Here is a 57,671-nt window from a genome sequence, read left to right as displayed (position 1 = left end):
GAAACGCTTGGCCGATTCGATCGCTTCGTTGATCACGACGCGGTACGGCACGTCCAGGCGGTAACGCATTTCATACGCAGCCACACGCAGCGCGGCGCGTTCAATCGCATCCACTTCTTCGATGCCGCGATCCAGGTACGGATCGATCGCCGCGTCCAGATCCTTGCGGTTGTCGAGCACGCCGTGCACCAGCGCTTCGAAGTAAGCCAGATCCGCGATTTCGCGGGCCTGTTCGTGGGCGAACTGGGCGATCACGCTCTGCGCATTGCCACCGGAGATCTGCCACGCGTAGATCGCCTGCAGCGCACGACGCCGGGCGCGCGAACGCAGCACGGGGTCGACGCCATCACGGCGGACGGGCTTACCGGAGGGCTTGCCCGGGTTTGACTTGTTCATGGCAGCTGCTCCAGAAGATTGACCATTTCCAACGCCGTCAGTGCGGCTTCCTCCCCCTTGTTGCCGTGGCTGCCCCCCGCGCGGGCTTCGGCATCCTCGGCCCGTTCCACCGCCAGCACGCCATTGAGCACCGGCACGCCGAAATCCAGCTGCACGCGCATCAGGCCTTCGGCGCAGCGGTCGGCCACGTGTTCGTAATGGCGGGTATCGCCGCGGATCACGCAGCCCAGGGTGATGATCGCGGCATGCTGATGGGCCGCCGCCAGACGCGCAGCGACCAGCGGCAGTTCCCATGCACCGGGCACGCGGATCACGTCGATGGCGGACTCGTCGATCCCGTTGCCGGCCAGGCTCTGCCGCGCACCGGCCACCAGCACGTCGGTGATGCGGGCATTCCAGCGGCTGGCGAGGATGGCGAAACGGGCCGTTTCCGGAGTACGGAGGTCGCCTTCGTAATGGCTCATGTTCGGCGTGGGGTCCATTTAATAGGTGAATATTCTAGCGCATGGCCGCGTGTAGCCGGGTCGCCATGCGTTATGGGTCGGGTCGGGGGCCAAAGCCCCCTGAGAGTCAGGGGGCTGCCGCGAAGCGGCGGGGGTCTGGATGATGGTTAAGAGGCGCCCGTGATCTGCGAAGCAGATCGTGGGGCGTCAGCGCGCAGGCGATGAAGTGCTCTCCACCGTCTCGACCACTTCCAGGCCATACCCGGCCAGGCCGATCTGGCGGCGGGGGGTGCCCAGCACGCGCAGCTTGCCCAGGCCCAGGTCGGACAGGATCTGCGCCCCGGCCCCGTTGCGGCGCCACTGGCTCACGTCCTTGTCCTTGCCCGGCACCACCGGCACCGGCTGCTGGCGCAGGCGGGCCAGCAGGCTGTTGGTGTCGCGCGGCGCCGACAGCACCACCATCACGCCACGCTCGGCGGCGGCAATGGCACGCAGGGCATCGGTGGAGGCCACCCCGAAATCATCGCGGCGCCAGTGCAGCAGATCGGCCAGCGGGTTTTCCACCTGCACCCGGACCAGGGTCGGCTCGGCATCCGGGGTGCCGCGGACCAGCGCGAAGTGCAGGTCGTGCGCGATCCGGTCGCGGTAGGTGACCAGCGTGAACGGGCCGAACTCGGTCTCGATCTCGCGCTCGTCCACACGCTCGACCGTCTTCTCCGTGGCCAGGCGGTATGCGATCAGGTCGGCGATCGAGCCCATCTTCAGACCGTGCTCGCGGGCGAACACCTCCAGCTCCGGGCGGCGCGCCATGCTGCCGTCGGGGTTGAGGATCTCCACCAGCACGCCAGCCGGCTCCAGGCCTGCCAGCATGGCCAGATCGACGCCGGCCTCGGTATGCCCGGCGCGGGTCAGCACGCCGCCCGGCTGGGCGATCAGCGGGAAGATGTGGCCCGGCTGGTGCAGGTCTGCCGGCTTGGCGTCCGGTTTTACCGCGGTGCGGATGGTGTGCGCACGGTCGTAGGCCGAGATACCGGTGGTGACACCCTCGGCGGCCTCGATGCTGACCGTGAAGTTGGTCTGGAACTGCGCGGTGTTGGCCTGGACCATCGGCGCCAGGCCGAGATCGGCAGCGCGCTCACGGGTCAGCGGCAGGCACACCAGGCCACGGCCATGGGTGACCATGAAGTTGATGTCCGACGGCTTGACCAGCTCGGCGGCCATGATCAGGTCGCCTTCGTTCTCGCGGTCTTCGTCATCGACGATGACGACCATGCGGCCAAGGCGGATGTCCTCGAGAATCTCGGGAATGGGGGCGAAATTCATGCGCGTGCTCCTGCACCCAACAAACGTTCGACGTAACGGGCGACCAGATCGATTTCAAGATTGACCGCACTGCCCACGGCCGTTGCGGCGAAGGCGGTGTTGGCCACGGTGTGCGGGATGAGGGCGACCTCGAAGCCCTGCTCGTCCACCTCGTTGACGGTCAGGCTGACTCCGTCCACGCAGATCGAGCCTTTCTTGGCGATGTAGCGCAGCAACGCGGCCGGCGCGGCGAAGCGCCAGCGCTGGGCACGCGCATCGTCATGCACCGACAACACCTGGCCCAGGCCATCGACATGGCCGCTGACCAGATGCCCCCCCAGGCGATCGGTCGGGCGCATCGCGCGTTCGAGATTGATGACGGCGCCGTCGGCCAGCTGCCCCAGCGTGGTCAGGCCCAACGTCTCGGTCGAGGCGTCGGCCTGGAAGCGGGTGGCGTCATAAGCGATGACGGTGAGGCAGACCCCGTTGATGGCGATGCTCTCGCCCATCTGCACGTTCTCGAACGGCAGGGTGCCCACGTCAAAGGTAAAGCGGACATCGCCGCCAAGGGTGTCGCGTGCGGCCAGACGGCCGACGCCTTCGATGATTCCAGTAAACAAGGAACGTTCTCCGCGGAAAGTGAGCGAAAAACGCCGCAAGGCATATAGGTGCACGCCGAGCACCAAGGCCCGGCCGCACCGTCTTCTTTCATCCGGACTATACCGTCGGCTCCGGCATCGGACCGGATCTGCTGACCTTCCCGAGGACCGGGAAGCGCTCGCGGGCTCGTGCTTGCGCACCTACCGCCGGTGGGGAATCGCACCCCGCCCTGAAGACGTTTGTGTACCGGCGAACCGGCGCGGCTAGTGTAACAGGGCACCCTGACTGGGGGCTTTAAGTTAAATAAGTGTTAAGATATTCCGCTGAGTGCTGCGCCCCGTGGATAGGAGCGCACACACGTCGGTTACTGATCGGGCTGCGGCGTCCGCGCCGCGCCATGATCGAACGGGTCCCGCAAGGGGCCCGTTTTTTATGGGCGCAGCAACAGGCGGAGGTCCTCACCCACCTGGCGCCTGTCCACCACGCGCAGCCGGCGCTGCTGTTCCATCGCGTGGATACCCAGGCCGGACAGCAGCGGCAGCCCATGCTCACCGAGCAACGTGGGCGCCTGGTACAGCAACAGTTCGTCGACCCAGCCGCCGGCCAGCAACGCGCCGGCCAAGGTGGCGCCGGCCTCGGTATGCACGTCATTGATGCCGCGCTCGGCGAGCAGCGCCAACACCGCGCCCAGATCCAGACGACCGTCATGGCTGGGCACGCTGGCGAACTCCGCATCGGCGGCGTCCGGCGGGCTGACCGCGGCGTCATGCACGTACAAGGTCGGCGCCCCGCCCTCGCGCACCCGCGCGCACTCCAGCGAGCGCAGGCGTGCATCGAGTACCACCCGCAAGGGCGGCAATACCTCGGTATCGGCCAGCCGCACGGTCAACATCGGGTCATCGGCCAACACGGTGGCCGCGCCGGTGAGAATCGCACCGGCACGCGCACGCCAGTACTGCACATCGTCGCGGGCGGCCGCACCGGTGATCCATTTGGAGCGGCCATCGGCCATCGCCGTACGCCCGTCCAGACTGGCCGCGAGCTTCACCCGCACCCACGGGCGGCCGCGCTCGATGCGTGACAGGAACCCGTGGTTGAGCTCGCGCGCCTGCGCAGCCATCAACCCTTCGGCGACCTCGATGCCGGCGTCGCGCAGCAGCACGAAGCCCCCCCCATCGACCTTCGGGAAAGGATCGCGCATCGCCGCCACCACGCGTGTCACCCCTGCCTCGATCAAGGCCAGTGCACACGGGGGCGTGCGACCGTGGTGCGCGCATGGCTCCAGGGTCACGTAGGCGGTGGCACCGCGGGCCTGTTCACCGGCCTGGCGCAGTGCGAAGACTTCCGCGTGCGGACCGCCGGTGCGCTGGTGCCAGCCCTCGCCGACCACCCCCTCATCGCGTGCGATCACGCAGCCGACCATCGGGTTGGGCCGCGCGGTATACGCGGCGCGCTCGGCCAGGCGCAGCGCATGCGCCATGTGCTGGTGGTCGAGAGCGGTAAATTCAGTCATGGCGGTGAGCGTCCGGCGGCAGGCAGCCGCGATGGTAGCTCAGCCGTGGTGGCCGCGATGCGGCGCAGGCTCAGCCTTTCTTTTTCTTGGTCAGCGCGATCACATCGCCGAGCAGCTGCAGCTGTTCGGTGCTGGAGGGCAGCTCGCGTTCGAGCTTCTCGATTTCTTCGCGGAAATCGGCCACGTCTTCGAAGCTGCGGTACACCGAGGCAAACCGCACGTAGCCGACATGATCGAGCTTGCGCAGCTCGTTCATCACGAACTCGCCGACCTTGATCGAGGGGATTTCGCGTTCGCCACAGATACGCGCCTGCTGCATCACCGCGCGCACCGCCAGCTCGATCTTGTCCTCGGGAACCGGGCGCTTCTGCAGCGCGCGGTCGAAACCACTGCGGACCTTGCGGGCATCGAAGGCCTCGCGGCTGCCATCGCTTTTCACGATCGCCGGCAGTTTAAGTTCGATGGTTTCCAGGGTACTGAAGCGCTCGTTGCAGGCCTCGCACTCACGGCGACGCCGGATCGTCGCGCCGTCTTCAGAGACGCGCGAATCGATCACACGGGTGTCGGCATGCTGGCAGAACGGACAGTACATGGAACGCCTTACATCGGGAAAACGTCATGCCGCGGTCACGGCAGCGTCGCAACGGTACCTGAGAGGGACCGGCTACAGCAAATGGACGGGGGGAGAGTCCAGCCCTGTCTAGGTGGCGCGCCGACGCAACCACAGCAGGTGCGCCGTACAGGAGAACAGCGGCAGGCCTGCCATCAGGCGCGCGACGGCCGCGGGCAAGGCGCCGTCGAAAGCATTATGCGCCGCTGTGTGCGATGGGCCTGCATCCGGTCAGGTGCCCTGCGTTCGCCGCAGCCGCACCAGCATGACCGCCGGCAGCAGCAGCGGCGGCCCCGCCAGCAGCAGGACCAGCGCCGTTGGACTGGCGGCGGCCTGCCAGAACGCCATGCCGACGACTGCCACGGCGGCCATCCCCCCAAGGCCCAATGCAGCCCATGGCCAGGCCCCGCTGTCACGCAGGCCGGTGCGTCCCGCTCGAAGATAGCGGCTGCTCAACCATAGCCAGCCGAATACCCCGATCAGGCCCGCACTTCCCCAGCCCCCGATCAACAGGCGCGAGGCGCGATCGAGATAGGTCGGTTCGAGGAACGCGACCCAGACCCCGATGGCGGCGAACGTGCCGCCGCCGGCCATCCCCACGATGCCGCAGACAAGGGCCAGCACGGCGTAGGTACGCCGTTGCCGGCCCTCGCCCATATCAGCCGTAAACCGGGTACTTGCGGCACTGCGCGCTGACCGCGTCGCGGACGCGGGCGATCACGGCCTCATCGGCCGGGGCGTCGAGCACGTCGGCGATCCAGTTGGCCAGATCCACGCAGTCCTGCTCCACGTAACCGCGCGTGGTGACCGCCGGAGTACCCAGGCGCAGGCCCGAGGTCACGAACGGCGAACGCGGGTCGTTCGGTACCGAGTTCTTGTTGACGGTGATGTGGGCCAGGCCGAGCGCGGCTTCCGCATCCTTGCCCGAGACATCCTTGCCGATCATGTCGACCAGCATCAGGTGGTTCTGGGTGCCGCCGGAAACGATCTTGTAGCCGCGCGCGATCAGCGTGTTGGCCATCGCCTGGGCGTTCTTGACCACCTGCTGCTGGTAGGCCTTGAAGCCCGGCTCCAGCGCTTCCTTGAAGGCCACGGCCTTGCCGGCGATGACATGCATCAGCGGACCGCCCTGGATGCCCGGGAACACGATGGACTGCAGCTTCTTCTGCAGTTCTTCGCTGGCGCCCTTGGCGATGATGATGCCGCCGCGCGGGCCGCGCAGGGTCTTGTGGGTGGTGGAGGTGACCACGTGGGCGTGCGGCAGCGGGCTCGGGTAGACGCCAGCGGCAACCAGACCCGCCACGTGCGCCATGTCCACGAACAGGTAGGCACCGACCTTGTCGGCGATGGCGCGGAAGCGCGCCCAGTCCACCACCTGCGAGTACGCCGAGAAACCGGCGACGACCATCTTCGGCTTATGCTCCAGGGCCAGACGCTCGACCTCGTCATAGTCGATCAGGCCGGCTTCGTCGACACCGTACTGGACGGCGTTGAACAGCTTGCCCGAGGCATTGACCTTGGCACCGTGGGTCAGGTGGCCACCATGGGCCAGGCTCATGCCCAGGATGGTGTCGCCCGGCTGCAGCAGCGCGAAGTACACCGCCTGGTTGGCTTGCGAGCCGCTGTGCGGCTGCACGTTGGCATAGTCGGCATCGAACAGCTGCTTGAGGCGATCGATGGCCAGCTGTTCGGCGATGTCCACGTACTCGCAGCCACCGTAATAACGCTTGCCCGGGTAGCCCTCGGCGTACTTGTTGGTCAGCTGGCTGCCCTGGGCTTCCATCACCGCCGGGCTGGTGTAGTTCTCGCTGGCGATCAGCTCGACGTGGTCTTCCTGGCGCTGGGTTTCGGCGGCGATGGCCTTGGCCAGTTCGGGATCGTAGGTTTCGATGCGGACGTCACGCGGGAACATCGGTTACTCCAGGCAGGCAGAGGGGGTACAGCGCGAGCTCTGGATTGTAGTCCCCGCGGCGCGGGGTGACCAATCCCGGCGCGCGGCCCCGGAACGCGGAACGGCGCCCCGAAGGGCGCCGTCCAGGCCGTCAAGCGCGCCTGCCGGCGGGCTTACCGGTTGATCACGTAGTCGGCAATGATCCCGGTGGCGATGGCGACCAGCAGCAGGTTGCCGCGATCATCGCGGATCCAGTGGTGGTCACGCGGCGGGCGGCGCACCGAGTAGCGGCTGTAATCGTTCACCACGTACACCGGGCCGCCGTAGTACTCGCGGTAACGGTGGCCGCGCGCCCAGCCGTAGGAGCCGTAGCCCGGGGCCGGGCGATAGACCACGCGCGGCGGCGGCGGGCCCGGACGGTAGTAACCCCGGTTGTCGTAGCGAGGGTCGTAACGGCGGTCGTGGCGGACCTCGCGACGGTCATGACGATCGTGCCGGTCATGGCGATCGTGGCGGTTGTCGCGGCGGTCATCACGCCACTCCCGGCGGTCGTGACCGCGGCCACGATGGTCATCGGCGAAGGCCGGGGCCACGGTGCCCAAGGCCAGCAGCGAGGCGACGGCCCCGACCACAAATCGATTCATGCGCATGATTGGCCTCGCTTGGTGGGTTGATGGCTCCATCATGCGCACGCCGTCTGAACGGTCTCCGGCTGGAAACGGTTTCCAATTCAAGCGCTTTGACCCCGCATTCAGGCGGCGGCAAGCCCCGGGGCTCGTGGCTCCCGGCGGCACTGATCGCTTCCGGCTATAATCGGGGCATCCTTTTCTTCCATCTGTTCCTGTTCCGTCCGGAACGGGCGCAGGGTTGCGCCTTCGGAGACCTCATGTCCTCGCAATACATCTACACCATGAACCGCGTCAGCAAGGTGGTCCCGCCCAAGCGGCAGATCATCAAGGACATCTCGCTGTCGTTCTTCCCGGGTGCCAAGATCGGCCTGCTGGGCCTGAACGGCTCCGGCAAGTCGACGGTGCTCAAGATCATGGCCGGCGTGGACACCGATTTCGAGGGCGAAGCCCGCCCGCAGGCCGGCATCAAGGTCGGCTACCTGGCCCAGGAACCGGAGCTGGACCCGACCAAGACCGTGCGTGAATCGGTCGAGGAAGGCGTGGGCGAAGTGCTGCAGGCCCAGGCCCAGCTGGACGCCGTCTACCTGGCCTATGCCGAGGAAGGCGCGGACTTCGACAAGCTGGCCAAGGAACAGGAGCGCCTGGAGGCGATCCTGGCCGCCGGCGATGCACACACCCTGGAAAACCAGCTGGACGTGGCCGCCGATGCGCTGCGCCTGCCGCCGTGGGAAGCCATCGTGGGCACCCTGTCCGGTGGTGAAAAGCGCCGCGTGGCCCTGTGCCGCCTGCTGCTGCAGAAGCCGGACATGCTGCTGCTCGATGAACCGACCAACCATCTGGACGCCGAGTCCGTGGAATGGCTGGAACAGTTCCTGGCGCGCTACACCGGCACCGTCGTGGCCGTCACCCATGATCGCTACTTCCTGGACAACGCCGCCGAGTGGATCCTGGAACTGGATCGCGGCCGCGGCATTCCGTGGAAGGGCAACTACACCGACTGGCTGACCCAGAAGGACGACCGCCTGCGTCAGGAAGACAACCAGGAAAAGTCCCGCCAGAAGGCGATCCAGAAGGAACTGGAGTGGTCGCGCCAGAACGCCAAGGGTGGCCGCACCAAGGGCAAGGCCCGTCTGGCCCGCCTGGAAGAGCTGCAGTCGGTGGATTACCAGAAGCGCAACGAGACCAACGAAATCTTCATTCCGCCGGGCGAGCGCCTGGGCAATGCGGTGATGGAGTTCAAGAACGTCTCCAAGAAGTTCGGTGATCGCCTGCTGTTCGACAACCTCAACTTCCTGGTGCCGGGTGGCGCGATCGTCGGCATCATCGGCCCCAACGGTGCCGGTAAGTCGACCCTGTTCAAGATGATCACCGGCCAGGAAAAACCGGACACCGGCGAGATCGTGGTCGGCCCGACCGTCAAGCTGTCCTACGTGGATCAGAGCCGCGACGCGCTGGAAGGCAACCACAACGTCTTCCAGGAAATCGCGGGCGGCCTGGACATCCTCAACATCAATGGCGTGGAGATCCAGTCGCGCGCCTACATCGGCCGCTTCAACTTCAAGGGCCAGGACCAGCAGAAGCTGGTCGGCTCGCTGTCCGGTGGTGAGCGTGGCCGCCTGCACATGGCCAAGACCCTGCTGCAGGGTGGCAACGTGCTGCTGCTCGATGAACCGTCCAACGATCTGGACATCGAAACCCTGCGTGCGCTGGAAGATGCGCTGCTGGAGTTCCCGGGCAACACCTTCGTGATTTCGCATGACCGCTGGTTCCTGGATCGCATCGCGACCCACATCCTGGCGTTCGAAGGCGACTCGCACGTGGAGTTCTTCCAGGGCAACTACCGCGAGTACGAAGAAGACAAGCGCCGCCGCATGGGCGACGACGCCGCACCGAAGCGCCTGCGCTTCAAGGCGCTGAAGTAACCTGGCAGATCACGACCGTTGGTCGTGACGCTTCACCGACGGCCGCGCACTGCGCGGCCGTTTTACATTCCGGTCGGTACCCACCGCTGGCCATAGGCACCAGAATGCAATTAATTGCATATCCATAGATAACGACTTCAGGTCTCCTACGCACCCCACGCAATTGCACCCTGCAATCGCGGTCAACGTAGGAAACCACCAATGAAAGCACTGGTCATGAGTACGGCAGCCCTGCTGCTGTCGGGCACCGCCGCGGCGGCGCCGGCGAACTGGGAAGGCCGCTACATGGGCGTCCAGGCGAGCCATGCAGAAGGCAAGAGCCAGGACCGCAGCAACGCCAACGCCTCTGAAAAAAGCCCGCGCGGGTTCACCGGCGGCGTGCAGGCCGGCCGCACCTGGCAGTTCGACAGCAACGTGGTGACGGGCATCGAAGGCAGCCTCGCTATCGGCAGCATCGACCGCGACTGGAAGGACCGCGAACACCACCCGCACAGCCCGTACTACGGCAAGGACGCGGTGACCCGGTCGGGGTCGGTCAACCTGATGCTCGGCTATGCGGTCGGCCCGGTGCTGCCCTACCTGACCACCGGCGTGACCGTGGCCCGCCAGGAATACACGCTGGGCTGCGACACATCGCTGGTCGAGAAAACCAACGGCTGCCGCGTGGCGGAATTCGAGACCGGCGCCCGCCATGTTTCCACCGGCGTCAATGTCGGTGCAGGCGTGCTGGTGCGGTTCAACGAGCGCCTGTCCGCCGGCGTGGAGTACCGCTACACCAACCTGGGCTCCAGCCCGGTGCAGCTGCACGATCCGAACTACCCCGATGCGGCCCGCCGCAGCTTCCATACCGACTACAGCAGCGTTACGCTGAAGATGAATTACCACTTCTAACCCGCCACACGACGCACCCGCAGGTCCGCCTGGGCGAGGCAGTGCGCCCCCGGCACGAGAGATCTGCGATGTCCCTGTTCGAACGCGTCTTCCAGCTCCAGCAGCACGGCACCTCCGTGCGTACCGAGGTGCTGGCCGGGCTGACCACCTTCCTGACGATGTCCTACATCGTCTTCGTCAATCCGGACATCCTGGCCACCACCGGGATGGACCCGGGCGCGGTGTTCGTGGCCACCTGCCTGGCCGCGGCACTGGGTTCGCTGGTGATGGCGTTCGCCGCCAACTTCCCGGTGGGCATGGCCCCGGGCATGGGCCTGAACGCCTTCTTCGCCTTCACCGTGGTCGGCGCGGCCGGCCTGCCCTGGCAGCAGGCGTTGGCCGCCGTCTTCATATCCGGACTGGTGTTCCTGGCGCTGTCGCTCACCGGCGTGCGGGCCTGGCTGGTGGCGGGCATCCCGCCCTCGCTGCGTGCGGCGATCGTGGCCGGCATCGGGCTGTTCCTGGCGATCATCGCGCTGCAGAAATCCGGGGTGATCATCGCCAACACCGACACGCTGGTCGCACTCGGTCCGCTCAACACCGCGCCGCCGCTGCTGGCACTGGCTGGCTTCCTGCTGATTGCGATCCTGGAAGCGCGCAAGGTGCGTGGCGCGATCCTGATCGGCATTCTGGCCGTCACCGGCGCGGCGTGGCTGCTCGGTGACGTGCAGTTCCATGGGCTGGTGTCGCTGCCGCCCAGCCTGGCCCCCACCTTCCTGCAGCTGGACCTGCCCGGGTTGCTGCACCACAACGGCGGCGCGCCGATCGCGGTGTTGCTGCAGGTGGTGCTGGTGTTCGTGCTGGTGGAAGTGTTCGATGCCACCGGCACGCTGTACGGCGTGGTCGGTCGCGCGGGGCTGCTGAAACTACCGGGCGCACAGAAGCGCTTCGGCCGCGCGTTGCTGGCCGACAGCACCGCGATCGTGGCCGGCTCGCTGCTCGGGACCAGCAGCACCACCGCCTTCGCTGAGAGCGCTTCGGGCGTGCAGGCCGGTGGCCGCACCGGGTTGACCGCGTTGGTGGTAGCCGCCCTGTTCCTGGCCGCGCTGCTGTTTTCGCCGCTGGCGGCGATGGTGCCCGGCTACGCCACCGCCCCTGCCCTGCTGTTCGTGGCCGGGCTGATGCTGCGTGAGCTGGTCGATGTGGACTGGGGCGACCTGACCGAATCGGTGCCGGCCGCGCTGTGCGCGTTGGCGATGCCGTTCACCTACTCCATCGCCAATGGCCTGGCCTTCGGCTTCATCGCGTATGCGGTGCTCAAGGCCGGCACCGGGCGCTGGCGCGAGGTGCACCCGGCGGTATGGCTGGTGGCCGGGTTGTTCGTGCTGCGTTACGCGCTGGAATGAGGGTGCGCCTACCGAGCTGCGGTCGGTAGGCGGCGGATCACGCCCAGGACGGCCGCAATTGGCCATCGGCGGCGAAGCGATAACGGCCTTCGTACCAGCCCAGGGCAAACAGGCTGAGCACCTGCTCGTAATAGCGCGGCGGCGCGGCGCGTTGCTGCTCCGGCGTTGGCAGGCCGGCAACCATCGCCTTTGCGCGGTCTGCTTCGCCCTGCGCCTGCAGGTAGGGCACCAAGGCGGCATGGAAGCCGTAGTTGCCGGTGCCCTCGCGCACGCCGGTGAGCGTGTTGACCTTCTCGGGTATGGGTTGGCCATCGCGCAGTACCGTCAGCGGGCCATGCAGGGCCTCCAGCACCGGACGGAAGCTGGGATCGTTGACCGCGGTCATGCCCGCCCACAGATAACAGCGGATCGCGTCGTAACTGCCCAGCGGGCCCTTGTCCGGATCGGCGATGAAACCGCCGTCGCGCCACGCGGTCCAGTCCGGCGCAAAGCCGTGCGGCGCGGTATCGCGCAGCAATCGAACGCTGTTGCCGATCACGGTCGTCCACGGCCCGGTCGGGTCCAGTGCGGCGAACCGGCGCAGCAGCGGCAACGGTACGTAGCTGGGATTGAAGCGCCAGGTATCTTCGGTCGCAAACCCAATCGGCCCCGGCAGCAGCATCGTGCCCAGGCCCGGCACATCCACCAGTTCCTGCACCTGGATCGCGGCCAGCATCGCCTCGGCGGTCTGCCGCAGCGCCGGGCGTTTCCACAGCCGCGCGGCTTCGTGCAGGGTGTAGGCCAGCCACACGTCCGAGTCGCTGGCGGGATTGTCGTCGAGCACCTTCCACGCATTGGCGGCGGCATCGCGCCCCCACAACCAGGCCGGCAGGCGTTGCGTCATGCTGCCGCCGGCGAGGTTGTCCTCGGTCCAGCGCAGCAGGCGGTCGAACAGCGGCTGATCGTTGTCCACCAGCGCGAAGAACAGCGCGTAGGACTGGCCCTCGGAGGTCGAGCGCTGGTCGGCGTTGTTGTGGTCGACCATGCGGCCGTCCGGGGTCACGCTGGACGCACGCATCACCTGCCATGCCGTCCACGGGCCGGGGCCACGCGCCGGGCCGTTGGCCGAGCAGGCCAGCAGCGGGGTCACGGCCAGCGCCTGCAGCAGGCGGCGGCGCATCGGGTGGAACGATGGGGAATCAGTCACGGGACATCAGCCTCTTCGCAGCAGGAACCAGCCAAGCCTGCGGGACGCCCGCGGCCAGGTAAAGCCTGGCAGCGGGCCGGTCGTCAGCGCATGACGGCGATCATTCACCCGAGGCGTACGGCGAGCGCAGCGGCTGCGGCTGCTTGCCCAGCCCGGCGCCGAGGCGGTCGAGCAGGAAGCGCAGGTACAGGCTGGTGCCGAACTGCCGGTAGTCACGCGCGTTGTTGAACTCCATGCGCCCGCCCAGGAACAACTGCGAAGACAGCTGCCATTCGGCCGCGGCGCTGAGGTTGTAGGACACACCGGTCTTGGTCTGGCCGGTGTAGACCGGATCGACATACTCCGTGGTCAGGCCCAGCAGCGCGGCCATCGAGGCGGCCTCGTAGGCAGCCTGCTGCATCGCCGGGTCGGTCGGGAAGTAGGGCGCAGCGTCTTCCTTGAAGTGCTGTACGCCGACGCTGGTATCCAGCTGCCACGCCACGCGGCCGCTGGCGGTACGGCCGTTCCAGTGCACCGGGAAGCCGACATCCACATAGCGCTGCGGGCTGAAGTAGCCGCCGTGGCCGTAGGTGAAGCCGCTCAGGTTGCGGTCGTACTGCATCGCCGTGAGGTTCAGGCCAGCGGTCAGCGATTGGTTGTCGGTTTTCAGCGCGTGCACATACACGCCCACGCCGACTTCCTGGCGGTCGTTGTCGGCCACGTTCTCGCCTTCCAGGCGGTGCCAGGACGCGCTGGCGTAGCCGCCCAACTGTCCGTTGTCGACGGTCGCGGCGAGCTTGGCGCCGCTGGCGGTCACCCCGCCCCAGCGCAGCCCGTTGCGCCCGTCTTCCACACCGGCGAAGGACAGCAGGCTGTCGGTCACCGCGCGGCGCGAGGCTTCGCCGGACCAGGTCAGCGCATCGCCGATCTGACCGCGGTAGCCAATGCCGCCGACGATCTGGGTGTCATCGAAGCCCAGCGGCGTGCTGCCGACGTCGGCGCGGAAACCACCGCGCTCGTACCCCACCGAGACGCCGGCACCGCTGGCGTCCTGCGAGCTCATCCGGCGCGAGCCTGCCGCGTTGGCCACCATCGCATACAAGGTGTCCTGGAATGCCTGCGGGGTCTGCGAGCCACCGCCGCCCTGTGCCAGCGTCTTGAGCTGGGCCTGCTCGGCCGCGCTCAACCCGCGCACGAGACTGGCGTTGCCCAGTACCTGCGTGGCGATATCGCTGATCGGTGTGTTGGCCAGATCGCGGCTGAGGATGTAGCTGGGCAGTGGATCGGCGAACAGCAGTTCGCGGGTCGCGGCGACGCGCTCGGCCTGGGTCAGCGCGCTGTCGGTCTGGTTGAACAGCTCCTGGTAGCGGCCATTGTCCAGTGCGCGTTCGTAGATGAGATTGCGGGTGACGATGCTCTCGCCACGGGTCAACAGGGTCTGGTACAGCGACGAACCGACCAGATCATCCACCGGCGTGCGGTCAGCGGCCAGGGCGCCCGCGAGGGCGGCCTGCGGGCCACCGCCGAAGCGGCTGGCACTGGTGTATTCCGGATCGGGGCGGCCGGCATCGAGCACGGTCGGGGTGATGGCCACCTTGAGCTTGCCATCGCCGACCGCAAACTGCCCTTCCAGCGGCACCTGCAGGTCATCGAGCTGGCCCATGCCGGCTTCGCCGGCGCGGGTGCGGTATGCCGCACCGACCGCCAGGCTGCTGCTGTTCTCGGCCTTGAGTGCGCGCAGTTCATCGAGCACGCCGTTGCCGGTGGTGGCCGCCGGCAGCGGGCCAAGCGCGGTGTTGCGCGAGGCGCGCGGCACACTTGCCTGGCTGGGCACCTGGCGCGAGCCGGGCACCGGCAACGGCAGGCCGACACCGCCACTGGCCGCGGCCGTGGCCATGACCGGTTCCGGCAGACCATCGGCATCGATCACCGGGGTGACGCTCGCCGGGCCCAGGCTCAGGCCCATCGACGGACCGGCGTCCATCGGCAGCGGTTCGGCGGCCAGACGGGCGGTCGCCGCCGGCAATGGCAGCCCCCCATCGCGCAGCGCTGCGGTACGGGTGCCACCGCCACGGTTGAGGCCGGCGAACGGATTGAAGCTGCCACCGCTTGCCAGCATCGCCGTGCTCGCCTGCGGGTAGCCGTTGTCGAGCTGGCCACTGCCCTTTGCGGCAGCCGCCAGCGACGCGCGGAAGTAGCTTTCAGCGCGGCGGTTCTTGCCGGCCGCGCGGTACACACGGCCTGCGGCCGCCAACACATCCGGCGATTCCGGCGCCTGCTTCAGCGCGCGCTCCAGATACTGTTCGGCCAGATCCATGTCGCGCATCGCCGCAGCACTGCCGGCGGCGGCGACCATCGCATCCAGATCGCCCGGGGCCAGCTGCAACTGCTGCTGATACAGCGCCAGGGCCTGGCCGTTGTCGCCCGCAGCGGCATACAGGCGTGCCAGCGCAGCGATGTTGCGCGGATCCTGCGGGCGCTCGGCCAGCGCCGGGGCCAACACCGCGTACGCGCCTTCAAGATTGCCGAGTTCGCGCAGCGCATCGACCTGGCGCAACACGTAGCCGCTGCGCAGATCGTTCAAACGGGTCTGCTGGCTCGCCGAGAGCGGCACGTCGGCGAGCTGGCGCAGGATCGCGGCGACTTCGCCGTCGCGACCGGCGCGCAGCAGCACCGAGGCATATTCCAGACGGTTGTCGACGCTGGGCGAACCGCCTTCAATCAGGCGCTGCGCGAGCACGAGGGCGCGCTGCTGGCTGCCGATGTCGGCGTAGGCACCGGCCAACGCGGCCACGATGGACGGATTCTTGACCCGGTCGCCGAGTGCAGCTTCGGCGCGGGCCAGCAGCAACTGCGCTTCGCCGCTGCGCTGGCGCTGCATGAGTGAGCGCGCCTGGGCGGCCTGCACCTGCACCCACGCGGTGTCGTGCAGCGCGGTCATTTCCGAATCACGCGAGGCGGTGGGAATGCGTTCGAGCAACGCATACGCGCGCGGCCAGTCACTGTTTTCCTGGGCGAACAGCGCCTGGGCATACAGCGAGGTCGCCGAGCTGTCATCCAGCGCGCGCAGCCCCTCGATCACGCCGTTGGCCTGGTCGGGGCGGCCGGCACGCTTGTACAGGCGCGCCAGTTCCAGCCGCAGCCACGGATCGCGCGGCTGTACCAGCAGCGCATCTTCCAATTCGATCTGCGCCATCTCGATGCTGCCCTCGGCCAGCGCCTGCTGTGCGCGGGCGCGGGCCAGGTTGGCACGCAGGACGGACTGGCCACCGGCGCTTTCCTGCTGGGCCGGGGTCAGCCGGTCGAACAACGCGGCCGCTTCATCGGCGCGGCCCAGGCGACCCAGCAGACCGACCAGGCCCTGCAGCGCACCGGCGTTGCCGGCCTCCAGTTCCAGTGCCTTGCGGTAGCTGCGTTCGGCCGCGACCGGATCACTGCCGCTCTGCAGGTCGGCCAGCGCGACGTAGCCGGCGGGCTCCTTGGGCTGCAGCGCGATGACCTGCTGCACGCGGGTGATGGCATCGCCGCTGGGCTGGCGACGCACCTCCTGCAGGGTCAGCCAGTAGCGCGCGGCATCGGCGGCACTGCGCCACTTGCCGTTGATCGCGGCGGCCGGCCGCAGCAGTTCATTGGCTTCACCAAAGCGCTCCTGGCGCAGGCGCACCGAGCCCAGCCCGCCGAGCGCCTCGGCATCACGCGGCCGCGCGCGCAGCACCTGCGCGAAGCGGGCTTCGGCCTGGGGCAGATTGTTGCTGTCCAACGCGCGGAAGCCCTCGCCGAGCAGGCGCTGGTTCGGGTCCTGCGGCGCGGGACGGTTGGCGATGGCCTGCTCACGCAGCTGCGCCTGCTTGGCGGCCACCTCGCGATCGTTCGGCACCACCTCCAGGAAGGCCTGGTACAGCGGCGCATCGGCGTTGGTGGCGTTGAGCCACAGCAACGCCTGGCGCCAGGCCGCGCGCGCAGGGCCGGCGGTATCGTTGGCCTGGCTCAGTGCGCGCAGCTGGGCGATACCTTCGCGCCGGGTCGGCTCGCGATAGGTCAGCACCTGGGCCAGCGCGAGCTTGGCCGGGTTGTTGTTGCCGGTGGCGATACGGCGCAGGCCGTCGCGGGCACGCGTCCAGCCTTCGGGCGTACCGGCGAGCACCTGGTAGTACTCCAGCGCCAGATCATTGGGCGGGCCGCCGGCACCGAACGCTTCGTCATAGGCGCGCACCGCTTCGACATAGCGACCGGCTGCCGCCGCGCGACGGGCGGTCTGCAGCTGGTTGCCACCTCCACCTCCACCGCCGCCGAGCGCCATGCGCAGGCGCGTGGTCTGCGCCGAGGAGGGATGACGTGCCTGCAGCTGCTGCAGACGCTTCTGCGCTTCGGCACGGCGGCCCTGGTTGAGGTCGATCAGGCCCAGGCCGAGCAGCGCATCGGCCTGGTTGGGATCGGTCGCCAGCAGCTTGCGCCACGCATCGGCCGCCAGGTCCTCGCGGCCCTGGTCCTGCCAGTAGTTGCCCTGGCTGACCAGTTGCTGCGTCGATGACGCGTTCTGCGCAAAGGCCGGCACGGTCAACACGCACAGGCCGACCAGGCAAAGGGGTGTCAGGGTCTTGCGGAACATGGCGAACTCCACGCGGGCAGCAGTCGCCCATCGGCAGAAAAACGGTAGCGGCGATCCATCCAGCCCTTGCCGAACAGCACCAGGGCACGATCGTAATAGTTGAGGGTGCCGGCCGCGGGAATCCGCGCCAGCTGCACCTTGGCCAGCGCGGGCTGGCCGAGGGCACTGAGATACGGCAGCAGCGCTGCGGCAAAGCCCGGCGACGGTGCGCCGGTGCCAACGCCACGACGCGTCTCGATTTTCTCGGCGAAGCCGGCCTGCGCGCGCAGCAGCGATGCCGGGCCGGACAGGCCATCGAGCAGGGTGCGTCGCAGCGGATCGGCCGGGTCGGTCATGCCCGCCCAGAGATAGCAGCGGATGGCATCGTAGCTGCCGGTCGCGCCCTTGGCCGGGTCGACCACGAAGGCCTTGCCGTTCCAGGCGATCCAGTCCGGCGCGAAGCCGACCGGTGCACTGGCGCGCACCATCGCCACGCTGCGCTCGGCCAGCCGCGCCCACGGACCGCGTGCATCGACGGCGGCGAAGCGGCGCAGGACGAACAGCGGCAGGTAACTGGGGTTGAGCGTCCAGCGGTCGGCCTGCACGAAGCCGCGGTTGCCCGGCAGCAGCATCGGTCCGAAGCCGGGCAGCTCGACGACTTCGGCCGTGCGCATCAGCGCCAGCGTCTGCCGGCCGGCCTCGACCAGGCCGGGGCGCTTCCACAAGCGGCCGGCTTCAAGCAACGCGTAGGCGATCCACACCTCACCATCGGAGGCGGTGTTGTTGTCGAGCACGCGGAACTGGCCATCAGCGGCCCGGCCCCACAGCCATGCCGGCAGATTGAGATCCGCGCGGCCTCGGCAGAGGTGGCGGCGGGTCCAGGCCAGGATCCGATCGAACAGGATCGGATCGTTGTCCACCAGTGCGAAGAACAGTCCGTAGGACTGCGATTCGGACGTGCTGCGCAGATCGGTATTGAGATGGTCGACCACGCGGCCATCGGCCTCGATATGCCGATCGACGAACGCCCGCCACTCACGCCACGGCGTGCCACAGGCCTGCGCCAGGGCATCGAGCGGCAGCGCGGCGGCAACACCGGCGGCCGCCAGCGCCTGCAGGAAGCGACGGCGCGGTGGCGCCGGCGCGGGGTCGGACGTGTCGCGCATGCTCAGCCGGACATCCCGATACGTGCCTTGGCGTTGCGCTTGAGCAGCCAGCGCGCGATCAGCGCCAGCAACAGGCAGCCCAGGCCCACGAAGGCGGCCAGCAGCAGCGGGCTCTGCGAGAAGTACCAACGCAGCCAGGTCAGCGGCGGCAGGTGGCCGACGTAGTAACTCTGGTTACCGGCCAGGCTGCGCACCTTGTCTTTCTGCAGCAGCACCACGCTGCCCTGGAAATCACGCAGGCGGTCCGGATCGAACCACGCTTCGAACAGGCGGTTGACCTGGGCGGGGTCGTCGGCCATCACCGCCACCACGCTGCGGCCCTTGCGCAACGGCGATTCGAAGCCCATCAGCACGACGTCGCCCGCATCCGGACGCACCGAGACTTCGGCGGTGGTCGGCAGATCGGTGCGGCGTGCATCCGGCGACAGGAACGAGGGCATGCGTTCGAACACCCAGTCCGAGAGCTGCACGCGGCGCGACTGCCCCGCCTCGCCGATCGGCAGGTGCGCGGCCCATTCGCCGAACAGCGGCTGGCTGCGGCGCGAACCGAGCACCACCAGATCCTGGTCGGCATGCTCGCCGACCTGGCGCGCGGCGATGATGCGGTTGCGCAGCGCCGGGTAACCGGTCGAGGCACCCATGCGGCCAAGCAGGGTCAACACGTTGCCGACGTCATCGGCATTGGGGTTGTCCGGCAGCACCAGCACGGTCTCGGAGAGGTCGGCCAGCCGCGTGAACGGATAGCCGGCATTGCCGAAGGCGGCCAGGTTGGGCATCGCCATGTAGTGGTCGAAGCCGCTCAGATCGATGCTGGTATCCCCATCGATCGCCGCGGAAACATCCGGGAAGGTGTTCTTGCACTCGGCCGCCTGCGGGCGATCGAAGAAGAAGTGGAAGCGCAGCTGGCTGTTGGACGAGAACGGTCCGGTCGGCAGCATCACCTTCTGCTGGATCGGCATCGCGCCCGGCGCCTTGAGCTTGTTCCACAGCATGTCCGACACCGAGCGCGGTGCCGGGCGACCGTTCAACGGCAGCGTGGTGACGAAGGCATCGTTGATGCTGATGTTCAGCGCGGACTTGTCCGCGCCTTCGGGCAGCGTGTAGCGGTAGCGCAGGTCCAACGGAATGCCGTCGCGACGCCACACGAACAGATCCGGCGGCAACTGCAGGCCGATCCGGATCAGGTCCGGATGGTAGCCGACGACGTTCAACTCGCTGGTCTGCTGGACCAGCTCGGAAACGCGTACCGGGCGGTCACTCGGGATCCAGTTCGGTGCATCGTACGGCTTGCGCGGCGCGATCTCCTTGAAGTCGCCAATGCTCGCGGTCGGGCCGGACAGCGGCGCGCCCAGGGTCAATGCGGTGGCGGCGATGCGCAGTTCGCCATCGTCGCGGCCGAGCACCAGCAGCAGCTTGCCGTTGGCATCGTTGGGGTTGGCGATCACAGCCAGGGTCGGCCCACTGATGTCGGGCAGGACCAGGCCGGCGGGCGGGTTGCGCGGGGTCGCCACGACCACCGCGTTGCCCTCCAGCGGGACGGTATCGATCGAAGCGGGGAACAACGCGCCGCGGTAGCCGGCCAGCGCGCCAAACCAGGAGGAGACGATACCGGCCGACTGCAGCAGGCCCTGCCCCGGCTGCCCGGTGAACACGAACGGCAGCTCCAGCCGGTTGGTATCGCGCGCATCGAAGAACGGCACCGGCAGCAGCGACAGGTCATTGGTCAGCTGCAGCGGCGCCCAGCCCAGCTCCAGGTAGCTGGCGCGGTCGATATTGGCCCACAGGCTGGTGTGGTCGGGATCCTCGCACTCGCGCGTGTAGTGGCCGATCAACTGCAGGTTGATCCGGTTGTAGTCGATGATCATGCGCGGATCGATATCGATATCGCGCTCGATCATCCGCCCGGCCTGGTCGACCGGCGTCGGCAGGGTCGCCACGGTGACGTCATTGACGGTCACCTTCAGGTGCGACAGGTCGGGCAGCAGCGCCGGGGAATAGCTGTACTTGAGGTGCAGCGAGGCGCGATCGACGACCTGATCGTTGCGGATCGAGAACGGCACGCCAGCGGTGCCCTGGATGCCGCGCAGGGTGATCTCGTAATCGATGCCGAGCTGCTTGAGCGTGGCGCGGCTCTGCCGCGAACCAGCCGCTGGCGCGGCAGGCGGCACGGGCACTGCCGGGGCGGCATCGGCGGGTGCGGCGACGGGCGTGGCCGTTGCGGGTACCGCAGGATCCTGCGCGTAGACCGCGCCACACAGCAGGGTCAGGGTGAACGCCACCGCTGCGGCGGACGGACGCGGCACGCGCACCGGGCGGAACAGGGAACGGTCACGACGGGTCATGCGGAATCTCCGGTGCGCGGCGGGGTGGGGCCATCCTTGCGGCCTCCCGCAAGAACGAAACTGCCCAGGCGGTGGAAGCCGCGCATGCTGGCCTTGAGGACGTCGGTGGTGGAACGCAGGAAGGTATCGCGGTCATGGCGACCCCACAGCTTTACCCAGATATCGGCGCGGGCGAAGGTGGAGGTGACCAGCCAGCGCTCCTGTTCCAGGGTGAGCTCACCGAACTGGATGCTGATGCCCTGGTCGTCGCGGTCATGCCGCACTTCGGCCGGCAACCGCTGGCTGCGCTGGCGATGGGCCAGCTCGACCTCGACGCGGGTGCCCGGCTGTACCGGCTGCACCTGGTCCAGGCGGATCGCCATGCCACCGGTGGAGAAGTTCAGCGTGCGGCACGGCAGCGCCTGGCCATCAGGCAGATGCAGCACGGCGCGCATGTTCAGCGGCACGCGGTGCGCGCGGCGGATCTGGCGCTGTTCGCTGGAGGTGGCGATGACCGCGCCAAGCATGATCATGTTGTAGACGGTCCAGCCCAGGTTCAACCAGATCGTATTGACCTCGCCGCTGGTCTCGGCCATCACCATCCGCACGATGCCGGCGATCACGCCGGCCAGGTTCAACAGCAGCAGCAACAGGTACGGGCGGGCGATCTGCGCATCGAAGTAGCTGCGCTGGACCAGGCCGCCCTTGGCGGTGACGTTGAACTTGCCCAGCTTGGGGTTGATCACCGCCATCAGGGTCGGGCGCAGGATGTACCAGGCCAGCGTGGTCTCGTACACCTCGTTCCACAGCAGATGGCGATGCTTGCCCTGCACACGCAGGTTGGTCAGGTTGGCCATCACGATGTGCGGCAGCGCGTAGGCCAGGATCATCAGCGCCGAGGCGTGGATGACATGGGCGCCGAAGAACAGGAAGGCCAGCGGCGCGGTCAGGAAGATGATCCGTGGCAGGCCATAGAAGAAGTGCAGCATCGCGTTGGTGTAGCAGAGCCGCTGCACGAAGCTCAGGCCCTTGCCGAACATCGGGTTGTCCACCCGCAGGATCTGCGCCATGCCACGGGCCCAGCGGATGCGCTGGCCGACGTGCGCCGAGAGGCTTTCGGTGGCCAGGCCAGCGGCCTGCGGCACCGGGATGTAGGCGCTGCGGTAACCGGCGCGGTGCAGGCGGATGGCGGTGTGCGCATCCTCGGTGACGGTCTCGATCGCCACCCCGCCGACTTCCTCCAGCGGGCCGCGCTTGATCACCGCGCAGGAGCCGCAGAAGAAGGTCGCGTTCCACTGGTCGTTGCCATCCTGCAGCAGGCCGTAGAACAGCTCGCCTTCGTTGGGCACGCGGCCGAAGTTGCCCAGGTTGCGTTCGAACGGATCGGCAGAGAAGAAATAGTGCGGGGTCTGCACCACCGCCATCTTTTCGTCGTGCAGGAACCAGCCCATCGACATCTGCAGGAACGAGCGGGTCGGCATGTGGTCGCAGTCGAAGATGGCCACGTATTCGCCCGTGGTCTTCTTCAGCGCCGCATTGATGTTGCCGGCCTTGGCGTGGCTGTTGTTGGTCCGGGTGATGTACTGCACCCCGACCTCGTCGCAGAATTCACGGAATTCCTCACGGCGGCCGTCATCGAGCAGGTAGATGTTGAGCTTGTCGGCCGGCCAGTCCAGTACCGTCGCCGCCAGCACCGTGGTGCGCACCACCGAGAGCGGTTCGTTGTAGGTGGGGATGAACACATCCACGCTGGGCCACAGCGACTGATCTTCGGGCAGCGGCATCGGCTTGCGGTGCAGCGGCCACGCCACCTGGAAGTAGCCCAGCACCAGCACGATGAACGAGTAGACCTCGGCGGCGACCAGGCCCAGGCCCAGGGTCAGATCGACGAAGCTGCTCATGCCCATGGTGTCGGTCAGACGCCAGTACATGTAGCGCGTGGACATCACCAGCGACAGGCCCATCAGTATCAGCGGGATCAACCGGTTCTCGCGGTTGCGCAGGCACAGGGCGATCAGGAACACCACCGCCGAGAACAGGAACTGCTGGCCGATCTCCATCGGAACGGTGACCACGAAGGCCAGCAGCATGGCGCCGCCGACCGCCAGCGCAAGCAGCGCCAGACGGGCCAGAACGGCATCCCCTCTCGGGGTGGAAGACTTGCTCATGATGTTCCCCAACACGGCCGCAGGCAGCGGCATCCCCTTGCATCAGCCGGCCCGTCGCCCCGCCCCGAAAGGGCGTGACGGACGATCACCGGCTACGTTTCAACCCTGGCGCAACCGGCTCAACGGGCTGTGCCCCGGCGTCGCGCTGCGCGCGCCCGCCAAGCGCTGGAACACCTGTTCCAACGGTGTTTTCTGTGCCGGTGCGGCACTGGTCGGTGTCTCCACCGGTGCAGCCTGGGCCGGCGCGATCACCGCTGCGGCACTGGCCACCGGCGGCAGGATCACGGCCGGAATCGGCGGCGGCGCCTCGTCGCGCGGCTTGGCCACCGCGCTGACGCGGGACTGGCTATGAGAGAAATCCCGGTAAGCACGCGTGTCATCGCGGTCCCCCAGACGGTTGAAGAGACCGGCCACGTCGTCGTGGCTCTCTGAATCGGCAGGTTGCTGAAGCTTGCTCATGGCACCATCGAAAGGGGGAAGGATTCAGAACACACGCGACAGCGTGTACGTGGCTACATCAGGATGATCGCTCTGCAGATAGCGCACATCCAGCACCGACATCATCCCGGCGGCGCGGAACCACTGCCGGTACACACCTTCGAGAAACCCGGTGTCCCACCCGGCGCGGGCGCCGAGCACCGCCGACAACGGCGAGGCGGCGTGATGGATGCGCACCTGTTCGGGCGCTTCCTCGAATACGACCAGCCCCCACTCCGTCGACGACCACACGGCGTTGGCCGCATGCTGCAGTTCCTCCAGCGTCGCCACCGCCGGCAGCGCATGGTCACGGCCGAAGCGCTCACCGATACGCGCCATCAGCCGGGACAGCTCGGCATCGGGCAACGCACTGTCGAACTCTTCGCAGAGCGCAAGCAGGAAGCCGCGCCACTGAGGAGAGCACGAATGGGCACGGTAGTAATCAAGCAATGCTGATGAATTCATCTGGAAAGCCTAGACGAACCACGATGCAGAGGCGGTATACAGGCAATTACCGGCATCGATGTCGGTCAAAAGTGTGAACTACGCCTCACAATATTGTGGCACATCTGGCTTTCCTGCATAGCGAGCGCGCTGCGTCGCTTCCTGACGCGCCGCGTCACCCGCGGCCAGTGGGCTGAACGGAAACGTGGAATGCCCGAGGTACCGGGCGGCCGTGACGGCACCCCGTGGCGTCGCCCCTCCCCGGCAGGGCGGGCGAAAAAGTGTGACGCCGCGGCGTATCCACCGCCCGGCCGCAACGCTCAACCCTCGGCCGGCAACTCGAACACCTGGCGCAGATACGCCAGATAACCCGGGTCATCACACATGCTCTTGCCGGGTGAATCGCTCAGCTTGGCGACCGGCTGGCCGTTGCAGCGGACCATCTTGATGACGATGTTGAGCGGGGTCGGGCCCAGGTCATTGGTCAGGTGTGTGCCGACCCCGAAGGCCACCTGGCAGCGGCCGCGGAAGTAATCGAACAGCTGCATCACCTTTTCGATGTTCAACCCGTCGCTGAAAACCAGCACCTTGCTGCGTGGATCCACCCGGCGGCTCTCAAAGTGGGCCAGCATGCGGTCGCCCCAGGTGAACGGGTCGCCGGAATCATGGCGGACGCCGTCGAACAGCTTGCAGAAGTACATGTCGAAGTCGCGCAGGAAGGCGTCCAGCCCGACGACGTCCGACAGCGCGATGCCCAGGTCGCCGCGGTACTCGCGCGCCCAGGATTCCAGCGCCGCCACCTGCGAATCGCGCAGGCGCGGGCCGAGCGCCTGGAACGCCTGCAGGTACTCATGGGCCATCGTGCCGTGCGGGGTCATGCCGTACAGCCGGGCGAAATGCACGTTGCTGGTGCCCACGAACTGCGCACCGAGCGCGTCGCGCAGCATGGGCAGCATCCGCCCGTGCCACTCGCGCGAGTAACGGCGGCGGCTGCCGTAGTCGGCGATCCGGCACAGCTCGAAGCCGGGGGTATCGCGCAGCAGCGCGGTCTTGGCCTGCAGGCGGCGCTCGCCCTCGCTGAAATCCGAGTCGGTGGTGTTGCGGAACCAGACCTCGTTGATGATCGCCAGCAGCGGAACTTCGAACAGGATGGTGTGCAGCCACGGCCCGGTGATGTCCAGATCGATCTCACCGGGTACGGTGGTCGAGGGGCGCAGCGCGATGTACTTGCGGTCCAGGTGGAACAGGCCGAGGAAATCGGCGAAATCCGGTTTGACGAAGCGCAGGCCGCGCACGTAGTCCAGCTCTTCGGCACTGAATCGCAGGCTGCACAGGTGGTCGATCTCGGCGTTGATCTGGTCGATGAACTGCGCCAGGTCGATGCCCGGGGTCCGGCACTTGAACCGGTACTGCACCTGCGCGCCGGGGTACTGATGCAGCACCGCCTGCATCATGGTGAATTTGTACAGGTCGGTGTCGAGCAGGGACTGGATGATCATGCTGGGGATTATGCGCCCGCCACCGGGTACGACCAACGGCCGGTGCCCGCAGCGTGGAATGCGTTCACGGCAGGTATCGCCCCGGTGCCGAAGCGAGTGCGCGGGCCTCTACCGGCGGCGGAGCAGACGCGGCACCTGCGCCAGCGCATGCGCCCAGATCGCGCCCCACACGGCACAGCGCACCGGCCAGGCGCGTTGCGGCGCCTCGAATTTCCGGAAGTAGCGCCACAGCCCCCGGTGCTTGTGCCATTCCACGAAGAACGGCCGTGAGCGGCTGGAGACACCGCGTACATGGGTGACCTGCAGGTCGTTGGCGATCGCGATCACCGCGCCGGCCTCGCGTGCGCGCCGGCACAGGTCCAGATCCTCGGCGTGCAGGCGATAGCCCGCATCCCAGCCGCCGATCCGGTCGAACAGCGCGCGCGGCATCAACAGCAGGGCGCCGGACAGGGCCGGCACGACCTGCAGCGGCTGGCTGCGGTCAACCGGGATCGCCAGCTTTCCGCCCTGCCCGGGGTTGCGCAGCATCGCGGCGAAATCCGGGTCTCGGCGTCGCACCGCATCGTCCGGGCGGCCGTCTTCGTCGACCTGTTCCACGCCCAGCAGGCAGTCACCCAGCGGCAGCGCGCGTTCGCGCAGCAGGGCCAGGGTATCGGGACCGACCATCAGGTCCGGGTTGATGAAGGCCAGCCAGGGTGCCTGGCTGTCGGCCACGCCCTGGTTGTTGGCCGCCGCAAATCCGGGGTTGTCCGGATTGGCGATGAAGCGCACCCGCGGATCGGCGCTGGCATGGCGCTGCACGATCTCCAGGGTGCCGTCGGTGGAATCGTTGTCGACCACGCGGATTTCAGCGATGTCGCGCGCCTCGCGCAGGCGCAGCAGGCAGGCGTCCAGCGTGCTGGCGCTCTGGTAGCTGACGATGATGGCGGCGATGGCAGGGCTCAAACGGGCGGCTCCGGGGCGGCAATGACAGGCGGCGCGAACAGATCGCCCTGCGCCTTGGGCATTATCGCCTGCCGGTGGTGTTGCTGCAGGTCGTGGCGTGCCTGCTGCAACGGATCAGCCATCAGAAAGCCGGCCAGCCGCGGCGGCCAGGCCGGCCAGCGCGTCGCCAACGCCTCCATGTCGCCCTCGCCGGTCACGCCTTCGGCCACGCGGGCGACGAAGGCGGTCTCGCACAGCGCGTTGCGCCAGCCGAGCCCGGCCATGCGCAGGCTGAGGTCGATCAGCGCCGCGTTCCACGACGCGTAGCTGTGCATGTCCAGCCCGCCGGCCTTGCGCCGGGCATTGCCGCGCAACAACACAGCGTGGGTCACCGCCGAAGGCAACTCGGGATGCAGCGGCGGCATCGCCGCGCAGGCCTGGGCCAACGGCACCAGGTCCAGATCGTCCGGCAGCGGATTGATCTCGCCCAGGCGCGGCCAGGCGGCCGTCTCACCGGCATTGCACCACGGCGTGGCCGAGCCGATCGAGGCATCGCGGGCCAGGCAGGCCTCCAGCTGCTGCAGCCAGCCCGGTGCCGGGATCGCATCCGGGGCGAGCACCACCACGTCGGCGCCGGTACACGCGGCGAGCATTTCATCCAGATGGGCGACTTCGCCGATCGCCCGGGCACGGCGGGTGTACTCGGCCTGCAGCGGCGTCTGTGCCAACCAGTGTTCGATCACGGCCTGGGCGCGCGGGCCGGCCTGGCCATCGTCGGCCAACCAGATCGCGGTACCGGGCGCGGTGCCGGCATCGAGCGCGGCCAGGCAGCGGTCCAGCGCGGCATCGTCGACCCCGATCGGCAACAGGATGACCGTGCTCATGCCGACCTCTGCGTGCTGCCGTCTTCGCCGTGTCGCTGTGTCATCGCAGGCTCCCTTGGGCGCGGCCAGCGTAACAAGATCGGCCCCTGCGGTGACAGCAGGGGCCTGGCATCGCTCAGCGCTTGCCCTTGCGCTCGGGGAACGGCTCCATCGCACGGAAGCGGCTGCTGTACTCGTCGGTCAGGTTCCGCGACTCCTGTGCGTTGCGCACGATGGTCGGGGTCAGCAGCACGATCACTTCGGAGCGTTCGGACTTCAACGTCTTCCGGCCAAACAGCGCACCGATCACCGGCAGCTTGCTCAGGCCCGGAACGCCACTGGAGCCGTCTTCGCCGGAATCGGTGATCAGGCCGGCGAGCATGATGGTGTCACCGCTCTGCACCGCCGCTTCGGTGGAAATCTTGCGGGTATTGATCGGCGGGTTGCAGGTGGTGCGGGTCGGGTCGCAGCCGCTCGGGATCGCGCCGGCCGAACTGACCTCCTGCACGATGTCCAGGAACACCACGCCATCGCGGGTGATGCGCGGGCGCACTTTGAGGATCACGCCGGTATCCAGGTACTGGACCTGGCTGTAGGTGTTGTCGCCGCCCACGCCGGTATTGACCGACACCGAGTTGATCGGGATCTGGGTGCCCACGTTGAGGGTGGCTTCGGCGTTGTTGCGCACGAACAGCGACGGGGTCTGCAGCAGACGCAGGTTGCTGACCTTGTCCAGCGCGCTGACCACCGCGGCGGCGTTCTTGCCGAGGAAGGTCCAGCCGACTCCGTCACTGCCGACCGAGCCGGAAATGCTGCCCCAGATCGAACGGCCAAGCGCGCTGGGCAGGTCGATGCCGCTCTCGGTCTTGCCGGTGGCCACGGCCTGCTCGAAGAACCAGTTCACGCCGTAGCTGAGATCGCCGGTCAGCGCGACCTCGGCCACCTGCGCTTCGATGTGGACCTGCATCGGCATCACGTCGAGCTTTTCGATCACCTCGCGGATCGAGCGCCACGCCTGCGGGGTGGAGCGCACCAGCAACGTGTTGGTTTCCTCCACTGCCGAGACACCGACCGTATCGCCCTGCACCTCCAGGCTGAAGCTGGCGTTGCCGGACTGGCGCTGCGGCAGGCTCATCGTGCCCTCGCCCAGCCCACCGCGGCTGCCGCCGTTGCTGCTGCCGGTGTTGGAGAAATTGCTGTTGCTGTTGCCATCGCGGCTGCCGATGTCCATCGGCGACGCGCCCGGCGCCAGCGAACTGCTGCCGCGGCCGCCGCGGCCGTTCTCATTGGCGAAGGCCTCGGCCAGACGCTCGGCCAGGTCCTTGGCCTTGACGTAGCGCAGCTCATAGGAGAACAGCCGCGCGCTGCCACCGGCGGTATCGATGCGGTCCAGCCACTGCTGGATCTGGTCGAGATAGCGCGCCTGCGGGGTGATCACCAGCACCGCGTTGGCATTCTCCAGCGGCAGGAAGCGGAACATGCCGGCGCTGGGAGTTTTACTTTCCTCGCCGAACACCTTCTCCAGATCGGCGGCGACCTGCTCGGCCTTGCCGGACTGGATCGGGAACACGCCCACGGACATGCCCGAGAGCCAGTCCACGTCAAAAATCTCGACCGTGCGCAGGTAGTTCTCCAGTTCGCTGCGGGTACCGCCGAGGGTGATCACGTTGCGGCCGTTGTCGACGTTGACGATCGCGTTCGGGCGCGCGTAGGGCTCCAGCACTTTCTTCATCTCGGTGGCGGAGATGTACTGCAGCGGCACCACGCGCACTTCGAAGCCACGCGCATTGGCCGGCGAGGCGGTGCTGGGGGATACGGTGCCCGCCAGCGCCTGGTCGGCGGCCACGATGTTGTAGCGGCCTGCGCTGTAGACCATGCGTGCGTTGTTCCAGCCCAGCACCATTTCCAGCAGGTTCAAGGCCTGCGCCGAGGAGACCGGCTTCGGCGTGGCCAGGGTCACGGTACCCTGCACGCCCGGCGCGATCACATAGTTCTGGCCGAGGAAGTCGCCGAGGATCGCCTTGACCACGGCGTGCACCGATTCGCCTTCGAAGTTGAAGGTCGCATTGCCGGTGGAGGCATTGCCCAGCGACGGCTGCGGCGCCGCGGCGGCGCTGCGGTTGATCATCGTGCCGGTGCCGCGGCGGATCACCGCCTGCGGTGCACTGCTGGTTCCCAGTGGCTCGGCATCGACGCCTGCGTGGGATCCATCACCGGCGACCACCTGGTGGCTGTCGAGGACCGCATCGCGGCGCACCTCCGGCGCGGGCACGGTGGTGCAGCCCACCAGCAGGGCGACAAGGAAAGACACGGGGAAAAGGCGCAGGGTCATGCTGTCACTCTAAGGGTTGTGGCCGGAGCCGCCCGCGGGCGGTTGCTGCGACTGCTGTTGCTGTTGTTGCTGCAATTGCTGGCGGCGCGCCTGGATGCGTTCGCGGATCGACTTCATCTGGTCTTCGCTGGGGCCCTGCGCGTTCTGCGCGGGGGCCGCCGCATTCGAGGGCGTCCCTGCCTGCGCCGCAGGGGCTGCGGCCGGTGGGGGCGCGGGCATCGGCGCCGCCGCGCCGTTGATCGGTCGGGCGCCGGTACCGGCCGGAGGAACGCTCGTGAGCGGCGTGGCGCCCAGCACGGTGGGGGGCTCGCCGCCCTGCCCGTTGAACACCGGCAGTTCCAGCGTCTGGGTGCCACCCGGCCCGCTGACCGTGGCCCGGCGTGGTTCCAGCGCCAGCAGCTGCCAACCGTTCACCGCCTCACCGTTCAAGCGCAACCGCAGCGACTGGCGCTGATCGGTGGTCAGGATGGCCATGGCGAAGTCAGGCGTGAGCAGTACGCCGGTCAGCGAAACGCTGCTGGCGGTGCCCTGCTCGGTGCCGCCGAGCAGATACGGGCGCGGCTGCCGGTCTTCGGCGAACAGCGGCCGCGCACCGATCTGTGCGTACGTGCTGGCCGAGGCCATGCGCTCCGGTGCGGCCGGTGCCAGCTGCGGCAACGGCCCGGGGCCGATATCGCCATCCGTGGCCGGCGCGATACGGCTGCCCAGCCCGAACAGCGTGGCGATCCAGATCGCCAGTGCCCACAGCGCGATGCCCCCCAGCCACCAGGTGCGCAGGCCGGCTGCTTCAAGCTTCATGCTCGACCTCCTCGGCAGCGTCCGGTGCCGGCGCGGGCTCGGCCGCATCGCTGGGCAGGGCCGCACCTGGGTCAGCGTTCTGCCCAGCGTCCTGTCCCGCCGGCAGCGGAAGGGGGGGCGGCACCGGCGCACCAGGCTCCAGCGCGGCGCCCGGGCGCAGATAGCCGACCAGTTCGAACGACACGTCCAGGCCGGTGCCGGTTTCACTTGGCGATTGCTGGAAGCGCTGCGCCAGCAGATTGAGGTTGTCCACGAACAGGCGCGGCGTGCCGGTCTCCAGCGTGTGCAGCACCGCGGCCATCTCCGGCACGCCGCACCGCAGGCGCACCTGCAGGGCCACGCGCGGGAAGGCCGGTTCGCGACTGGCATCCGGCAGTGGCGTGCGATTGCTGATCGTGCAGCTGCGATTGCCCGGGCTGGCGGAGGCCACCGCATCCTGCAGGCGGCTGGAGAGCGCGGCAGCCGCCGATTCGGCCGTGGCTTCGCGCAGGAAGCCGGGGCGGCCCTCGAGCGCCGTCTGCACCTCGCTCAGTTGGGTAGCGATCTGGCCGCGCTGCGCCAGCTGCGCCTGTACACGCTGCTGACGCTCCTGCACCGTTGCGATGTCGGCATGGATCGCCAGCAGCGGGCGGGTCAACCACGGATGCACCAGCAGCAGGTAGGCCACCGCGATCACCGCCAGCAGCAGGCCCAGCGCCAGCCAGCGATCACGGCGCGTCGGTTGTGCTGCCATCGGCAACCTCCTTGGCAGGCGGCATCGCGCCGGGCAACGGCTGCAGCTCGGCAGTCAGCGTGAAACGGTCGCGGCCGCTGGTCGCCCCATCGGCCTGCAGCACGCCGGTCAGGTTGACCTTGCGCCACAGCGGCGAGTCCTGCAGCAGCGGCACCAGTTGCGAGGCTTCGCGGCTGAGCCCGATCAACTGCAGCGTGGTGCCCTCGATCGACATTTTTTCCAGATAGGTGCCATCGGGCAGCAGGCGGGTAAGTTCATTCCATATCTCCACGGTGCTCGCATGCTCGGCACGCTTGCCCTCCAGGAACGCGGCGCCTTCCACCAGACTCTGCAGTTGCTGACGTTCGGCGGCAACCCGCCGCGCATCACGCGCGGCGGCATCGACCTGCTCACGCAACTGGTCCGCCGCGGCCTGGCGATTGTCGATCAACTGATGGCCGGCCAGCGCAAGCAGCACGACCGCGCCCACGGCCAGCAGCCAGTTCCAGCGCGCCATCGGGTCGCGATACGGCTGCCGCTGCGCGACCGGCAGCAGATTGACGTCCAGCGGCTGGCCAGTGGCATCCACCGCATCGACGCCGGCCACGGCCTGCGCCCACGGCCCGGCCTGCTGCGCCCACTGCTCCAGCTGCACGCGCGGGATCACCACCAGCTCGACCTGCAACTGGCCATCCGGCAGCGCGCCCAGCTCGCGCACGTCGTAGCTGACCTGGCTGGCATCGAAGGGGGTCTGCCGATCAATTTCAAAACCGACCACATCGCGCAGCCGCTCCGCGGCCGCCGCGGGCAGCCGCAGCGGGCGCCGCAACACGCTGCCGGCGGGCAGCAACCAATGCCGCGGCAAGCTGCGCAGGCGCGCGTCCAGCACGGTATCCAGGGTGTCCGGCGATACCGGCCAGGGCAGTTCGGCGATCGCCTCGATCTGCTCGCCCGTCTGGCGCTGCAGGCGCAACACCTCACCATCGCGCTGCAACAGCAGCCGCGAGCGCGACCAGCCCATCGCCCATTGCCACCGCACCGGCAGCCAGGCCAGCAACGATTGCCGCCACCAGCGCAGGCTGCTGCCCACGCCAGGCGACAAGCGCCCGCGGGCCCGCACCAGACTGTCACGCCATGCCGTCATCTTGCTGCCATTCCCTGTTCCCAGCGAAGTACTGTGTATGCCGTTCCCGGCGTGCCTGCCGACCCCATCCTCACCACGGCGCGCAGTACCGATATCCGGCCGCGTTCGTCCGTGGCGCGACTCTCGATACTATAGGTGCCGCTGCCACCTGCAAGCGGTGCGGTCGGTAATCCCGCGTCATCTGCCGCCGCCGCACGCTCGCGCTCGGCCAGCAGGCGTTCGGCGTCCAGCCCCAGCGCGGTCAACACCGGGCCAGCCGCGAAGCGTGGATCGGGCCGCGCCTGGCGGCTGTACAGCGTCAGCATCGGCTCGATCCGCGCATACAGGTCCGCCTCCATGCCCAGCACGCGCTGCAGCTCGCCCACGGTCTCGAAGCGCGCGTTGCGTGCGCCATACGGCAGGCCGGCCGCGACGTAATCCGGCGTCTCCGCGCCACCGCCAGGCTGTTTGAGGCTGTCGGCGTCGCGCCAATCGACGATGGCACCGGCCAGCTGCTGGGCGCGGCCAGGTTCCTCTCCCATTGCACGAAGGAAGGCGGTGAGGAAGCTGGCATCGGCCAGATTCAGATTCACTTTGCCGTTCTCATCCAGGATCGCCAGATCGATCCGGCGGTCATCGAAGCTCCACCGGTAGCGGCGGCCATCGGCCACCCATGCCGGCTGACTGGCGCGGGGCTGCAGACGATGCAGGGCATATTCGAGCCCCGCGCGCGCGTATTCCTGGCCGATGGCATCATCGCCAATCACGCGCTGCTGCATGTGCTCCACGCGTGCGCTCAGCGCGAATGCGCCGATCACCGCCGTGAGCAGCGCGATCAACCACAGCACCAGCACCAGCGCGGCACCGCGCGCCGGCCTCATCGGCGATCTCCGCGCGGTGGCGGGAGCGCCGCGATCATCGGTGGCCACGCCGGTCCCTGCAGCGGGACGATCTCGATCGAGACCAGCAGCGGCAGGCGGCGGGTGTCCTCCCAGCGGTCCAGCCATTCGGTCAGCTGGCCGGTGCGCGGATCGGTACCGCGATAGCGGAAGCGCACGTCGCGCAGCTGATCGGCCAGCATTTCCGGCGGCCGCGGTGGATCTTCTTCGATCGCCTCGCCGTTCTGCAGCAGGGTCAGCCCGACCTCCAGCTGCTCCTGCCCACCCGCACGACGGACCTGAAGCTCATGCGCATACGGCCCGCCGCGGCCGAGGTAGCCAGGCAGATCGGAGACAAACAGCATCCGCTGCGGCTCGCCAACGAAGTACACCGGGTCGCGGGTGGGATCCGGCGGCGAGGTCGCGATGACCAGCGCGGTCGACAGGCGACGCCGCAGAAAGCCTTCGACCGCGCGCATGCGCTCGTTCTGGGCGGCCATGCGCTCGCCGCGCTGGCTGATCGCCATGGCCGAGCGCACGGTGGCGAAGGCCAGCGCCAGGCCGCCGACCAGCAGCGCGGTCGCCAGCAGGATTTCGATCAGGGTGAAGCCGCGGGCACGGCGCGCGCGCCGCGTCATCGCGGGGTGCCCGGTACCGGCGGCAACACGCGCAGGCTGCGCCATTGCAACTGCTCGCCGTTGCCTTCGCCCCAGCGCACCTGCAGGGTGATCTGCGCCAGGGTCGGGCCGCCAACATCGGTGGCCACCGGCGCGGTGGTCGTGCGTGGCTCCGCGTACGGTTCCACCTGCAATCGCCAACGGTACTTGCCCTGCTCCCACTCGCCCTGTGTGCTGCCCTCCTGCAGCGGAGCCTCCACGCCGGTACTGGCCAGCAGCGACTGCGCATACAGCGTGGCCCGGCTGCGCACGTCGGCCTGACCGACCTGACGCGCCGCACCGGACAGGCTGCCCAGCAGCAGGGTCAACGCCAACGCCAGCAGCGCGAAGGCGATGATCACCTCCAGCAATGAATAGCCGCGCTGACGCTTCATCCGCCCTCCCGGCGCGGACCGGCACGGACTTCGCCGGTGATCCAGCCGACGTGGATCTCCCACACCGCGCCGCGCGTGCTCAGGTCGATGCTGCCGCCACTGGCCGCGCCGTCGGCGAAGAAGGCGATGCTGCCCTGCCCCGGCGCGGTGCTGAGCTGGCTCGCCCCGCGGAACTGGACGTCCAGCGCGGCGGGAATCTGCCCGTGGCGCCCATTGGCGGCCTGCCACGTCCTGGCACGCGGGTCGATCACGAAGCGCTGGGTCTGGCCGGTGGCGATGGCCTGCGTGCGCGTGTAGCGCAGCTGGGTGGCGATTTCCTTGCCGGCGTTGCGCAGGCGCATGCCGTCGATGCCACCGTTCATCGCGGTGGCGGTCACCACACCGATGATGGCGATCAGCGCCACGACCAGCAGCATCTCCAGCAACGACAGACCGCGCACACGGGTGCCCGTGGGCACGCGATGCGGCGGTCTGCTCGGCATGGGCCACAGCGCTCCCACTGCCGATTACTCGTACCGGATGTCCGCGTCGTAACTGCTGCCACCGACCTTGCCGTCCTTGCCCAGGCTGATCAGGTCGTACGGCTGGCTTTCGCCCGGCACGCGGTACTCCAACGCATGACCCCACGGGTCATTGAGGTCGGCCGGCTTGGCGTACGGCCCGAGCCAACCCGCGCTGCCGCTGGGCTGGGTGACCAGATCATCCAGTTTGGCCGGCAGCTTGCCGGTATCGAGCTGATAGTTGTCGATCTTGCCGGCCATGGTCTGCACCTGTGCCTTGGCGATGTTGGCCTTGCCACGATCGGCGCCGCCGAGCACGCGGCTGCCGACCAGGGTCAGCACCGCACCGATCAGCACGATCACGATGATGATCTCCAGCAGGCTCATGCCGGACTGGTGGCGCGCGGAAGAAAAGCGGGTCAGGCGACGGCGTTGCATATGGCAGGCTCCTTGCATCGAATCGTTGGGGTATTCACCAGAGGCCGGTCAGCCGATGGCATTGGTCAGGTCGTACAACGGCACCAGCACGGCCACGATCACCAGGCCGACCACCGAAGCCAGCACCAGGGTGATCACCGGCACCAGCGCCGACAGCAACCGGTCGATCGCGCGCGCGCTTTCCTGTTCGAACGTATCGGCGGTCTTGAGCAGCATCGTATCCAGCGCGCCGGATTCCTCGCCGACCTGGATCATCTGCAGCGCCAGCCGCGGAAAGCGTTTGCCGCGCGCCAACGATGCCGACAGGCCGTTGCCGTTCTTGACCTCGTCACTGGCTGCATCGACATCGGCGGCCAGCGCGCGGTTGCTCAGCACGTTGCGCGCGATGCCCAGGCCGGACAGCAGCGGCACGCCGTTGCGCAGCAACGTGCCCAGGGTGCGGGCCAGGCGCGCGGTTTCCAGCTTGGCCAGCAGCGGGCCGATGCCGTTGCGTTGCAGCAGCCAGCCATCCATGGCCAGGCGCGTGGCCGGTTGCCGCAGCCGCCGCTCCACCACCAGCGCGATCACGGCCGGTACCATGATCATGATGATCCAGCCTTCGCGCACGACCAGGCCGGCGGTGAGCACCCACTGGGTGAACCACGGCAGCGCGACATCCAGGCTTTCGTACATCAGCGCGAACTGCGGCACCACGTAGCCCAGCAGGAACAGCAGCGCACCGCCGACCACCGCCAGCAGGATCGCCGGGTAGATCAGCGCGTTGATGACGCGGCCTTTCAGCTCAGCGCTGCGCTCCAGGTAATCCGACAGCCGCTGCAGGGTGTCATGCAGGCTGCCACCGGCTTCACCGGCGCGCACCATGTTGATGTACAGCCGCGAGAACAGCCCGTGCTGGCGCTCCAGCGCGGTGGAGAGCGGCGCACCGCCGCGCACGATGTCGCGGATGTCGGTGACCACCCGGCGCGTGCGCTCGTCTTCAGGCAGTTCCAGCAGGATGCTGAGCGCACGGTCCAGTGGCTGCCCGGCACCGAGCAGCGTCGCCAGTTGCTGGGTGAACTGCACCAGCCCACCGCCGTCGAACGGTTTGCGACGCAGCAGCGCCGCCCAGGATGACGCCCCCGCGACACCTTCGCTGGCCAGGCGCGCCTCCATCGGCATGTGACCCTGGTCCTGCAGGCGCGCGGCCACCTCGGCTTCGCTGGCCGCGTCCATCTGGCCCTCGAACAGTTCGCCATGCGCGTTGAGCGCCTTGTAGCGGTACTGGGCCATGCTCAGCCGCCCACCGGGTGCCGACCGCATGCACGCATCAGGATTCCTCCGTCACGCGCAGTACTTCTTCCAGCGTGGTATGGCCCTGCAGGGCCTTGGACAGGCCATCCTCATACATGGTGCGCATGCCGGCCGCGCGCGCGATCTGTTCGATCTCGCCCATGCCGGCGCGACGCATCACCGCGCTGCGCAGCGCATCGTTCATTACCAGGAACTCGACGATGGTGGTGCGGCCGAGATACCCGGTGGGCGCGATCGCCGAGGGCTGTGCACGGTAGAGGAAAATATCCCCCTCCGGCTGCAGGCGGCGCAGGCCGAATTTGTCGATCTCTTCCGGTGAGGCACGGTAGCGCTGCGCATGCTGCGGCTCCAGCCGGCGCACCAGGCGCTGGGCGAGGATGCCGTTGATCGTGGAGGTCAGCAGATAATCTTCCACGCCCATGTCCAGCAGGCGGGTGATGCCGCCGGCGGCATTGTTGGTGTGCAGGGTGGAGAGCACCAGGTGGCCGGTGAGCGCGGACTGGATCGCGATGCGGGCGGTTTCCAGATCGCGCATTTCGCCAATCATGATGATGTCCGGATCCTGGCGCACGATGCTGCGCAGCGCATTGGCGAAATCCAACCCGATCTGCGGTTTGGCCTGGATCTGGTTGATGCCTTCGATCTGGTATTCGACCGGATCTTCGACAGTGATGATCTTGACGTCGGCGGTATTGAGCTGGCTCAGCGCGGTGTACAGCGTGGTGGTCTTGCCCGAGCCGGTGGGGCCGGTCACCAGCAGGATGCCATGCGGCTGCTCGAGCACCTTGCGGAACTGCGGCAGGAATGCCTCGGTGAAACCCAGCCGATGGAAATCGAACACCACCGTATCGCGGTCGAGCAGGCGCATCACCACGCTTTCGCCATGCGCGGTGGGCACGCTGCTGACACGCAGATCGAGCTCCTTGCCCTGCACGCGCAACATGATGCGGCCGTCCTGCGGCAGGCGACGTTCGGCGATGTTGAGCCGCGCCATGATCTTGATACGGCTGATCACCGCGGCCGTGAGATTGACCGGCGGGCTTTCCCCTTCGATCAGCACGCCATCCACGCGGTAACGCACTTTCAGGCGATTCTCGAACGGTTCGATATGGATATCCGAGGCGCGCAGTTCCACCGCCCGCTGGATGACCAGGTTGACCAGCCGGATCACCGGCGCTTCGGAAGCCAGATCGCGCAGGTGTTCGATGTCGTCGACCGCAGCGCCCTCCCCGTCGGCGGTCTCGATGATCGCGCCCATCGCGCTGCGGCCCTGGCCGAACCAGCGCTCGATGAGATCGTCGATCTCCGAGCGGAGGCCCACGTGCAGGCGCACCGGCAGGCCCATCGCCAACTGCACCGCATCGGCCGCATACGGGTCCTGCGGATCGGACAGCCACAGATCGAGTACGCCGTCCTGGAGGACCAGCGGACAGACATGGAATTGTTTGAGGAAACGCAGCGTCAGCGGCAAGCCATCGAGCAGCGCTTCGGGTGGCGCTTCCGGCACGGCCTTGGCATCGAGCAACGGCAGGCCGAGCACCTCGGCACAGGTCTGTGCATGGTCCCGCTCGGAGACCAGCCCCAGCCGCACCAGCAGACCGAGCAGGCTGCCGCCGGACTCACGGTGCAGCGGACGCGCGCGGGCCAGGTCGCTGTCCTTGAGCCGACCTTTCTCCAGCAATACCCCGACGATGCGGGATTCGGCGGTGGCTTCTGCAGTGGGATCCTGGGCAACCGCGTTCAATCACTTTCTCCTGGCAACCGCTGCGACTTTAGCAGTTCACCGCGATCGTACGCGGGATTGCACACGGTCCAGATGTAAAAACGGGAGCCCGTCACATGACGGACTCCCGTTGGGGTTTTACCGGTCTTACTGGTTGGCGAGGATGCTCACACCGCTGAACGCGGACTCACCGACCACCTTGATGTAATAGGTGCCGGCCACCGGCGCGGTGAAGCGCACGGTTTCACTGTTGCCCGGGCGCGTGGACTTGGCATCGAACGCGGTCGCGGTCGGCTCCTTGCCCTGGCTCACGTACACCGACACATTGCCGCTGCCACCGTAGGTGAGCAGGCTCAGCACCTTGCCGGCCTGCGCCTCGAAGCTGTACAGCACTTCGCTGCCACCGGCGCCGCTCAGGCCACCGACGGCGACCTTGTTGGTCAGCGGCGTGGCCACCGGGCCGCAGTTCTCGGTGCACTCTTCTTCCAGCGCCTTGTCCAGGGCGGCCTTGGCATCGACGATGCCGGTGCCGATCGGGGTGGCGGTCGGGATGGTGACCGGGAAGGCCCGTGCGGTCTGCTTGAGCAGGGCTTCCAGCGCAGCCGGAGTGAGTGGATCCTTGCCGGCCGCCGCGACCGCGCCCTGCACCAGCGCTGCCACCGCCGCGACATGCGGGGAGGCCATCGAGGTGCCGGCCATGCCCACGTAGCTGTAGGCACCGGAGGTCGGCGTGGTCAGGCCGTTGTAGCCGGACTGCCACACGTAGCCGCCCGGATTGCCGTCCACGCTGCCACCGCCGCCCGGGCCGGACAGGTCCACCACGGTGCCGAAGTTGGAGTAGTAGGCGATCCCACCGGTGATGCGGGTGGCGCCGACCGCCACCACGTTGGCGCAGCTGGCCGGACGGAAATTGGAGGCGTTGGAGGCCGAGTTGCCGGCGGCGACCACCACGGTGGTGCCGCGCGACACGGCGCCATTGATCGCATCCTGGTACAGCGCATCACACGCGCCGCCGCCGCCCAGGCTCATGTTGATGACCTCGGCCGGATTGGCGTTGGCCGGGATCCCGGCCACCGTGCCACCGGAGGCCCAGGTGATCGCATCGGCGATGTCGGACAGGTAGCCACCGCACTTGCCGAGGACGCGGACCGGCAGGACGCGCGCCTTGTACGCAACGCCCGCCATGCCCACACCGTTGTTGGTGGACTCGGCGATGGTGCCCGCGACGTGGGTACCGTGCCAGGAGCTGTCATCGGCCAGCGAGCCGGCATAGCACTCGTTGTCGTTTTCTACCCAATCACCGTAATCCAGCGCACCCGGCACGCGCTCGTCGGTCGGTCGGCGCGAGGTTTCCGCATCGCTGATGAAGTCGTAACCGGCCAGCAGATTGCCGGAGAAATCCGGGTGCTGCGGCAGGATGCCGGTATCGAGCACCGCCACCACCACGCCTTCGCCCTGGGCGATGTCCCACGCTGCCGGCGCATTGATGCCGCCGGTAGCGCTGTTCAGATGCCACTGGTACTGCGCGTAGTACGGATCGTTCGGCACCAGCTGCGGGGTCGCGTCGCGCGGGCGCACATCGGTGCGCTGCAGCTTCACGTCCACTTCGGCGTACTGCACGGAGGGATCGGCCTTGATCTCGGCCAGCACCTTCTGCAGTTCGGCCGGGCTCAAGCGGCCCTGCAGGCGGATCAGATCGGCACCGACACCGAGCTTGCGCACGATCTGCGGGTTCACGGCACTGGCACGGCCGGCGGCGGAGCCACCGACACTGGCGCGGGCGACCGCCGACTGCACGGCCGTCAGCTTGGCCGAACGATCCGTGGCCGCAGCGGTGCCGGCGCGGTACTTGACGATGATGCGCTCTGCGCCCTGGGCGGCAGCCGGCTGGCGCACCGGCTCCTTGGCCGGCAGGCCCGCTGCATAGGCGCTGGCGCCTGCGGACAACGACAGCACGGCGGCTGCCAGCACATTGATGCGAAGGTTCTGCTTACTGGTCACGTTGACGTCCTCTTCAAGGTCATGGATCAAACGACTGTTCAGGCCAACACTCCATGCGAGCTCCCTGGCCGGCCCTGGCCAGGGTTCCCGTGACCCGCCCCCTCAGGCCTTGCATTGCGTTGCAACGGGGCCGCGCACGGCCCCGCATTGAAACCAACGGCTTACCAGCCAAAGCCGGCACCCACGCCGACCGAGCTGTCATCACTGCTGAAGGCACCGCCCAGGGTCACCGTGGCGCGCTCACTGAGCGCGCGCTGGTAGCCCAGCGACAGCGCCGATTCGCCGCCCTGGAAACCGACGCCGACACCGACGCGGTTCTGGGTGCGCACGCCGGCGGCGCTGGTGGCCATGTTGAGCATCGCCGCGCTCATCGCGCCCTGGCGATCGATGCGGCGGTCCTGGTGACGCAGGCGCTGGTCGATCTCGCCCTTGTAGATGTCGAAGCTGTCGGCCATCGAGGTGAAGCGCTGGTCGGTGTAGCTGTTGGCGGTCGCGATGCCGCCATCCAGCTGGCCCTTGTTGACCGCATCGGTGGCCTGCGTACCGGCCGCGACGTTGGCGACCTGTCGCTCGTTGCCGACGCTGCCGACCGAGACCGTATCGGCACGATCGGCGACCGAGCCCTGGCCCAGTGCCACCGAGTTGGCGGCCGAGGCGGTCGCACCCTGGCCGATGGCCGTGGCCGAGGCCCCGCTGGCCACGGCACCGTCGCCCATCACCACCGCATTGACTGCCGCCGGTGCCGCGGCCGGTGCGCTGAGCGGCTGGCTGCCGCCCACGCTGGCGGCGGTGGGCGTGCCCTGCACCGACGCGATGGCGTCGTCGCTGGTGGCGCTCATCACACTGGCCTCCGGTGCGACGCTGGCCGTAGCGAGCGCGGCGGTACGTGCCCGTGCACCGCTGCTGCTGCCACCGGCCACGCGCTGATCGAGATCGCTGACCTTGCGGTCGAGCGCGCCCAGTGCATCGCCCACGTTGCTGTACGTCGCGCCCTGGATCACATAGTTCGGCGCAACGAACACGCCCTGCATGCCCACGCTGGCACCGCCACCGAGGAAGGTGGCGACATCGGTGAGCGATTGGAACAACTGCCCACCGTTGATCGCCTGGCGGCTGCCGGACGCGATCGAACCGCTGCCGACGTTGTCCAGCGTGGTGCCCTGCAGACCCGACAGGGTCAGCGTGTCGCGGCTGCTGTCATCGTAGGTCAGCGCATTGGCGGTGACGTTCTCGACCGAGCCGATGCGGGTGTCGATATCACCCACCTGGGTTTCCACCGCGCCGACGCGCTGGTTGGTGGTGTTGAGCTGGCCGCCGGTCACGGCATCGGTGCTGCCCGCGGCAATGCGGCCAGCTCCGACGTTGACGATGCGGCGCGTGGCCGGGCCATCCGTGCCGTTGCCGCCACCGACCGACACCACATTGGCTTCGACCGCGCGCGAACCGGACCCCAGCGCCACCGCGTTGGCACCGGAGACACCTGCCGCTGAACCGATCGCGATGCTGTTGGCCCCGTTGCTGGCGAATGCACCGTTGCCGATCGCCACGCCATTGGTCGCATTGGTAGAGGCCTGCCGGCCCAGCACGGTGCTGTTGGCACCGCGTGCCGAGGCATCGGCACCGACCGCGGTGGCCCCGGTCGCCGAGGCGACGGCCGCGGTACCCAGCGCACTGCTGCGTGTCGCGCTGGCGGTGGCACCGGAACCGGCGGCGAGTGCATCACTGCCGCTGGCCGTGGCCACCCCGCTGCCGCTGGCCTGGAAGTGCTTGCCGACCGCATCGGCGGTGGCTGCGACCGAATCGAGTTGCGACTTGGTCACCGCGTCACTCGCATTGACCGCGTCACCGACATTGGTGATGCGGCGCGTGGCCGGGCCGGTAGTGCCATTGCCGCCGCCGACCGAGACCACATTGGCCTCGCTGGTGCGGGCACCGGCACCGAGCGCGACGCTGCCTGCGCCACTGGCCGACGAACTGGTACCGACCGCCGTGGCGTTCAGGCCGCTGTAGGCATAGCTGTCCTGGCCGATGGCCGTCGCGCCCTGCGAGGTTGCCCATGCCAACTGCCCCACCGCGGTGGTGCGTGCGGCGGTGGCCCAGGCGTTGGAACCGGCCGCGACGCTGTTGTCGCCACTGGCCTGCGATGCGTAGCCGATCGCATTGGCGTAGCTGCCCGACGCGGCACTGCCCCAGCCCAGTGCGGAGGCGTAATCACCACTGGCCTCGGCCCCATAGCCCAGCGCCGTGGTGCGTACCCCACTGGCCGCGCTGAAGGTACCGACCGCCGTGCTGTAGTCACTGCCTGCTTCGGCGCTGTAGCCGAAGGCCGCGGACTGCAGCCCGGCCGCCGTGGCACCGGCACCGGTGGCGGTGCTGAAGCTTCCTTCGGCCTGCGCCCCCGCACCGAGTGCGGTGGCACCGACGGCGCTGGCGCTGGTGGCCTTGTCGAGCAGTACGTTGCCGTTCTCATCTTCGTAATACAGCGCACCACCGATGGCGGTCGCCGAGTCGGCCGTGGCCGAGGCGTTGAAGCCCGATGCCGAGGCATTGCGGCCGGAGGCCAGCGAACCGCTGCCATAGGCCGAGGCCCCGGTGCCGAACGCGTTGGCGGCCTCACCCGCGGCGGTGGCATACGCCCCGTCGACATAGCTGCCGACGTCGTCGCCATTGCCGCTGCCCGACGCCTGGAAGAAGCGGCTGGTGGTTTCGGCCACATCGGCCACCGCATTGAGCTGATCGACATTCACTGCGTCAGTGCCTTCGGTACCGGCGGCGACGTTGGTGATCTGGCGTTGTGCGGTGGCCGTGCCGACGGAGACGGCATTGTCGCGGTCAGCGACGGACCCGGCACCCAGCGCGACGCTGTTCACGCCCTCTGCGCTGGCACTGGCGCCCAGCGCGGTGGCATTGCCTGCATCGGCCCACGCGTTCCAGCCGATTGCGGTGGCGTAGTCATCGGTCGCCCAGGCACCTGCACCGAACGCCGAGGCACCGGTTCCCGAGGCACGCGACGGCAGCAGACCGAAGAAGGTCGTGCCACCGATCGCCACGCTCTCATCGCCGGTGGCTTCGGAGTATTCACCGACCGCCACCGCACCCGAGCCGGACGCGGTCGAGGCCGCACCGACCGCGACGGCGTAAGCGTTGGAGGCCACCGCGCCATAGCCCAGTGCAGAAGAGAGCTGGCCGGTCGCTTCGCTGTAGCTGCCGAAGGCCGAGGCGCCGGCTTCGGACGCACTGGCGCGGAAGCCATTGGCGGTCGCCTGCTGGCCGCTCGCCGTGGACTGGCTGCCGGTGGCCGTGGCGTAGGCCCCTGCGGCCTGCGCGCCTGCACCGGTGGCAGTGGCGCCGATCTCGCTGGCGCCGGCACCGTTGCCGATGGCGACGCTGTCTTCGCCGGTGGCCTGCGCGTCACTGCCCAGTGCTGCGGCACCTGCAGCGCTTGCCAACGCGTTGAAGCCAATTGCGGTGGCGTTGTCGGCGATGGCGGTGGCGCCACTGCCCAGCGCGCTGGCGCCGTTGCCGATGGCATTGGAAGCCTCACCGGCAGCCAGCGCATTCTCGCCTTCCACGTAGGCACCGGCGTCGCTGTCATCGCTGCCGCTGGCCTGGAAGTACTTGCTGGTCGTCGCAGCCGCATCGGCGACTGCATTCAACTGATTCACGTTCACCGCATCGGTGCCGTCGGTACCGGCCGCGACGTTGGTGATCTGGCGCTGCGCGTCGGCACTGCCGACCGAGACGCTGTCATCGCGATCGGCGATCGAGTCCGCACCGAGCGCCACGCTGTTCGCACCGCTGGACGTGGCCGCATTGCCGAGCGCGGTGCTGTTCACGCCCGGTGACCATGCACCGCCGCCGACAGCCGTGGAGTAATTGCCCGAGGCTTCCGTAGGCAGCAGGCCGAACAGCGCACCACCGACGGCCACGCTGTTGGTACCGCTGGCCAGGCTGCCCTGGCCGGTCGCGGTGCTGTAGGCACCGGAGGCTTCGGCATCGCCGCCGAGGGCCACGCTGTTGGAGCCGGTCGCCTGGGCGAAGCTGCCCAGCGCGGTCGCGTTGAAGGCCGAGGCCACGGCATAGCCGCCGATCGCGGTGGTGTAGCTGGCGGTCGCTTCGGAGGCGAACCCGTAACCGGCCGAGAGCGTCCCGCTGACCACGCTTTCCGCACCGACGGCGGTCGCACCGTCGCCACTGGCGCTGCTGAAGTAGCCCAACGCCACCGCTTCCTCACCGGCTGCATCGGACAGCGCGCCACCGGCCAGGCTGCCGGCGCCGGAGGCGACGCTGGCCGCACCCGTCGCGGTGCTCTGCTCGCCGGAGGCCAGGCTTTCCGCACCGCTTGCCGTCGCGTACTCGGCGGTCGACTGCGCGTTGGCACCGGTTGCGGTTGCATTGGCACCGCTGGCGACGGCATTGAAGCCTACTGCACTGGCATTGTCGGCCAGAGCGAAGGCACCGCTACCGATCGCCGATGCGCCGCTGCCGGCCGCGAAGCTGCTCGAGCCGATGGCCGTCGCGTAGTCGCCATCGGTCGCCGCGTTCGCACCGGCGGCCACGCTCTCCTCGCCACCTGCGACGGCAACACCGTCACCGCTGGCCTGGAACTGGTCCGTCGCGGCGGTCAGCTGATCCAGATTGACGGCATCGCTGCCCTCGGTACCGGCGGCAACCTGGGTGATCTGGCGCTGCCGGCCATCGTTGCCAACCGAGACGGTGTAGGCCCGGTCGGCGACGGAACCGGCGCCGAGCGCCACGGTATTGGACGCGCTGGCATTGCTGCCCGCACCGATACCGATCGCGCTTTCACCGCCGGCCACCACGTTGGTGCCGATGGCGATGCTGTTGATGCTGTTGCCGAGCGCCTGGAAGCCGACGGCGACGCTGTTGTCGCCGTAGCCGAAGGCACCGCGGCCAAGCGCGGTGGAACTGCTGCCGCGCGCCCAGCTGTTGTAGCCGATCGAGGTGGACCCGGTACCGCTGGCCCACGCCGACTGACCCACCGCCGTGGCGTTGGCTTCGGTGGCCCACGCACTGGAACCGAAGGCGGTGGCGCCATCCGCAGTGGCCCACGCATATGCGCCGGTTGCCGTGGTTTCTTCACCGCTGGCGAAGGCGTTGTCGCCCTGCGCCACACTGTAATCGCCGGTGGCGCGTGCCTTGTAGCCACTGGCCAGGCTGTTGCTGCCGGTGGCCTGTGCGCCACTGCCGAACGCGTTGCTGGTGGTGCCGGTGGCCTGTGCACCGGCACCGACCGCCACGCTGTCCGGCGCCGCGGTGGCACCGATCAGGATCGCATTGCCCTGGTCATCCACCAGCGGCTGGTTGTACTCGTCATACGCCTGGCCGAGGCCACCAATGGCCACGCTGCCGTTGCCGGTGGCGCTGCTGTTGCGGCCCAGCGCGACGGTGTCATCGCCGACCGCCGTCGCACCACCACCGACCGCCGTTGCCCCGGCGCCCAGCGCATTGCTGGCCTCACCGGCCGCCAGCGCATCCTCGCCATCGGCGAATGCACCGACCGCACCGCTGGCCGCACCGTTCGCCTTGAACTGCGCCGAGGTCGCCGAGGCCGACGTCGCAACCGCATCGAGCTGCGCCTTGTTGACCGCGTCTGTGGCTTCGGTACCGGCCGCGACGCTGGTGATCTGGCGCTCATTGCCGACGTCACCCACCGAGACCGTGTTGTCCCGGGTGGCGGTGGAGTTGGCACCCAGCGCGACGCTGTTCGCGCCTCGCGCAGTGCTGTAGAAACCGACGGCGGTGCTCAGCTCACCGCTGGCCCAGGTCTCCGCGCCGAGTGCGGTGGCGCCCTCGCCCGGCGCGTAGGCAAAGTAGCCCACTGCCGTGGCCTCCGTGCCCGAGGCTTCGCTCAACGTGCCGTTGGCCACGGCGTAATCACCACTGGCGATCGCGCCGGCACCCACCGCCGTAGCGGCTTCGCCACTGGCCTGGGTCTGCACGAAGAAGCCCAACCCCGGCAGCAGATCCGCCGGACCGCCAATGGCGGTACTGCTGTTGCCGGTCGCCACGCTCTGCGTACCGACCGCCGTCGCGTAGTCGCCGGTGGCATTGGAGACCGCGCCGAACGCCGAGGCCTGTGCACCGGATGCGTAAGCACCCACGCCGTACGACGACGACGCGAAGCCTGCGGCTTCCGCACTCGCGCCCACTGCCGTGCCGCCCACGCCGGCGCTGGTTGCACCGGTATCCACCGGCACGCCCCCATTGGTGATCAGCGGGTTGCCATCGGCATCCACCGCGGCCCCGCCCACGGCCACGCTGCCCGGTCCGTTGGCCTGCGCGTTGGTGCCGAAGGCTGCGCTGTTCTGACCGGTAGCACTGGCGTTGTAGCCGACGGCCGTCGCGTTCTGCGCGGTGACGGTGGCGCCGCTGCCGAGCGCGGTCGCGCCGTTGGCCAGCGCGTTGGACGCCTCGCCGATCGCGGTCGCGTTGTCGCCTGCTGCAAACGCACCGGCATCGCTGTCGCTGCTGCCGGTGGCCTGGAAATACTTGTCTGTGTTGGCGGCAACCGCGCCAACGGCGTCGAGCTGTGCCTTGTTCACCGCATCGCTGTCTTCGGTGCCGTCGGCCAGGTTGGTGATCTGGCGACGCAGGCCGTTGTCCGCATTGCCGACGGACACCGTGTCGACGCGATCGGCATACGAGCCGGCGCCGAGTGCCACGCTACCCACTGCAACCGCGGCCGAATTCGCGCCGAGCGTCGCGCTGAAATCCGCGACCGCGACGCTGAACGCACCCACCGCCACCGAGGCTTCGCCCGCGCTGGCCGCACCGCGGCCCAGCGAGGTACTGCCCGGCCCGATGGCCAGTGCACCACCACCGATCGCGGTCGCACCATCGGCGCTGGCTTCGGCCAGACCACCGATCGCCGTTGCCGCACCGTTTTCGCTGGCCGCTACCGCTGATGCGCCCAGGGCGACATCGCCCAGACCAAACGCTGCGGCGCTCTGGCCGAGCGCGATGCTGGCATCACCGAAGGCCATGCTGCCCTGGCCGAACGAGCTTGCGCCGAGGCCAACCGCGAGTGCCTGGCTGCCAACGGCAGTGGTGGCATTGCCGATGGCCTGACTGCTGTTGCCCAGGGCCGTTGCGCCGTCGCCATCGGCGTTGGCGCTGGCACCTGCGGCCAGTGCACCCTCGCCATCGATCTTCGCCGCATCGGCGTCGGTGCCGTCACCATCGGCCTTGAAATAGCGGGTCGCGCCTTCGGCGGCGACCGCAACCTTGTCCAGCTGCGCCTTGTTCACCGCATCCGTAGCGGCGGTGCCGGCGGCGACGTTGGTGACCTGGCGCTCCTTGCCGGCATCACCGACCGACACGGTGTTGGCGCGGTTGGTTTTCGAGCCGGCGCCGAGCGCCACGCTGTTGGCGCCGGAGGCGGTGCTGTTGCTGCCGATGGCGACCGCGTTGGTGCCCGAGGCCGTGGCGTTGCCATCGACCACGCAGCTGTCGATGACCTTGCTGTTCAAGACCACGCAGTTCGCATTCCCGCCCACTTCCACCGACTGCGCGTGCGCTGTCTGCGTGGCGCCTGCCACGCCCAATCCAAGCGTCAGCGCGATGGCGGCCGAGAGCAGTGCGGTGTTGCGTCCGCCAGCGGTTCGGCGTTGATCGATGACGACACCCGAGGACTGGCTGCTGGCCAATTCCGAGGCGACGACCATCTGCCCCAGTGCTTTGTTCCAGACCTTGCGATAAATCCGATTCATCGATGCGGCTCCTGATTAGGCTGGTTTTAGGCAAAGCGACGCCAACGCCGGACCGCGTGGTCCAACGTCCCCTGGGGGCGTTTTTTCGCTTGATTTACTGCGTTGTGCGCAATGGCTGGCAGATACCTACAGCGTGCTCGCCATCCATGCGGTTACTGTGGAACTGAACGCTGTCGAAATGAGGATGCAGTGTTAACGTACAGTTTCAATGACGTCAAGACTTTGACGTTGATTTTGATATGACCGTGTCGCGCGTCACAAAAACGCCGCGTTATTGCGCATTTTTGTTAGCTGCATGTGAGCAAACGATATAACGGATTTTCACGTTGTAACGCCGTGTAACTCATTGCTCCCGATGAGTTTGTGCACCGCATAAAAGAAAACCGCCGGACAGGCCGGCGGTTTCTTCACGCGATTTTCACTGCATCGATTTTGATGCGTTGCGCAGTATCAGCCGCACCATACTCTTGCGTTGCGGAACATCCGCAGCCACGGTGAATCACCGTTCCAGTCCTCCGGATGCCAGCTGTGGTTGATCGCACGCGGGGTGCGTTCCGGGTGCGGCATCATGATCGTGGTGCGGCCATCGGTGGTTGTCAGGCCGGTGATGCCGTCGGGCGAGCCGTTCGGATTCAGCGGGTACTGGGTGGCCACGTTGCCATCGCCATCGATGTAACGCAGCGACACGCGCGCCGCGGCCTGGTCGATTGCGTTGGCGAACACCGCCCGGCCTTCGCCATGCGCCACCGCGACCGGCAGGCGTGAACCGGCCATGCCACGCAGCAGGATCGACGGCGATTCCACCACTTCCAGCAACGCGGTGCGCGCTTCGAACTGCTCGCTGCGGTTGCGACGGAACTGCGGCCAGTGCTCGGCACCGGGGATGATGTCCTTCAGCTGGCTCATCATCTGGCAGCCGTTGCACACGCCCAGCGCGAAGCTGTCCTCGCGGGCGAAGAAAGCCGCGAAGGCATCGCGCAGCGCGCCGCGCTCCAGCACCGAGGTGGCCCAGCCGCGGCCGGCACCGAGCACGTCGCCGTAGCTGAAGCCGCCACAGGCCACCAGACCGGTGAAATCCGACAGTGCAACACGGCCTTCGATCAGATCGCTCATATGCACGTCGAACGAACTGAAGCCGGCACGTTCGAAGACGTTCGCCATTTCAATCTGGCCGTTGACGCCCTGCTCGCGCAGCACCGCCACGCGCGGACGTGCGCCGGTGTTGATGAAAGGCGACGCCACGTCTTCGTTGATATCGAAGGTCAGCTTGGGCTTCAGGCCCGGCGCGTTGAAGTTGCGCGCGATCGCACGCTCCTGGTCGGCGTTGTCCGGGTTGTCGCGCAGCTTCTGCATGGCGTGGGTGACCGACCACCAGGCATCGAACAGCGCTTCCCAGCGCCACTCGACCAGGCTTTCGCCCTGCAGCGAGACACGCACCACCGGGGCGGTGGTCGGACGCGCGATGCGCTGCGCGCATTCGGTCAGTGCATGGCGTTCGACCAGATCAGCAAACGCGGCGCGGTCTTCCTTGGCGATCTGCACCACCGCACCCAGCTCTTCATTGAACAGGCTGCGGAACGGATCATCGCCCCAGGCATCCAGGGTGATGTCCAGGCCCAGGCGCGAGGCGAAGGCCATCTCGCACAGCGCGGCGAACGCACCGCCATCGCTGCGGTCGTGGTACGCCAACAGCAGGCCGGCCTGGCGCGCATCGCGGATCAGTTCGAAGAACGCGCGCAGGCGCTGTGCATCGTCCAGATCCGGCACGGCACCGGCGAAGGCCGGCAGCGTGGAATGGTCGGCGTGCACCTGGGCCAGGATCGAGCCGCCCAGACGCTGCTTGCCGGCGCCCAGGCCGATCAGCCACAGCTCGCTGTCGGCGTCACGGTCCAGCAGCGGGGTCAGCTGGCCGGTCGCATCGGCAACCGGCGCGAACGCCGAGATCACCAGCGACACCGGCGACACCGACTTGTGCGCCTGGCCGTTGTCCTGCCACTGCGCCTGCATGGAGAGCGAGTCCTTGCCGACCGGAATGCTCAGGTCCAGCTGCGGGCACAGCTCCATGCCGACCGCACGCACCGCGTCATACAGCAGCGCGTCTTCACCGTGATGGCCAGCCGCGGCCATCCAGTTGGCCGACAGCTTCACCGTTTCCAGTGCATCCACCGGCGCCGCACACAGGTTGGTGATCGCTTCACCGACCGCCATGCGCGCCGACGCGGCCGCATCCAGCAGCGCCAGCGGGGTGCGCTCGCCGATCGACATTGCTTCGCCGGCCACGGTGTCGAAACCGGCCAAGGTGATGGCGACGTTGGCCAGCGGCAGCTGCCACGGGCCGATCATCTGTTCGCGTGCGGTCAGGCCACCGACGCTGCGGTCACCGATGGTGACCAGGAAGTTCTTCGAGGCCACCGAGGGATGGGCCAGCACGCGCAGACCCGCTTCGTGCAGGTCCAGCCCCGCGGTCTTCAGCGCCGGCCAGCGCGGCGCCGACGGGTGCACGGTGTCGCGGTGCATCTTCGGCGCCTTGCCGAACAGCACGTCCATCGGCAGATCGATCGGGGCATCCACCGGGGTATTGCCCACGGTGGCGCCGTACGCCACGACGAGCCGCTCTTCAGCGGTTGCGACGCCAACGGCGGCGAACGGGCAACGTTCGCGCGCGCACAGCGCGGCGAACTCGGCCAGGCGCGCCTGCGGCACACCGAGCACGTAGCGTTCCTGCGATTCGTTGCACCACAACTGCATCGGCGACAGCGACGGGTCATCGGCGGGCACCTTGCCCAGATCGATCACACCGCCCACGCCGGAGTCATGCAGCAACTCGGGAATCGCGTTGGACAGGCCACCGGCGCCCACGTCATGGAACCAGCGGATCGGGTTGTCCAGGCCGAGCGCGACGCAGCGGTCGATCACTTCCTGGCAACGACGCTCCATTTCCGGGTTGTCGCGCTGCACGCTGGCGAAATCGAGGTCTTCGGCGCTTTCACCGGAGGCCACCGAGCTGGCGGCGCCGCCGCCCAGACCGATCAGCATCGCCGGGCCACCCAGCACGATGACGGCGTCGCCGGGCTGCAGGCGAAGCTTCTCGACCTGGTTCTGGTCGATCGCGCCGAGGCCACCGGCCAGCATGATCGGCTTGTCGTAGGCGCGGGTCAGGCCCTCGCCTTCGGGCAGTTCGAAGCTGCGGAAGTAGCCGAGCAGGTTCGGGCGGCCGAACTCGTTGTTGAACGCGGCGCCGCCGAGCGGGCCGTCCAGCATGATGTCCAGCGCCGGCGCCATGCGCGGGTTCAGCGCGCGCGGGGCCTCCCACGGCTGCGGCAGGGTCGGGATGCGCAGGTGCGAGACCGAGAAACCGGTCAGGCCGGCCTTCGGCTTGCCGCCGCGTCCGGTCGCACCCTCATCGCGGATTTCACCGCCGGCACCGGTGGCCGCACCCGGGAACGGGGCGATCGCGGTCGGGTGGTTATGCGTTTCCACCTTGATGCAGAACGCCGAATCGACCACGGCTTCGCTGCGGTACTGACCGGTGGCCGGGTCCGGGCGGTAGCGCGCGGCCGGGAAACCGGCGACCACCGCGGCGTTGTCGCTGTAGGCGCTCAACGTGTGCTGCGGGGTCTGCTGGTGGGTGTTCTTGATCATGCGGAACAGCGAGTGCGACTGGTCGGCACCGTCGATGGTCCAGCTGGCATTGAAGATCTTGTGGCGGCAGTGCTCGGAGTTGGCCTGCGCGAACATCATCAGTTCCACGTCCGACGGCTTGCGGCCCAGTTCGCCGAAGCGCTGGCGCAGGTAGTCGATCTCGTCCTGGGCCATGGCCAGGCCGAGGCGGCTGTTGGCTGCCTCCAGATCCTCCAGGGCGATCCGTTCCAGCTCACCGCGCGCCGGGGCGCTGAACAGCGCCTGCGCCTGCGCGGTCTCGGCCAGCACGGACTGGGTCATCGGGTCGTGCAGCGCGCGGATCACCGCTTCCTGCGCGGCCGCGTCGGCCGGCCAGCCGGCCAGATCGATGCGCAGGCCACGTTCGACCCGGCGGATCGGTTGCCCGGCACCGCGGACCAGCTCGGTGGCCTTGCTCGACCACGGCGACAGCGTGCCCAATCGCGGCACCACGAAGCGCGATACCGCCCCGTCCTCACGCCCGGCCAGGGTCGGCTGGGCCTCCAGGATCCGGCTCAGGATCACCGGGTCCGGGGCCGCATCGCCCTCGGTCTGGATGAAGTAGACATGCCAGGCACCGGTGATGCGCAGATCGGCGGCCAGGGACTGCAGGCGGGATTCAAGACGTTCGCGGCGGAACGGCGAAAGGGCGGATGCGCCCTCGAGGACCATCATGTCCGGGGAACCGTGGTTGGGAACGGGGCCCACTATTGTACCCAAGTCGGCCGCCGCGGCCCGGCCCTGGGGATCGGCCTGCCTGGGAGGCGGCAAGGTGCGTTCACACCCGAACCATGCGCTGGTTCACGGATTGCGCCGGGATTACATGACAACGTTATCACCACCTGGCCCCAGCGCCCGGTGCTGTCCGTCCCCCATGTCGTTGCCGGCCTCTCTCACCGGCGCCCGGACCTGCTGCACGCATGCCGCCATCCCGGCGGCATGCGCCCACCTGATCGGAGACCGACCATGCCAGACCCGATTGCGCGCCGTGCAGTGACATCGTTTTCCTCCCCCGCCCTGCGTCCGCGCCGACGGCGCTGGTTGCTGGCGCTGGCCTTGGCCGCTGCCGCCGGCACGCCCACGCTGGTGCAGGCCGCGAACTGTACCGGGGCGCCCGAATGGAATGGCGCGGCCATCTATCTGGCCGGCCAGACCCTGCAGAAAGGCGGCGTGCTGTACCGCGCCAACCAGGACATCTGGAACGCCCCACCCGACCACCCGGCCGGTGCGCCCTACTACACCAACCTCGGTGCCTGCGATGGCAGCGGCAGCAACCAGCCGCCCAGCGTCGCGCTGACCTCGCCCGCCGCCGGGGCCAGCTTCACCGCCGGCAGCAGCATCACGGTGAGCGCCAATGCCAGCGATACCGATGGCAGCATCAGCAAGGTCGAGTTCTTCCGCGGCGGCACCTCGCTGGGCATCGACACCAGCGCGCCCTACAGCGTGGTCTGGAGCAATGCCTCGGCGGGCAGCCACACCTTCAAAGCGGTGGCGACCGACAACAACAACGCCGTGACCTCTTCGGCCACGGTCAATGTGACCGTCACCGCGGCCAGCAACGACACCACGCCACCCAGCGTTCCGGGCGGATTGGCGTCCCCGTCCAGAACCGCCACGACGGTGAACCTGGCCTGGAACGCGGCCACCGACAACAGCGGCGGCAGCGGCGTGGCCGGCTACGACGTGTACCGCAACGGCAGCCTGGTCGGCTCGCCCAGTGCCACCCAGTACACCGATGGCGGCCTGGCCGCGAGCACGGCCTATACCTACACGGTGCGGGCACGCGACAACGCCGGCAACGCCTCGGCGCAGAGCGGCTCGATCAGCGTAACCACGGCCGCCGGTGGCGGCGGGGGTGGCGCCAAGCGGGTGATCGGCTACTTCACCCAGTGGGGCATCTACGGCCGCAATTACCAGGTCAAGAACATCGACACCAGCGGCTCGGCGGCGAAGCTGACCCACATCAATTACGCCTTCGGCAACGTGCGCAACAACCGCTGCGAAGTCGGCGTGACCCAGGCCTCCGACCCGAACACCGGCGTGGGCGGCGATACCTACGCCGATTACGGCAAATCCTTCGCGGCCGGCGACAGCGTGAGCGGCACGGGCGACACCTGGGACCAGCCACTGCGTGGCAACTGGAACCAGCTCAAGCAGCTCAAAGCCAAACACCCGAACGTGAAAGTGCTGATCTCGCTGGGCGGCTGGACCTGGTCGCGCGGCTTCTCCAGCGCGGCGCAGCCGGCCAACCGGCAGGCGTTCGTGGCCTCGTGCATCGACGCCTACATCAAAGGCAACCTGCCGGTGGCCGATGGTGCGGGCGGTGCGGGTGCGGCGCTCGGCGTGTTCGACGGCATCGACATCGACTGGGAGTACCCGGTGGCGTGCGGGCTGAGCTGCGGGACGCCGGCCGACAACGCCAACTTCACCGCGCTGCTGGCCGAATTCCGCCGCCAGCTTGATGCGGTGCGGCCCGGCCTGCTGCTGACGGTGGCCGTGGGCGCAGGCGTGGACAAGATCCGGGTGACCGATCCGGCCAGCTACCACCCGTACCTGGACTTCATCAACGTGATGACCTACGACTTCCACGGCGCATGGGATCCGCAGACCAACCATCACTCGGCCCTGTTCGATTCACCGGCTGATCCCTCCACCGGCGACCAGAAGCTCTACAACAGCAACGATGCGATGGAAGCCTTCCTCAGCCGCGGGGTGCCGGCCAGCAAGTTGAACCTGGGCATCGGCTACTACGGGCGTGGCTGGACCGGCGTGGCCAGCGGCAACAACGGGCTCTACAAGAGCGCCAGCGGCGCGGCACCGGGCACGTACGAAGCCGGTATCGAAGATTGGAAGGTCCTGAAGACCCTCAACTGGCCGGTGTACACCGACAACGTCGCCAAGGCCACGTGGATCTCCAACGGCACCACGTTCTGGAGTCTGGATACGCCCGCGATGGTCACCGAGAAGATGGGCTATGTGAAAGCACAGGGCCTGGGCGGTGCATTCTTCTGGGAGTTCAGCGGCGATGATGCGCAGGGCACCCTGACCAAGGCGATCAGTGACGGCTTGAAGTAAGCCCGCCTGACACGGGGCGCTGTCTCGCTGATCCCGCAGGGACACGCCGCGTTGATCGCAACAACGAAAACGCCCCGGCCTGGCCGGGGCGTTCTGTTTTCAGCGGCTGCCGCCTGCCGAGACGCGCTCCAGCGCGGCCTTGAGCTGCGCCGGCGGCAGGTAGCCACCGAGCTGGGTGCCGTCGGCGGCGAAGATCGCCGGGGTGCCGTTGACGCCCATCTGCTGGCCGAGCTTGTACTGCATGGCCACCGGATTGGTGCAGTTCTTCGGGGTGACGGCCTTGCCGGTCTTGGCGGCGGTCAGGGCCTGCTTGCGGTCGGCAGCGCACCAGACCGAGATCATGTCGGTGTAGTCCTGGCTGCCCAGGCCCATGCGCGGGAAGGCCAGGTATTCCACGGTGATGCCGTTGCGGTTGAGCTCGGCGATGTCCTGGTGCAGCTTGCGGCAGTAGCCGCACTCGATGTCGGTGAAGACGCTGACGGTGTACTTGGCATTCGGCGCGGCAAACACGATGCGCTCGTTGTACGGCACGCCATCGAGCAGCTTGCGGCGGTAGCTGAGCAGGCCCTGGCTGCTGACCGGCGCCTTGTTCTGGATGTCGTACGGCTGGGACTGCATCAGGTAGCGGCCGTCATCAGAGACGTACAGCACCTGGCCGCCGACCAGCACCTCGCGGAAACCGGCAAACGGCGCGGCCCCGATGAAATCAGGCTTGAAGGTGGGGTCCAGCTGCTGCAGCGCGGTGCGCACGCGCTGGTCGGCATCACCGGCAGCGGCCGGGGTGGCGGCAGTGGTCTTGGCCGCCGGAGCGGACGGTTGCTGCGCGCAGGCAGACAGGCTGAGCGCGCCGAAGAGCGCCGCAATGGCAACACGGAGCATCGAGCATTCCGGTGTAAGAGGTCAGGCTGGATTCTCGCACAGCTGCCTGCTCACGCAGCTGGACCGCAGTGGAACGGTGAGGCGCGGCTGCGTTTGGCCCCGCCTCAGCCGCGCGGGTGGTGCTTGGCGTGCAGCTTCTGCAGGTGCTCGCGGGCCACCAGCGTGTAAATCTGGGTGGTGGACAGCGAACTGTGGCCGAGCAGCATCTGCAGGGCGCGCAGATCGGCGCCCCGGTTGAGCAGGTGGGTGGCGAAGCTGTGGCGCAGGCCATGGGGACTGATCCGGGCGGGGTCGATCCCGGCCAGCACCGCGTACTTCTTCACCAGCCCCCAGAACTGCTGGCGGCTCAAGGGATGCAGGGAGGGCTCCAAAAACATCGGCACAGCGCCGTCCTGTGGCGTCGGCACGTTGCGCTTGCCGGTGAGCTGCGGGCGCGATTCGGCCAGATAACGTTCGAGCCAGTGCTGGGATTCTTCCCCCAGCGGAACCAGCCGTTCCTTGCTGCCCTTGCCGGTCACGCGCAGCACACCTTGGCGCAGGTTCACGGCATTGGCCGGCAGGTTGACCAGTTCGCTGACGCGCAGGCCCGCGGCATACATCAACTCCAGCATGGCGCGGTCGCGCAGCCCAAGCGGCGTCTCGATGTCGGGACTGGCCAACAGCGCATCGATCTGGCTTTCGGCCAGCGCCTTGGGCAGCAGCCGCGGCAGCTTCGGCGGATCGAGCAACGCACTGGGGTCATCGCTGCGCTCGCCGCGGCGGACCGCATCGGCGAAGAAGGCCCGCAGCGCGGAAAGCAGGCGGGCATTGCTGCGCGGCGACCAGCCATGGCGGGAGCGCCAGGCCAGGTAGTCGAACAGCCCGGCGCGATCGAGACCGGCAAGCCCCCCGGCCGCGCCATCGCGCCAGCGCGCGAGACCTTCCAGATCGCGCCGGTAGCTGTCCAGACTGGCACGCGCGAGGCCGTGTTCGGCCCAGGCCGTGTCGAGGAAGCGCTGGATGCGGACGTTGTCATCGTCGCGCAGCTCGGGCAGGTGCTGGATGAGCTGGCGGCGCAGTGCGGGGGTGGTGGCATCGGACATGCGCACAGCATACGGAGCAGGCCGTGCATGGGCCATCGAACGCGGGCAGCGGGCCGGGTATGCTCCGGGTCATGACCGATACCGCGCTGTCGTCCCCCGCTGCTGATCGCCCTGCATCGTTGCTGCTGTGGCGGCTGTTGTCACTGTTGTACGACTTCTTCCCCGCCTTGGCGCTGTGGATGCTGCTGGGGGCGGTGTTCGTGGCGGTCTACACGATCAGCGGTCACGCAGCGCGGGAGAACATCGCCCCGTTCAGCGCGTGGCAGTGGGCGTTGTGGGCATGCTGCTGGGTCGTGACAGGCCTGTACGCGACGATGAGTTGGCGCCGCGGCGGGCAGACGCTGGGGATGCGGCCGTGGCGGTTGCGGGTGGTGTCGCTGGACGACACAGGGCCGACGCGCAGGCAGTTGTGGCTGCGGTATGCGGTGGGGTCCCTGTCGGTGCTGACGGCCGGCCTGGGGTTCTGGTGGGCGCTGGTGGATCGGCAGCGGTTGACCTGGCATGACCGGGCCAGCGGGACGCGGATTGTGCGGCTGCCGAAGTACTGACGCGCTGACGCACTGACGCACTGACGCACTGACGCTCTAAAGCCTTCCAGAACAGCGCTGAAAGCAGCGCCTCTGTTTTCTGTGCGTTTGCGGAGAGGCGCAACTCATTTCTGGGCCCGCTGCAAGTCCCGCTCCGCGGCCCGGCCCAGCCGCTGGCGGCTGTGCGTTCGGTCGGATGCGAGGCAGTGCCTCGCAAGCGATCCGCCCTCACCCATGTAGGCTCGTAGTGCGCCATTCATGGCGCACTACGGCCCTGAAATGGGCTGCGCCTCTCCGCATTGACAGATTGCGAAGTGCGGTTGATCAAGGCGGATTTGTTGCGTGACCGACGTTTCGCACTCAGTACCGGCTCTCGCGATCAAGACGCGTAAGGAGCGCAATCTTCATAGCGAAGTCGTACCTTCGCTGAATCGATCAAGCCTTCGTCGATCAATTGCTCAGTCGCTCAGTCGCTCAGTCGCTCAGTCGCTCAGTCGCTCAGTCGCCAAGATTCAATACGAACAGCGTCACTTCGCCAACCCGTCAGAACGGTAGAGCCGGGCCATGCCCGGCTGCTCCTGCTCTCCCTACCCCCACCAGAACACTGTCGGAGGCGCGACGGGATTGCCAGGCCGGGACCCGCCGCAAGTACGTCCATGTAGGCTCGTGTGC

At 68.1% G+C, this 57,671-nt stretch carries 40 protein-coding genes and 1 riboswitch (1 of these 41 running past the window's edge); of the genes, 5 read left to right on the top strand and 35 right to left on the bottom strand.

The features are described 5' to 3' along the window. The 9 genes from nusB to ABE422_RS17095 form a co-directional block, all read right to left on the bottom strand. Positions 1-396, bottom strand: the 5' portion of a protein-coding gene (nusB, locus tag ABE422_RS17135; RefSeq protein ID WP_313209299.1) for a transcription antitermination factor NusB. The gene continues 84 nt to the left of window position 1, outside the view; 396 of the gene's 480 nt are visible here — the first part of the coding sequence; the start codon lies at positions 394-396; its stop codon lies beyond the left edge, outside the window. Then, positions 393-860, bottom strand: coding sequence for a 6,7-dimethyl-8-ribityllumazine synthase (ribH, locus tag ABE422_RS17130; RefSeq protein ID WP_313209297.1), 468 nt, complete (start codon positions 858-860; stop codon positions 393-395). The genes nusB and ribH overlap by 4 nt, the downstream gene beginning before the upstream one ends. A 186-nt stretch (positions 861-1,046) precedes the next feature. After that, complete coding sequence (gene ribB / locus ABE422_RS17125; protein WP_346481418.1) at positions 1,047-2,162, bottom strand: 3,4-dihydroxy-2-butanone-4-phosphate synthase; 1,116 nt, start codon at positions 2,160-2,162, stop codon at positions 1,047-1,049. Further along, complete coding sequence (locus ABE422_RS17120; protein WP_070426607.1) at positions 2,159-2,761, bottom strand: riboflavin synthase; 603 nt, start codon at positions 2,759-2,761, stop codon at positions 2,159-2,161. Before ABE422_RS17120 ends, ribB begins: the two co-directional genes overlap by 4 nt. Before the next feature lie 76 nt (positions 2,762-2,837). Further along, a riboswitch (FMN riboswitch) is annotated at positions 2,838-2,982 on the bottom strand. Between the two features lie 189 nt (positions 2,983-3,171). After that, positions 3,172-4,254: a bifunctional diaminohydroxyphosphoribosylaminopyrimidine deaminase/5-amino-6-(5-phosphoribosylamino)uracil reductase RibD gene (gene ribD, locus ABE422_RS17115; RefSeq protein WP_346481417.1), complete on the bottom strand. Its 1,083-nt coding sequence runs from the start codon at positions 4,252-4,254 to the stop codon at positions 3,172-3,174. Positions 4,255-4,324: 70 nt separating this feature from the next. Further along, positions 4,325-4,846 (bottom strand): transcriptional regulator NrdR, encoded by a 522-nt coding sequence (gene nrdR, locus ABE422_RS17110; RefSeq protein WP_019182518.1) that lies wholly within the window; start codon positions 4,844-4,846, stop codon positions 4,325-4,327. A 249-nt stretch (positions 4,847-5,095) separates the two neighbouring features. Next, positions 5,096-5,488 (bottom strand): hypothetical protein, encoded by a 393-nt coding sequence (locus ABE422_RS17105; protein ID WP_313209289.1) that lies wholly within the window; start codon positions 5,486-5,488, stop codon positions 5,096-5,098. 34 nt (positions 5,489-5,522) lie between these two features. Beyond that, a complete protein-coding gene (gene glyA, locus ABE422_RS17100) occupies positions 5,523-6,776 on the bottom strand; it encodes a serine hydroxymethyltransferase (RefSeq protein ID WP_070471705.1) in 1,254 nt (417 codons plus the stop codon). Between the two features lie 152 nt (positions 6,777-6,928). After that, positions 6,929-7,405: an RcnB family protein gene (locus ABE422_RS17095; protein WP_265309649.1), complete on the bottom strand. Its 477-nt coding sequence runs from the start codon at positions 7,403-7,405 to the stop codon at positions 6,929-6,931. Positions 7,406-7,641: 236 nt separating this feature from the next. Here ABE422_RS17095 and ettA point away from each other — a divergent pair, with 236 nt between their 5' ends. From ettA to ABE422_RS17080, 3 genes are all read left to right on the top strand, one after another. Next, on the top strand, positions 7,642-9,306 hold the full coding sequence (ettA, locus tag ABE422_RS17090) for an energy-dependent translational throttle protein EttA (RefSeq protein WP_121042662.1): 1,665 nt from the start codon (positions 7,642-7,644) through the stop codon (positions 9,304-9,306). Positions 9,307-9,522: 216 nt separating this feature from the next. After that, positions 9,523-10,197, top strand: a complete 675-nt coding sequence (locus tag ABE422_RS17085; RefSeq protein WP_346466160.1) for an outer membrane beta-barrel protein — start codon at positions 9,523-9,525, stop codon at positions 10,195-10,197. A 68-nt stretch (positions 10,198-10,265) separates the two neighbouring features. Beyond that, entirely contained in the window at positions 10,266-11,582 is a 1,317-nt protein-coding gene (locus ABE422_RS17080; RefSeq protein ID WP_313219998.1) for an NCS2 family permease, read from the top strand. A gap of 37 nt (positions 11,583-11,619) precedes the next feature. On the opposite strand, the gene bcsZ (ABE422_RS17075) is transcribed toward ABE422_RS17080, so the two are convergent. The 24 genes from bcsZ (ABE422_RS17075) to purL form a co-directional block, all read right to left on the bottom strand. Then, positions 11,620-12,768, bottom strand: coding sequence for a cellulose synthase complex periplasmic endoglucanase BcsZ (gene bcsZ / locus ABE422_RS17075; protein WP_346481416.1), 1,149 nt, complete (start codon positions 12,766-12,768; stop codon positions 11,620-11,622). Positions 12,769-12,868: 100 nt separating this feature from the next. Continuing rightward, on the bottom strand, positions 12,869-17,356 hold the full coding sequence (locus tag ABE422_RS17070; RefSeq protein ID WP_346483394.1) for a cellulose synthase subunit BcsC-related outer membrane protein: 4,488 nt from the start codon (positions 17,354-17,356) through the stop codon (positions 12,869-12,871). Then, a complete protein-coding gene (gene bcsZ / locus ABE422_RS17065) occupies positions 17,338-18,501 on the bottom strand; it encodes a cellulose synthase complex periplasmic endoglucanase BcsZ (protein WP_313220000.1) in 1,164 nt (387 codons plus the stop codon). Before bcsZ (ABE422_RS17065) ends, ABE422_RS17070 begins: the two co-directional genes overlap by 19 nt. A 2-nt stretch (positions 18,502-18,503) precedes the next feature. Further along, the gene (gene bcsB / locus ABE422_RS17060; RefSeq protein ID WP_313220001.1) at positions 18,504-20,843 is read right to left on the bottom strand and encodes a cellulose biosynthesis cyclic di-GMP-binding regulatory protein BcsB; all 2,340 of its coding nucleotides are present in this window, start codon (positions 20,841-20,843) and stop codon (positions 18,504-18,506) included. Beyond that, positions 20,840-22,990 carry a UDP-forming cellulose synthase catalytic subunit gene (gene bcsA, locus ABE422_RS17055; protein WP_313209271.1) on the bottom strand — a complete coding sequence of 717 codons (2,151 nt, stop codon included), beginning with the start codon at positions 22,988-22,990 and terminating at the stop codon, positions 20,840-20,842. Before bcsA ends, bcsB begins: the two co-directional genes overlap by 4 nt. Before the next feature lie 99 nt (positions 22,991-23,089). Continuing rightward, the gene (locus ABE422_RS17050) at positions 23,090-23,449 is read right to left on the bottom strand and encodes a hypothetical protein (protein ID WP_346481413.1); all 360 of its coding nucleotides are present in this window, start codon (positions 23,447-23,449) and stop codon (positions 23,090-23,092) included. A gap of 24 nt (positions 23,450-23,473) precedes the next feature. Beyond that, a complete protein-coding gene (bcsD, locus tag ABE422_RS17045; protein WP_313209267.1) occupies positions 23,474-23,932 on the bottom strand; it encodes a cellulose biosynthesis protein BcsD in 459 nt (152 codons plus the stop codon). Positions 23,933-24,231: 299 nt separating this feature from the next. Beyond that, a complete protein-coding gene (gene pncB, locus ABE422_RS17040; protein ID WP_346462881.1) occupies positions 24,232-25,410 on the bottom strand; it encodes a nicotinate phosphoribosyltransferase in 1,179 nt (392 codons plus the stop codon). Between the two features lie 108 nt (positions 25,411-25,518). After that, positions 25,519-26,355, bottom strand: a complete 837-nt coding sequence (locus tag ABE422_RS17035; protein WP_313209263.1) for a glycosyltransferase family 2 protein — start codon at positions 26,353-26,355, stop codon at positions 25,519-25,521. Further along, on the bottom strand, positions 26,352-27,218 hold the full coding sequence (locus tag ABE422_RS17030; RefSeq protein WP_346466155.1) for a glycosyltransferase: 867 nt from the start codon (positions 27,216-27,218) through the stop codon (positions 26,352-26,354). The genes ABE422_RS17035 and ABE422_RS17030 overlap by 4 nt, the downstream gene beginning before the upstream one ends. Positions 27,219-27,333: 115 nt before the next feature. Continuing rightward, complete coding sequence (gspD, locus tag ABE422_RS17025) at positions 27,334-29,529, bottom strand: type II secretion system secretin GspD (RefSeq protein WP_346481412.1); 2,196 nt, start codon at positions 29,527-29,529, stop codon at positions 27,334-27,336. 9 nt (positions 29,530-29,538) lie between these two features. Next, on the bottom strand, positions 29,539-30,327 hold the full coding sequence (locus tag ABE422_RS17020; RefSeq protein ID WP_346481411.1) for a hypothetical protein: 789 nt from the start codon (positions 30,325-30,327) through the stop codon (positions 29,539-29,541). Continuing rightward, positions 30,317-31,066: a type II secretion system protein GspM gene (gene gspM / locus ABE422_RS17015; protein ID WP_346462884.1), complete on the bottom strand. Its 750-nt coding sequence runs from the start codon at positions 31,064-31,066 to the stop codon at positions 30,317-30,319. Before gspM ends, ABE422_RS17020 begins: the two co-directional genes overlap by 11 nt. Then, entirely contained in the window at positions 31,035-32,183 is a 1,149-nt protein-coding gene (locus tag ABE422_RS17010; protein ID WP_346483393.1) for a PilN domain-containing protein, read from the bottom strand. The genes gspM and ABE422_RS17010 overlap by 32 nt, the downstream gene beginning before the upstream one ends. Beyond that, positions 32,180-33,043 carry a type II secretion system protein GspK gene (locus ABE422_RS17005; RefSeq protein WP_313209251.1) on the bottom strand — a complete coding sequence of 288 codons (864 nt, stop codon included), beginning with the start codon at positions 33,041-33,043 and terminating at the stop codon, positions 32,180-32,182. The genes ABE422_RS17010 and ABE422_RS17005 overlap by 4 nt, the downstream gene beginning before the upstream one ends. Continuing rightward, the gene (locus tag ABE422_RS17000; RefSeq protein WP_313209249.1) at positions 33,040-33,678 is read right to left on the bottom strand and encodes a type II secretion system protein J; all 639 of its coding nucleotides are present in this window, start codon (positions 33,676-33,678) and stop codon (positions 33,040-33,042) included. The genes ABE422_RS17005 and ABE422_RS17000 overlap by 4 nt, the downstream gene beginning before the upstream one ends. Beyond that, a complete protein-coding gene (locus tag ABE422_RS16995; RefSeq protein ID WP_313209247.1) occupies positions 33,675-34,091 on the bottom strand; it encodes a prepilin-type N-terminal cleavage/methylation domain-containing protein in 417 nt (138 codons plus the stop codon). Before ABE422_RS16995 ends, ABE422_RS17000 begins: the two co-directional genes overlap by 4 nt. Beyond that, positions 34,088-34,573: a GspH/FimT family pseudopilin gene (locus ABE422_RS16990; protein ID WP_346483392.1), complete on the bottom strand. Its 486-nt coding sequence runs from the start codon at positions 34,571-34,573 to the stop codon at positions 34,088-34,090. The genes ABE422_RS16995 and ABE422_RS16990 overlap by 4 nt, the downstream gene beginning before the upstream one ends. A 24-nt stretch (positions 34,574-34,597) precedes the next feature. After that, entirely contained in the window at positions 34,598-35,029 is a 432-nt protein-coding gene (gspG, locus tag ABE422_RS16985) for a type II secretion system major pseudopilin GspG (protein WP_313209244.1), read from the bottom strand. Between the two features lie 48 nt (positions 35,030-35,077). Next, positions 35,078-36,298 carry a type II secretion system F family protein gene (locus tag ABE422_RS16980; RefSeq protein ID WP_346483395.1) on the bottom strand — a complete coding sequence of 407 codons (1,221 nt, stop codon included), beginning with the start codon at positions 36,296-36,298 and terminating at the stop codon, positions 35,078-35,080. A 37-nt stretch (positions 36,299-36,335) separates the two neighbouring features. Further along, entirely contained in the window at positions 36,336-38,063 is a 1,728-nt protein-coding gene (gene gspE, locus ABE422_RS16975; RefSeq protein WP_346483391.1) for a type II secretion system ATPase GspE, read from the bottom strand. 126 nt (positions 38,064-38,189) lie between these two features. After that, positions 38,190-40,043: a S8 family peptidase gene (locus ABE422_RS16970; protein ID WP_313209240.1), complete on the bottom strand. Its 1,854-nt coding sequence runs from the start codon at positions 40,041-40,043 to the stop codon at positions 38,190-38,192. 161 nt (positions 40,044-40,204) lie between these two features. Continuing rightward, positions 40,205-47,776 carry an ESPR-type extended signal peptide-containing protein gene (locus ABE422_RS16965; protein ID WP_346483390.1) on the bottom strand — a complete coding sequence of 2,524 codons (7,572 nt, stop codon included), beginning with the start codon at positions 47,774-47,776 and terminating at the stop codon, positions 40,205-40,207. A gap of 450 nt (positions 47,777-48,226) precedes the next feature. After that, a complete protein-coding gene (gene purL / locus ABE422_RS16960) occupies positions 48,227-52,111 on the bottom strand; it encodes a phosphoribosylformylglycinamidine synthase (RefSeq protein ID WP_346483389.1) in 3,885 nt (1,294 codons plus the stop codon). A 291-nt stretch (positions 52,112-52,402) separates the two neighbouring features. Here purL and ABE422_RS16955 point away from each other — a divergent pair, with 291 nt between their 5' ends. Further along, the gene (locus ABE422_RS16955) at positions 52,403-54,511 is read left to right on the top strand and encodes a glycosyl hydrolase family 18 protein (RefSeq protein ID WP_346483388.1); all 2,109 of its coding nucleotides are present in this window, start codon (positions 52,403-52,405) and stop codon (positions 54,509-54,511) included. A 99-nt stretch (positions 54,512-54,610) separates the two neighbouring features. Here ABE422_RS16955 and ABE422_RS16950 read toward each other — a convergent pair whose 3' ends face one another. Further along, the gene (locus ABE422_RS16950; protein ID WP_346483387.1) at positions 54,611-55,390 is read right to left on the bottom strand and encodes a thioredoxin fold domain-containing protein; all 780 of its coding nucleotides are present in this window, start codon (positions 55,388-55,390) and stop codon (positions 54,611-54,613) included. Between the two features lie 104 nt (positions 55,391-55,494). Beyond that, positions 55,495-56,472 (bottom strand): site-specific tyrosine recombinase XerD, encoded by a 978-nt coding sequence (xerD, locus tag ABE422_RS16945; protein ID WP_346466150.1) that lies wholly within the window; start codon positions 56,470-56,472, stop codon positions 55,495-55,497. 71 nt (positions 56,473-56,543) lie between these two features. On the opposite strand from xerD, the gene ABE422_RS16940 reads away from it, so the two are divergent. Then, entirely contained in the window at positions 56,544-57,020 is a 477-nt protein-coding gene (locus ABE422_RS16940) for an RDD family protein (protein ID WP_346483386.1), read from the top strand. Positions 57,021-57,671: the final 651 nt, after the last annotated feature.

Source organism: Stenotrophomonas sp. TWI1151, from assembly GCF_039673135.1.
Taxonomy (GTDB): Bacteria; Pseudomonadota; Gammaproteobacteria; order Xanthomonadales; family Xanthomonadaceae; genus Stenotrophomonas.
Note: the sequence above shows the minus strand (reverse complement) of the source record. Positions and strands in the feature narration are given on the sequence as shown.

Excerpts from the sequence above, each read along its gene's own strand:
- ribH (WP_313209297.1), bottom strand. The coding sequence starts at position 860 with ATGAGCCATTACGAAGGCGACCTCCGTACTCCGGAAACGGCCCGTTTC.
- ribB (WP_346481418.1), bottom strand. The coding sequence starts at position 2,162 with ATGAATTTCGCCCCCATTCCCGAGATTCTCGAGGACATCCGCCTTGGC.
- ribD (WP_346481417.1), bottom strand. The coding sequence starts at position 4,254 with ATGACTGAATTTACCGCTCTCGACCACCAGCACATGGCGCATGCGCTG.
- nrdR (WP_019182518.1), bottom strand. The coding sequence starts at position 4,846 with ATGTACTGTCCGTTCTGCCAGCATGCCGACACCCGTGTGATCGATTCG.
- glyA (WP_070471705.1), bottom strand. The coding sequence starts at position 6,776 with ATGTTCCCGCGTGACGTCCGCATCGAAACCTACGATCCCGAACTGGCC.
- ABE422_RS17095 (WP_265309649.1), bottom strand. The coding sequence starts at position 7,405 with ATGCGCATGAATCGATTTGTGGTCGGGGCCGTCGCCTCGCTGCTGGCC.
- ettA (WP_121042662.1), top strand. The coding sequence starts at position 7,642 with ATGTCCTCGCAATACATCTACACCATGAACCGCGTCAGCAAGGTGGTC.
- ABE422_RS17085 (WP_346466160.1), top strand. The coding sequence starts at position 9,523 with ATGAGTACGGCAGCCCTGCTGCTGTCGGGCACCGCCGCGGCGGCGCCG.
- ABE422_RS17080 (WP_313219998.1), top strand. The coding sequence starts at position 10,266 with ATGTCCCTGTTCGAACGCGTCTTCCAGCTCCAGCAGCACGGCACCTCC.
- ABE422_RS17070 (WP_346483394.1), bottom strand. The coding sequence starts at position 17,356 with ATGTTCCGCAAGACCCTGACACCCCTTTGCCTGGTCGGCCTGTGCGTG.
- bcsZ (WP_313220000.1), bottom strand. The coding sequence starts at position 18,501 with ATGCGCGACACGTCCGACCCCGCGCCGGCGCCACCGCGCCGTCGCTTC.
- bcsB (WP_313220001.1), bottom strand. The coding sequence starts at position 20,843 with ATGACCCGTCGTGACCGTTCCCTGTTCCGCCCGGTGCGCGTGCCGCGT.
- bcsA (WP_313209271.1), bottom strand. The coding sequence starts at position 22,990 with ATGAGCAAGTCTTCCACCCCGAGAGGGGATGCCGTTCTGGCCCGTCTG.
- ABE422_RS17050 (WP_346481413.1), bottom strand. The coding sequence starts at position 23,449 with ATGAGCAAGCTTCAGCAACCTGCCGATTCAGAGAGCCACGACGACGTG.
- bcsD (WP_313209267.1), bottom strand. The coding sequence starts at position 23,932 with ATGAATTCATCAGCATTGCTTGATTACTACCGTGCCCATTCGTGCTCT.
- pncB (WP_346462881.1), bottom strand. The coding sequence starts at position 25,410 with ATGATCATCCAGTCCCTGCTCGACACCGACCTGTACAAATTCACCATG.
- ABE422_RS17030 (WP_346466155.1), bottom strand. The coding sequence starts at position 27,218 with ATGAGCACGGTCATCCTGTTGCCGATCGGGGTCGACGATGCCGCGCTG.
- gspD (WP_346481412.1), bottom strand. The coding sequence starts at position 29,529 with ATGACCCTGCGCCTTTTCCCCGTGTCTTTCCTTGTCGCCCTGCTGGTG.
- ABE422_RS17020 (WP_346481411.1), bottom strand. The coding sequence starts at position 30,327 with ATGAAGCTTGAAGCAGCCGGCCTGCGCACCTGGTGGCTGGGGGGCATC.
- ABE422_RS17010 (WP_346483393.1), bottom strand. The coding sequence starts at position 32,183 with ATGACGGCATGGCGTGACAGTCTGGTGCGGGCCCGCGGGCGCTTGTCG.
- ABE422_RS17005 (WP_313209251.1), bottom strand. The coding sequence starts at position 33,043 with ATGAGGCCGGCGCGCGGTGCCGCGCTGGTGCTGGTGCTGTGGTTGATC.
- ABE422_RS17000 (WP_313209249.1), bottom strand. The coding sequence starts at position 33,678 with ATGACGCGGCGCGCGCGCCGTGCCCGCGGCTTCACCCTGATCGAAATC.
- ABE422_RS16995 (WP_313209247.1), bottom strand. The coding sequence starts at position 34,091 with ATGAAGCGTCAGCGCGGCTATTCATTGCTGGAGGTGATCATCGCCTTC.
- ABE422_RS16990 (WP_346483392.1), bottom strand. The coding sequence starts at position 34,573 with ATGCCGAGCAGACCGCCGCATCGCGTGCCCACGGGCACCCGTGTGCGC.
- gspG (WP_313209244.1), bottom strand. The coding sequence starts at position 35,029 with ATGCAACGCCGTCGCCTGACCCGCTTTTCTTCCGCGCGCCACCAGTCC.
- ABE422_RS16980 (WP_346483395.1), bottom strand. The coding sequence starts at position 36,298 with ATGGCCCAGTACCGCTACAAGGCGCTCAACGCGCATGGCGAACTGTTC.
- ABE422_RS16965 (WP_346483390.1), bottom strand. The coding sequence starts at position 47,776 with ATGAATCGGATTTATCGCAAGGTCTGGAACAAAGCACTGGGGCAGATG.
- purL (WP_346483389.1), bottom strand. The coding sequence starts at position 52,111 with ATGATGGTCCTCGAGGGCGCATCCGCCCTTTCGCCGTTCCGCCGCGAA.
- ABE422_RS16955 (WP_346483388.1), top strand. The coding sequence starts at position 52,403 with ATGCCAGACCCGATTGCGCGCCGTGCAGTGACATCGTTTTCCTCCCCC.
- ABE422_RS16950 (WP_346483387.1), bottom strand. The coding sequence starts at position 55,390 with ATGCTCCGTGTTGCCATTGCGGCGCTCTTCGGCGCGCTCAGCCTGTCT.
- xerD (WP_346466150.1), bottom strand. The coding sequence starts at position 56,472 with ATGTCCGATGCCACCACCCCCGCACTGCGCCGCCAGCTCATCCAGCAC.
- ABE422_RS16940 (WP_346483386.1), top strand. The coding sequence starts at position 56,544 with ATGACCGATACCGCGCTGTCGTCCCCCGCTGCTGATCGCCCTGCATCG.